The organism is Streptomyces sp. NPDC005963 (assembly GCF_040638655.1).
GTDB lineage: Bacteria > Actinomycetota > Actinomycetes > Streptomycetales > Streptomycetaceae > Streptomyces.
This window is the reverse complement of record NZ_JBEXVD010000007.1, coordinates 57672-100733: the sequence shown is the minus strand read 5'-3', so window position 1 is coordinate 100733 and position 43062 is coordinate 57672. Positions and strand designations below refer to the sequence as shown.

28 protein-coding genes and 1 pseudogene (1 of these 29 cut by a window edge) are annotated in these 43062 nt (G+C 69.3%); 15 read left to right on the top strand and 14 right to left on the bottom strand.

Features of this window, described 5'->3' with window-relative positions; all coding sequences use genetic code 11:
* Nucleotides 1–157 precede the first annotated feature (157 nt).
* The 6 genes from ABZ348_RS13160 (at nt 158) to ABZ348_RS13135 (ending at nt 3556) form a co-directional block, all read left to right on the top strand.
* The gene (locus ABZ348_RS13160; RefSeq protein WP_358932341.1) at nt 158–1273 is read left to right on the top strand and encodes an SRPBCC family protein; all 1116 of its coding nucleotides are present in this window, start codon (nt 158–160) and stop codon (nt 1271–1273) included.
* A complete protein-coding gene (locus ABZ348_RS13155) occupies nt 1270–1629 on the top strand; it encodes a gas vesicle protein (protein WP_358932339.1) in 360 nt (119 codons plus the stop codon). Before ABZ348_RS13160 ends, ABZ348_RS13155 begins: the two co-directional genes overlap by 4 nt.
* A 19-nt stretch (nt 1630–1648) precedes the next feature.
* Nucleotides 1649–2458: a GvpL/GvpF family gas vesicle protein gene (locus ABZ348_RS13150; protein WP_358932337.1), complete on the top strand. Its 810-nt coding sequence runs from the start codon at nt 1649–1651 to the stop codon at nt 2456–2458.
* A gap of 5 nt (nt 2459–2463) precedes the next feature.
* Nucleotides 2464–2691: a gas vesicle protein gene (locus ABZ348_RS13145; protein ID WP_358932335.1), complete on the top strand. Its 228-nt coding sequence runs from the start codon at nt 2464–2466 to the stop codon at nt 2689–2691.
* Nucleotides 2688–2966 carry a gas vesicle protein K gene (locus tag ABZ348_RS13140; protein ID WP_358932333.1) on the top strand — a complete coding sequence of 93 codons (279 nt, stop codon included), beginning with the start codon at nt 2688–2690 and terminating at the stop codon, nt 2964–2966. Before ABZ348_RS13145 ends, ABZ348_RS13140 begins: the two co-directional genes overlap by 4 nt.
* 128 nt (nt 2967–3094) lie before the next feature.
* The gene (locus tag ABZ348_RS13135) at nt 3095–3556 is read left to right on the top strand and encodes an Asp23/Gls24 family envelope stress response protein (protein ID WP_358932331.1); all 462 of its coding nucleotides are present in this window, start codon (nt 3095–3097) and stop codon (nt 3554–3556) included.
* Between the two features lie 33 nt (nt 3557–3589).
* On the opposite strand, the gene ABZ348_RS13130 is transcribed toward ABZ348_RS13135, so the two are convergent.
* Entirely contained in the window at nt 3590–4708 is a 1119-nt protein-coding gene (locus tag ABZ348_RS13130) for a glutamate--cysteine ligase (RefSeq protein ID WP_358932329.1), read from the bottom strand.
* Nucleotides 4709–4990: 282 nt separating this feature from the next.
* Here ABZ348_RS13130 and ABZ348_RS13125 point away from each other — a divergent pair, with 282 nt between their 5' ends.
* Together ABZ348_RS13125 and ABZ348_RS13120 are read left to right on the top strand one after the other, a co-directional pair.
* On the top strand, nt 4991–5476 hold the full coding sequence (locus ABZ348_RS13125; protein ID WP_358932327.1) for an SRPBCC family protein: 486 nt from the start codon (nt 4991–4993) through the stop codon (nt 5474–5476).
* A 23-nt stretch (nt 5477–5499) separates the two neighbouring features.
* Nucleotides 5500–7137: pseudogene (locus tag ABZ348_RS13120) on the top strand (NAD(P)/FAD-dependent oxidoreductase).
* A gap of 63 nt (nt 7138–7200) precedes the next feature.
* Here ABZ348_RS13120 and ABZ348_RS13115 read toward each other — a convergent pair.
* Nucleotides 7201–8466 (bottom strand): cation:proton antiporter, encoded by a 1266-nt coding sequence (locus ABZ348_RS13115; protein ID WP_358932325.1) that lies wholly within the window; start codon nt 8464–8466, stop codon nt 7201–7203.
* Nucleotides 8467–8546: 80 nt separating this feature from the next.
* Nucleotides 8547–10454: a TerD family protein gene (locus tag ABZ348_RS13110; protein ID WP_358932323.1), complete on the bottom strand. Its 1908-nt coding sequence runs from the start codon at nt 10452–10454 to the stop codon at nt 8547–8549.
* A 735-nt stretch (nt 10455–11189) separates the two neighbouring features.
* On the opposite strand from ABZ348_RS13110, the gene ABZ348_RS13105 reads away from it, so the two are divergent.
* The 3 genes from ABZ348_RS13105 to ABZ348_RS13095 all read left to right on the top strand — a co-directional run bounded on the left by ABZ348_RS13105 (nt 11190) and on the right by ABZ348_RS13095 (nt 14067).
* A complete protein-coding gene (locus tag ABZ348_RS13105) occupies nt 11190–11339 on the top strand; it encodes a hypothetical protein (RefSeq protein WP_358882005.1) in 150 nt (49 codons plus the stop codon).
* Nucleotides 11340–11364: 25 nt separating this feature from the next.
* Nucleotides 11365–12558, top strand: a complete 1194-nt coding sequence (locus ABZ348_RS13100) for a glycosyltransferase family 2 protein (protein ID WP_358932322.1) — start codon at nt 11365–11367, stop codon at nt 12556–12558.
* Between the two features lie 216 nt (nt 12559–12774).
* A complete protein-coding gene (locus ABZ348_RS13095) occupies nt 12775–14067 on the top strand; it encodes a nucleotide sugar dehydrogenase (RefSeq protein WP_358932599.1) in 1293 nt (430 codons plus the stop codon).
* A gap of 71 nt (nt 14068–14138) precedes the next feature.
* Here ABZ348_RS13095 and ABZ348_RS13090 read toward each other — a convergent pair whose 3' ends face one another.
* Nucleotides 14139–14528: a hypothetical protein gene (locus ABZ348_RS13090; protein ID WP_358932320.1), complete on the bottom strand. Its 390-nt coding sequence runs from the start codon at nt 14526–14528 to the stop codon at nt 14139–14141.
* Between the two features lie 634 nt (nt 14529–15162).
* Here ABZ348_RS13090 and ABZ348_RS13085 point away from each other — a divergent pair.
* On the top strand, nt 15163–17517 hold the full coding sequence (locus ABZ348_RS13085) for a SpaA isopeptide-forming pilin-related protein (protein WP_358932318.1): 2355 nt from the start codon (nt 15163–15165) through the stop codon (nt 17515–17517).
* 86 nt (nt 17518–17603) lie between these two features.
* On the opposite strand, the gene ABZ348_RS13080 is transcribed toward ABZ348_RS13085, so the two are convergent.
* Complete coding sequence (locus ABZ348_RS13080; RefSeq protein WP_358932316.1) at nt 17604–18482, bottom strand: lytic polysaccharide monooxygenase; 879 nt, start codon at nt 18480–18482, stop codon at nt 17604–17606.
* A gap of 659 nt (nt 18483–19141) precedes the next feature.
* Here ABZ348_RS13080 and ABZ348_RS13075 point away from each other — a divergent pair.
* Nucleotides 19142–20380: a cytochrome P450 gene (locus tag ABZ348_RS13075; protein ID WP_358932314.1), complete on the top strand. Its 1239-nt coding sequence runs from the start codon at nt 19142–19144 to the stop codon at nt 20378–20380.
* 248 nt (nt 20381–20628) lie between these two features.
* Here the strand turns inward: ABZ348_RS13075 and ABZ348_RS13070 are convergent, their stop codons facing one another.
* The 8 genes from ABZ348_RS13070 to ABZ348_RS13035 form a co-directional block, all read right to left on the bottom strand.
* A complete protein-coding gene (locus tag ABZ348_RS13070; RefSeq protein WP_358932312.1) occupies nt 20629–21228 on the bottom strand; it encodes a hypothetical protein in 600 nt (199 codons plus the stop codon).
* Nucleotides 21229–21396: 168 nt separating this feature from the next.
* Nucleotides 21397–22521, bottom strand: coding sequence for a Rieske 2Fe-2S domain-containing protein (locus tag ABZ348_RS13065; RefSeq protein WP_358932310.1), 1125 nt, complete (start codon nt 22519–22521; stop codon nt 21397–21399).
* A gap of 1577 nt (nt 22522–24098) precedes the next feature.
* Nucleotides 24099–26363 (bottom strand): UvrD-helicase domain-containing protein, encoded by a 2265-nt coding sequence (locus tag ABZ348_RS13060; RefSeq protein WP_358932308.1) that lies wholly within the window; start codon nt 26361–26363, stop codon nt 24099–24101.
* Nucleotides 26360–33190 (bottom strand): DEAD/DEAH box helicase, encoded by a 6831-nt coding sequence (locus ABZ348_RS13055; RefSeq protein ID WP_358932307.1) that lies wholly within the window; start codon nt 33188–33190, stop codon nt 26360–26362. Before ABZ348_RS13055 ends, ABZ348_RS13060 begins: the two co-directional genes overlap by 4 nt.
* A gap of 98 nt (nt 33191–33288) precedes the next feature.
* Entirely contained in the window at nt 33289–34236 is a 948-nt protein-coding gene (locus tag ABZ348_RS13050) for a hypothetical protein (RefSeq protein WP_358932305.1), read from the bottom strand.
* A gap of 48 nt (nt 34237–34284) precedes the next feature.
* Nucleotides 34285–35487 carry a DUF3696 domain-containing protein gene (locus ABZ348_RS13045; protein WP_358932303.1) on the bottom strand — a complete coding sequence of 401 codons (1203 nt, stop codon included), beginning with the start codon at nt 35485–35487 and terminating at the stop codon, nt 34285–34287.
* A complete protein-coding gene (locus ABZ348_RS13040; RefSeq protein WP_358932301.1) occupies nt 35484–36779 on the bottom strand; it encodes a DUF262 domain-containing protein in 1296 nt (431 codons plus the stop codon). The genes ABZ348_RS13045 and ABZ348_RS13040 overlap by 4 nt, the downstream gene beginning before the upstream one ends.
* A gap of 121 nt (nt 36780–36900) precedes the next feature.
* Nucleotides 36901–37353 carry an ATP-binding protein gene (locus ABZ348_RS13035; protein ID WP_358932299.1) on the bottom strand — a complete coding sequence of 151 codons (453 nt, stop codon included), beginning with the start codon at nt 37351–37353 and terminating at the stop codon, nt 36901–36903.
* A 260-nt stretch (nt 37354–37613) separates the two neighbouring features.
* Here ABZ348_RS13035 and ABZ348_RS13030 point away from each other — a divergent pair, with 260 nt between their 5' ends.
* Entirely contained in the window at nt 37614–38369 is a 756-nt protein-coding gene (locus tag ABZ348_RS13030) for a helix-turn-helix transcriptional regulator (protein WP_358932597.1), read from the top strand.
* Nucleotides 38366–38554 carry a DUF397 domain-containing protein gene (locus tag ABZ348_RS13025; protein ID WP_358932298.1) on the top strand — a complete coding sequence of 63 codons (189 nt, stop codon included), beginning with the start codon at nt 38366–38368 and terminating at the stop codon, nt 38552–38554. The genes ABZ348_RS13030 and ABZ348_RS13025 overlap by 4 nt, the downstream gene beginning before the upstream one ends.
* A gap of 54 nt (nt 38555–38608) precedes the next feature.
* Here the strand turns inward: ABZ348_RS13025 and ABZ348_RS13020 are convergent, their stop codons facing one another.
* Nucleotides 38609–43062: the 3' portion of a class I SAM-dependent DNA methyltransferase gene (locus tag ABZ348_RS13020; RefSeq protein WP_358932296.1), read on the bottom strand. Its footprint extends 1126 nt past the window's final position; 4454 of the gene's 5580 nt are visible here — the last part of the coding sequence; the start codon falls outside the window, past its right edge; it ends in the stop codon at nt 38609–38611.

Here is a 43062-nt window from a genome sequence, read left to right as displayed (position 1 = left end):
TTCCACTTCGGCGAGGAAGCCTGCGGCGAAGAAGTCGGCCCCTGCGAAGAAGTCGGCGGCCAGGAAATCCCCTCCGGCCAAGAAGTCCACCGCGAAGAAGACCACGTCGTCGAAGCGGACAGCTTCCAAGCGCACCGATCGCCGGAGGTAGTGAGTCATGGCCAGGAAGAAAGAAGAGCCCGACGCTCCGGAGGAGTCGGCCGCTGATCGGCTCAAGGAGGAACTAGCGAAGTTCGCGAGCGCCCAGGTACAGAAGCTCGTGGACAAGGCCGGCGGCAAACTGACCGACGTCACCGAGCAGTTGAGCGGAATCGTGGAGAACGGTGGTGTGCTGCCAGGGGCGGGCGCGCGCATTCTGCAGGGAGATTCACCCGTGAAGGCTCTGGTCTCCGAGAAGGCGAAGGGCGTCAAGGACACGGTTGTGGACAAGGCGAAGGACACGTTCGGCGGAGGCAAGGACAAGGGCAAAGGCAAGGGCAAGTCCGGCGGTGGCAAGTCCATGAACATCGTCGAGGTCCTGGACGTCGGAGTGCCCCTGCGGACCGCGTACGACGCCTGGACCCAGTACGAGGAGTTCAGCAGCTTCGCCAAGGGTGTGCAGGACGTCTCGAAGAGCGAAGAGACCCTCAGCGACTGGAAGGTCAAGATCGGTCCCTCCGCACGCAGCTTCAAGGCCACCGTGCAGGAACAGGTTCCCGACGACCGCATCGTCTGGACGTCGGAGGGCCCCAAGGGCACGACGCGTGGCGCTGTCAGCTTCCACGAACTGGCCCCGAGTCTGACGCGCATCGTGCTCGTCGTCGAGTACTACCCGTCCGGGTTCTTCGAGAAGACGGGCAACCTCTGGCGCGTGCAGGGCCGACGCATCCGGCTGGACTTCAAGCACTTCCAGCGCTACGTCACCCTCAGCGAGGACGAGCCGGAGGGCTGGCGTGGAGAGATCCGCGACGGCGAGGTGGTCGTCTCCCACGAGGACGCCGTGGCCGAGGAGGAATCCGAGGACGAACAGGAGCCGGACGAGGGAGATGAGCCGGAGGACGAGTCGGAGGACGAGGAGTACGACGACGAAGCCTACGAAGACGGCGACGAAGACGAGGAACCGGAAGAAGACGGCGACGAAGACGAGTACGAAGACGAGTACGAAGACGACGAAGGCGACGAGGAGTCGGACGAACCCGAGGACGACGAGTCGGACGACGACGAAGAGGAGGAGGAACCGGACGAGGAGGAGCCTCCGGCTCGTCGGCGTCGAGGGCGGCGGGCTTCACGGTGAGCAGTGTCGACTTCCGGCAGGCGGGGCAGCCGACGCCAGGGCCGCAGACCACCAACCTCGCCGACATCCTCGAACGCGTCCTCGACAAGGGCATCGTCATCGCCGGGGACATCAAGATCGACCTCCTGGACATCGAGCTGCTCACGATCCGGCTCCGACTCTTCGTGGCATCCGTCGACACCGCGAAGAAGGCCGGCATCGACTGGTGGGAGACCGACCCCGCACTGAGTTCCCGGGCGCGCCGCCATGCGTTGGAGGACGAGAACCGTGAACTGCGCGATCGTCTGGAGGCACTCGAAGCCCCCGCGGACGACTCCGCGGGTCGAGACGTGACCAAGGAACGGAACGAGACGTGACCAAGGAAGACGAGTACACATGACACACTCGGGCGCGACGGCTTCTGATTCCGGTGCCACCTATGTGTTCGCGGTCTGCCGGGACGGCGGTTCCCACGGGGCGAGTGTCAGTGGTCTGCCGGGCATGCCCGACGGTGGAACCGTCCGGGTCCTGCCGGCCGGGGCACTGTCGGCGGTCGTCCAGACGGTCCCCGCGGCCGACTACACGGATGACGTCTGGCAGACGCGCTTGACCGACCGGCAGGCGTTGGAGACGTACGCACGGGCGCACCACGCAGTGGTGTCCGCCGTCTCGGCGGGTGGCGCCACGGTTCCCCTGCCCCTCGCCACGCTGTACCACGACGACGGGAGGGTCCGTCGAACCCTGACCGAGGAAGCGGGTCGATTCCACACGGCGCTGCGGCGCGTTGCACAACACTCCGAATGGGGGGTGAAGGTGTACGCGGTCGACGAGCCGGTCTCCGCCCCGAGCAGGCCGACTCCGGCGGCCGGACGGGCACCCATCGCTCCCGGAGCGGGCCTGGCCTATCTGAACCGGAAGCGTGGCATCCAGGAGCGTCGTGAGCGTCGGAGGGAACAGGCCCTGCACATCGCGGAGTCCGTGGACGCCGAACTACAGCAGCTCGCTGCCGCGTCCCGAAAGCTCCGCTCCGCCCTCCCGGACGACCAGGACCCCCGCCGGGTACAGGTGCTCAACGCCACGTATCTGGTCGCCGAACACCGGGCGGCCGAGTTCGCCGCACTGGCCGGCGTACTGGAAGAACGTACGGGCACTCGGATCGAGCTCTCCGGGCCGTGGGTTCCCTACTCCTTCGTCAGTGAGGTGTGACCGCAGTGGCGCGTGACGTGGTGCCGTGGGACGGCTCCGAACCACTGAGCGGACCCATCGGGGTGCCGCTCGTCGACCTGTTGGACCGGGTGCTGGCCACCGGGGTGGTGATCAGTGGGGATCTGGTCATCGCCATCGCGGACGTGCCTCTCGTACGGCTGTCGCTGCACGCGCTGCTGTCGTCGGTCAGCGAGCGGGTCCCGGCGCCCTGGGCCGATGGTGGGCCGCTGTGACGGGTTCACGGGTGGACGTGCGTTCCGAGGAGATGGGGCGTGACCTCGTTGCGTTGGTCCTCACCGTGGTCGAACTCCTACGGCAGTTGATGGAACGACAGGCCATCCGACGGGTGGAACAGGGAGATCTGAGCGCCGAGCAGGTTGAGGAGATCGGGACCACCCTCATGCTGCTCGACGAACGGATGGCCGAACTGTGTGCGCAGCACGGAGTGCGCCCGGAGGACCTGAATCTGGATCTCGGCCCCCTCGGTTCACTGCTGCCACGTCACTGACGGTCGGCCTCCGTACACGGTGTGCGGAGCGTTCCCCATGGCGGATGGTTTCCTGCGGGCGCACAGTGGGATGGGGGCCATCCGGGGCGTGCACAGCCCCTGTCGCAGCAAGCGTCTGTGAGGCAGTCATGGTTGACATCGAAGGCGGGACCACGGCCACTGACCGGAAGGCCGAACCTTCCGCCCGCGGCAAGACCACCATCGCGGACTCCGTCATCGCGACCATCGCCGGGATCGCGATCCGCGAGACCGAGGGCGTGCATTCCATCGGCCGCGGTGCAACGAAGGCGGTCGGGGCCGTTACGGGACGACTCTCCGGGTCGTCCGGGGCCGGACGCGGCGTCAAGGTCGAGGTGGGCGAGAAGCAGACCGCGATGGACGTCGACGTCGAGGTGGAGTACGGCATCCCGATCCATGAACTCGCCGATCAGATCAGGGTCCACGCGACGGACGCGGTGGAGACGATGACGGGTCTGGAGGTCGTCGAAATCAACATCAACGTCTTTGACGTGCATGTTCCGGGCGACGATGACGGGGACGGTTCCTCCGGTGGCGGCTCGGACGGCGGGTCAGGCTCCCGGGTGCAGTGAACCCGGGAGCGGGTATCGCGTGGTGGTGGACGTCTACTTCTCGGCCGCTGGGCGGACCTCACCGCAGGTGCGGCGGGCACATTCCGTGACCATGTCACGCAGATTTCCCGTCCGGGCCAGCAGTTCGCGCTGAGCCCGGGCGCCGGTGCCCTTCTTCAGCAGTTCGGCCAGGGCGTCCTGAGCGGGCACGAGGTCACCACTGTCCTCCAGCGCTTCCCGGGCGTGGTCGAACAGGGCGCGCACCACCGTCTCAGCGGGGGCGCCGCGCATGGTGAGCGGATGGAGCAACTGGCCCTCCAGTCCTGACCTGGCGGCTCGCCAGGAGGCCAGTCGCAGCAACTCGACGCGGTGGCGGGGAGGCGGAAGTCCTGCCTGCCACTGCCGTGCGGCCGTTTCCACCAGGGCGCGGACCAGTGTGGCGACGAGCACCGTGGTGGAGGAATCCAGACAGACGTCTGCGACGCGGATCTCGACCGTGGGATAGGTGTGGGAGAGCCGGGCGTCGAAGTAGATCATCCCCTCGTCCAGCAGCGTACCGGTGTTGATCATGTCCTGTACCTGCTCGTGGTACCGATCCGCCGAGCCGAAGACCTCCACCGGCCCCGCCGAGGGCCAACGCCCCCACACGCGGTTCCGATAGCTGCTGTACCCGCTGTCCTGCCCCTGCCAGAACGGTGAGTTCGCACTGAGCGCCAGCAGAACGGCCAGCCAGGGGCGGACACGGTCGAGGACCGCGACTCCCTCCTCATCGGATTCGACCGAAACATGTACGTGGCAGCCACAGGTGAGCTGTTCCTGTGTGGTCAGCCCGAAATGCTCTTCCAACCACCGATGCCGCTCGTCGAACCCGAGGGAGGGGCTGACCGGCAGCGGAGACGTCCCGAGCGCTGCGACCGTCGCCCCGTGCCGTTCCGCATGCCTGGACGCCTCGGCCCGGCAGCGATCGATCTCCCGCGCCAGTTCGCTCATGTCCGTCTGCGGCCGGGTGGCGAACTCGACCTGCTGACGGTGCAACTCCGCCTCGAACACCTCGTCGCGGTCGTCCGATTCCCGACGAGCGGCGGCCAGCACCGCCGTTGCCAGCGCCCGTGGCTCACCGCTGGTGGCATCCACGAGGAGGAGCTCCTCCTCCACGCCCACACTCCGCACCATCAACGCTCTCCGCCCTACTCAGCCGCTGCCACTGTGAGTAGCGGATCGGACACACTGCCCTCGATCGGCGCCGGTCCGGGCGGCCCTACCGCCGCACCTGCCGCTCCTTCCGGTTGCCCGGCCACAACGCCCCTATGCGTGGGCCCTCCTCCCAGTGTGGACAGTGGGCCGGACAACGTCCGCCCGGGGCCGGTCGAACACTGTGGGGAGGCCGCGGTGAGTGGGGGGCCCTACGCTGGGCATACGGGTCCACGAACTCCCCGACGAGTTGCTGGAGGACTCATGGCAGTGCGTCATCGGCTGATCCGGAGACCGCCCGCGGCGGTGTGGGCCGTGCTTGCCGATGGATCTCGCTACGGAGAGTGGGTGGTCGGTCCGGACGAGTCCCGACAGGACGGGAGCGACTGGCCGGGCCTCGGCTCGACGATCGAGTACACCGTCAGCTTGGGTCCGTGGTCCGGAACCGGGAAAACGATCGTCCGTGATGTGGAGCCACCCCGCCGCATCGAGCTGGAGGCCGACAGCGGACGCCTGGGGACCGCCCGGATCGCGATCGAAATACGTCCCTGGGGCGAAGACGCCCTGGTCATCGTGGATGAGCACCCCCTGCGCGGCCCCGGTGGGCACCTGCACAACGCAGCGCTCGACGCACTGCTCCAGCTGCGGCACCGCCGTATGCTCCGCAGGCTCGCCGACGTCGTCGAGGGGACGCCCCGATCCACGGGTGAGGCAACCCGGACACACCGGGGGTCCTCGTCCCGCGCATGAGGACAGCTGACCGGGAGGCAGTGATGCTGGACGCGGTGGTGATCGGCGCCGGCCCCAACGGGCTCGTCGCGGCGAATCTGCTGGCGGACGCCGGCTGGAGCGTCGAGGTCCTGGAGGCGCAACCGGAACCCGGTGGCGCCGTACGCAGCGACAGGGGAGTCCACCCGGACTTCGTGAGCGATCTCTTCAGCGCCTTCTATCCCATGGCCGCGGCCTCCCCGGTCCTGGCGAAGCTCGGGCTTTCCGACTACGGCTTGCAGTGGGCGCATGCGCCCCGAGTTCTCGCGCATCCCCTGGCCGACGGCCGGTGCGCGGTCCTGGAACGCCACCAGGACCACACGGCCGCCTGACTGGAGGCGTTCGCCGAAGGCGACGGCGCCGCCTGGCAGAACCTGTGTGCCGTCTGGAAGCGACTCGAACCGGACATACTCGGCTCACTGTTCACCCCCTTCCCGCCGGTGCGCTCCGCCGCCCGACTGGCCGCCAGGCTCCGGGGCGCGGGCGGCCTGCGGCTGGCCCGGACCATGCTCCTGCCCGTCCGCAGACTGGGCGAGGAGGAGTTCCGCGGTGAGGCGGGCCGACTGCTGCTCGCGGGCAATGCGCTGCACGCCGATCTCGCCCCGGAGGCGGCGGGCAGCGGCGGCTTCGGCTGGCTGATGTCCATGCTCGGTCAGACCCACGGCTTTCCCGCACCCGTCGGTGGTGCGGGGGCACTCACGGCGGCCTTGGTCGCGCGGCTGCACGATCGAGGTGGTGTGGTGCGCTGTGGCGAACGCGTCGTGGAGATCGTCGTTCGCGGTGGCCGGGCGGTGGCCGTACGCACCGAGGGCGGGGAAACGGTGCAGGCCGGGCGGGCAGTGCTGGCGGACGTGTCCGTACCCGCTCTCTACGGCGGCCTGGTCGACTCCCGTCATCTGCCCGGCCAACTGCTCGCCGATCTCCAACGGTTCCAATGGGACTTCGCCACCTTCAAGGTCGACTGGGCGCTCAACGGACCCGTGCCGTGGACCGCCGAACAGGCGCGCACTGCGGGTACCGTCCACGTCGCCGACGGCATGGACGGCCTCACCCTCTTCGCCGGACAGTTGGCGATGGACCGGATCCCCGCTCGGCCGTTCGCCCTGGTGGGCCAGATGACGACAGCCGACGTCACCCGCTCGCCCGCGGGCACCGAATCGGCATGGGCCTACACGCACGTCCCGCACCGGCCCAAGGGCGACGCCGGAGACGACGGGCTCACCGGCACCTGGGACCAGGGGCAGCAGAACACCATGGCGGACCGCATCGAGGCACAGATCGAGCGGTACGCACCGGGGTTCCGCTCCCGCATCGCAGCCCGTCGCATCCTCGCCCCGCCCACCCTGGAGGCGATGAACTCCAATCTGCGCCGCGGTGCGATCAACGGCGGCACCACCGCGCTGCACCAACAACTCCTGTTCCGTCCGGTCCCGGGCACCGGACGGCCGGAGACCCCGGTCAAGGGCCTCTACCTCGCCTCTGCCGGAGCCCACCCCGGCGGCGGGGTCCATGGCGCTCCCGGCGCCAACGCGGCCCGTGCCGCATTGCGGAAACGATCCCCCAGCAGCCTTCTCACCCGTACGCAGCGCGCACTCTCCCACCGGAACCGCTCGGGCGCCCCCAACCCCACCGAGCCCGGATAGCCCCCCGCCCACGGCTTCCCACAGGGCCTGACAGAAAGTCAGTGCGCGAGTTCACGGCCCCGTCTACGGGGGAGTGTCCGAAGGGCGCTGGCCCCGCAGACGGTCAAGGCGTCGGATGACGGGGCTGGCGGTCGCACCGTGCAGCAGGACCGACAGCATCACGGTGAAGGCGGTGAGCGCCCACAACTGGTCGGCGAGCCCGCCGAAGTCGTCCTGCCCCAGCGCATAGGCGAGGTAGAAGAGGGAGCCGATGCCCCGCAGGCCGAACACGGAGGTGACGATGCGTTCCCGGGGCCCGGCGGCGAATCCGTACTGGGCGACCCAGCCCGTGACGGGACGGACGACCAGGAGCAGCAGAACGCCGACGAGAGCGGCCTGCCAGGTGAGGTGGCGAAAGCCGCCGGTGACGGCGTAGCACCCGAGGAGGAAGAGGAGCCCGGCGGTCAGCAGCCGTTCGACCTGCTCGGTGAAGCCGTGGAGCACGGTGTGGTAGCCGTGGCTGCGTTCGGCGGCGCGCATCGCGCACGCGGTGACGAAGACGGCCAGAAAGCCATAGCCGTAGAGGAGTTCGGCCACACCGTACGAGAGGAAGGTGGCGGCGAGCGCCACGAAGCCTTCCATGTGCTCGGAAAGACGGAAGGCCGATGTCCTGGCCCGGAAGAACATCCACCCGAGCAGACGTCCGCTCGCCAGCCCCACCACCGCGCCGACCACGCCCTTGAACAGCACGTCGACGGCGAACCACCGCATCCACTCCCCGTCGGACCACACCCCGCCCGCCGCCGCGAGGACCGTCGCGGCGAGCACGAACGGAAACGCGAGCCCGTCGTTGAGACCGGCCTCCGCGGTGAGCGTGAACCGTACTTCGTCCTCGTCGTGCTCGTCGCCGCTCGGTTCACCCACCCGCACCTCGGCCGCCAACACCGGATCCGTGGGCGCGAGCAGCGCTCCCACCAGCAACACCGTCGCCGCAGGCCAGCCCAGGAGCACCCAGGTCAGCGCGGCGGTCACGGCGACGGTCAGGGGCAGGGTGATCCCGACCAGCCGCCACGGCCCGGCCCAGGCCCGCAGGCCGAACGGCCGGTTAAGGGCGAGCCCTGCGCCCATGAGCGAGACGATCACACAGAGTTCGGCCAGGTGCTCGACCCAGAGACGGTCCTGCACGGGGTCGATACGAGGCAGCCCGACCGGCAACAAGGCGACGGCCACACCAGCCGCAAGGAAGACCATGGGCATCGACAACGGCCGCCGCGAAACCAACCGCGGCAACACGGCAGCGGCAAGCACCCCGACGCCCAGAGCGGCATACACGACATCGGATGGGGTCACCCTCACCGCCCTCTCGACAGGGCCCGACTCGCCCGATGGACTCTCCCCGGTCAAGTAGCGACTTCCCGGCGGGGGCGCGATCAGTCGGCGATGTCGACGCCGTATCCGCGTGCGAGGGCGTCGAGGCCGTGGTCGTAGCCCTGGCCGACGGCGCGTAGGCGCCAGATCGGACCCCTGCGGTAGATCTCCGCGAGGAGCATGGTGCGTTCGGTGGTGGCGGCGTCCAGGGTGGCCCGGGCGTGAGGTGCCCCGCTGCTGCCGGAGGCCGCACCGATCTGGATCGCGCCGACCGCCCCGAAGGTCGCGACGCCGTCGATGGCCGCGGCGATGACCACCTTGCGCGTGGCGGGCGGCAGAGAAGCCAGATCCAGGGCGATGGTCTGTTCGGCAGGGCCGCCGGTCAGCAGCCGCACGCTCCCGGTCGGGCTCTCCGGAGCTCCGTAGAAGACGAAGTCCTCGTCATAGGCCACTTGTTCGTCCTCATCGAGAAGGAAGGCGACGACATCGATCTCGTAGTCGGTCTGTGGTGCCCAGCCGGCGGTCACATACCACTTTGGTGTGCGCCTGCCGTTGGCCACGGGCAGATCGACGACTCCGCCCCTCGGCATCACGAGCGGCTCCTGAGGCCGGAACGCCGATCTGGTGAGGGAAGCGGCGGTGGGAGCGGTCAACCAGTGGAGGTCGTGCACGGGGAGTTCGAGGGTGGTGATGCGTCTGATGCGTCGATCACCTTCGCCCCCTTCCAACAGCACGACGTCGGTGACGCTGGCGGACAGATTGACGGCCGCCGAGCCACCGAGTTCGACGACACGGGTACGAGCAGCCGCAGCAACGGCATGGACACCCCCGAGTACCAGCACCCGCCGTCCGGCCAGGGGCCTGTCCGGGCTTGCGGCGACCGGCCTCGACCGGCGCGGAGCAGGTACCGGCAAGCTGGGGGAGGCCGCAGGGAGGGGCGCTGTTTCCGCGGCGGGCGCGGCAAGGGGAGCGGCTGGCACCGGCTCTACGGGCGCAAGGACTGCTTCCGCTCCCGACTGATCCACCGGAGTGACCACGGTGGCCGTCGCTTCGTGCGCCGTCCCCGGCCGCACTTCGGCCAACAGCGCCAGGAAGGTGTGCTCGTCGACGATCGGAACGCCTTCGGCGAGCGCACGTCGTGCCTTCGCCGAATCGGATGCCGGTTCATTGGTGACCAACACACTGGTGTGTCGACTCACGGAGCTCATCATGTTGAGCCCGGCGGCAACGGCCCGTCCCGTCAACTCTGCTCGTGCGTGGGCGGTCTCACCGGTGATGGCGACCTTCATCCCCTGCCGGAGCGGTCCGCCTGGTGCCAGCCGCCCAGGATTGCGGTAGGCACAGGGGGTCTTCGGCGGCTTGGGCGAGAACTGCGATTCGGCCCGGGGCGGGCACAGGACCAGGGGCAAGGGCAGATCGAGCTGGGCTGCCTCGCGCAGTGACGCCCGCAGGATGCCGGCGAGCACCCGGGTGTCGTCCAGCGCATCATGAGCGTGTTGTTGGGGTACGCCGTAGTGGGCGGCGAGGGTGCCGAGCTTCATGTCGTCCGTCGGCGGGTCCACCTGGCGGTTCAACGTCAGAGTGCACAGTCGTTGTGAAACCGGCAGCCACATGCGGGCACGGGCGAACTCGTGTGCCAGGAAGTCGTAGTCGAACTGGGCGTTGTGGGCGACCAGAACCCGGTCCTGGAGCATCGCCCCGATCCGACCGGCGACCTGCTCGAAGGTCGGCGCACCCTGTAAGCGCTCCACGGTCAGTCCGTGTACCTCAACCGGTCCCGGATCACAGCCGGGATTGAGCAACGTCGAGAATTCCCCGATCTGTTCGCCGTCCGGACCGATCGTGATGACTGCTATGGACAGCACCCGGTCCCGTCGGGCCATGAGTCCTGAGGTTTCCACATCGACGAGGGCCCAATCGTGGGCGTAGTCGCCGAGTGAGGACAAGTCGAAGGAGGAGACGAGACTCATGTCGCCAAGGATGAGCCGAAATGCACCTCTCCTTCAACCTGTATGACGATTTGCCCTCGCACGGAATACGATGACCGGACGATCGTGTTGCCTGCTGTCGCATGCCGAGGGACCGCTGTATGCACACCACACTGCGTACGCACGCGTGGGTCACCCGATGCCGACGGTGTCGGGTGAGCCCCTGCCTGGGTGCGTACTCCTGGAATCGACCCGTGATCTTTCATCACGCGCGAACCCGACCACCTTCGGGCGGCAGTCCACCCTTGCCGGGAGATACACCGGTCAGCGTCGTCGAAGTGGACGGCACGGAAGCCTCGCCGGCCCGGCACCAGCCGAGGGCGCTCTTCCCGTACGAACGGCTCCGACCCAATGGCATCAGACTGAACGACTCCGTACCCACGACTCCGTACAACCACCGGCGACCTTTCCCGATGTGCCCGGATCAACAGGGCTTCCCCGGGTCGCGGTCCGGCTGAACCGCCGTACCCGGTCTCGATCACTTCAAGATCATCCGGCCGGGTCAAGCCAGTGCCCAGAGGGCCCCGACGTTTCAGGGCTATCTGGCTGATATAGCATCCCGGAATGCGATATGTGCGGATTATAGGGGGCATCGTGGTTTTGTGAGACCAGAAGATCACCCAACAGAGCAGATTCCGTCTTCCCCCACCGTCCTTCAGCGCGCGACTGCGATGTTTGACGCACCGTCAGAGTCGAGTACGCCAAGGGATTGCCGGCATGTATGACGACGCGCTGCCCAGGACCGGGCTGGCCATCACCATCGGAGGGGTGACGGTGGGCCTGTCCTGGCTCATCGGCATCGGGCTGTTGGTGGTGGTGATCGGCATCCTCGTGATCCGGTACTGGCGGCGACGTGAGAACGCGTAAGGCGTGTGCGTGGGCGGTCGTCATCATGACGGCCGCTCTGATCATCGCCTTCCACTGGCAGGTGGGGAACACGACCTGGGACGTCACCGGGGTGTTCTACATCGCCGTCGCGGCGACGCTGATGTGGATGCTCGGTTCCTCCGCGCGACGGCGCTCGTTCGCGCATCTCCCGGTTGCCGAAGGTCGCGTCGTGGTCGTCGTGCCGGCCTACAACGAGCGCCCCGACCTGCTCCATGCGTGCGTCCGGTCCTTGGTGGCGCAGACGAGACCGCCAGAGCGGATCATCGTCGTGGACGACGGATCCGATACGCCGGTCGAGCCCCTCGACCTGGCGGGCGTGGTGTGGATACGGCAGGGCAACACCGGCAAGAGGGGTGCCCAGATGGCCGGGTTGGCACATGTCGACGCTGCCGAGTGGGCCGATTTCGTGGTGACGGTGGACAGTGACAGTGTCGTCGCACCGGACGGGATCGAACAGTTGCTCCGCGCCCTGTCCGATCCGGTGGTTCAGGCCGCGACCAGTGCTTCGTGCCTTGTGCTCAACCGCACCGAGTCGCTCTGGACACGGGTGCAGGATCTGGAGATCAACCTCAGCAATATGGTGATGCGCCGGGCCCGGTCCTCGATCGGTGCGGTGGTGCCCACTTCTGGGGCGTTCGCGATCTACCGGGCGGGCATCCTCTGGGACAACGCCGAGGACTACCTGACGGAGGGCACCTTCGGTGACGATCGACGGCTGTCCCACTACTCACTACAGCGCGGCCAGGTGGTCGCCGTCGATGAGGCCGTGGTGCAGTTCGAGATGCCGTCCACCTACCGAGGGACCTTTAAGCAGCGGACCCGCTGGTTCAAGGGATACATGCGGTATCTGCCCTGGGAGATCCGGAACTTCACCGGTTGGCCACTTGCGCTGCGGTGCTGGAATCTGACACTGGTGGTGCTGTATCCGCTGATCGTTGGTTATGTGCTCGTAGCCATTCCGCTGTTGGGCGGCCAGGTGTACTGGCAGATGATCGTGTACTGGTTGGTTCTCCTGTACATGCAGACGTCGTTGTACCTCGAACGGCCCGAGATGACGTTCCGCTTGCGCTTGATGCTGTGGCTGCTGCTCACGCCGGTGCTGTTGGCCTATCAGATGATGGTGATCCGACCGGCGATGTACTACGCGGCGACACAGACGCGCAGGATGGGCTGGGCCACCCGGGGTGCGATGGTGTGACACTGCTGACGACCCCTGCGACCGGTCGTCACCTGCCCCGATCAACGAGATCAGCCGGCCCCGCGGTCCGAAGGTGCCCGGCTCTGCCGCTCGGGAGGGGCCGGAGGTGTTCTCCACTTCCGCCGCACCCGAGGAGCTTGCCGATACTGCACCATTTATGGTCATGTGTCCGTCATGGTTCAGGAAGGCGTAAGTGGCCCGTCCCAGCTGACGGTGATTTCTGATGCATCGTCAGACTCGGGTGTCGATGGTCGAGTCCTACGCGTTCTGATCGCGGGCCAGGGCTATGTGGGGCTCCCCCTGGCCATGGCCGCGGTGCAGGCGGGGCACCAGGTCGTCGCCTACGAACCCGACCGCGAGCGTTGCCGGCGGCTGAGGGAAGCGGACTCCTACGTCGAGGACGTTCCGTGCCGGCAGCTGAGAACCGCGCTCGCCAGCAGACGCTACTTTCCCGTATCCGACCCGGTGGCGCTGAACCCCGGATGGGACGTTGCGGTCATCGCCGTACCGACACCGCTCAGGGACGGAATGCCGGACCTCGGCCATGTCCGCGCGGCCGGCTCCCTACTGGCGCGCGGTCTGATCCGTGGGCAGGCCCAGACCGTGGTCCTGGAGTCCACCACCCACCCCGGCACCACGCGCAACGTCCTCATCCCCCTCCTGGAGGAGGCGTCCGGACTCACCGCGGGTGAGGACTTCCACGCCGGCTACAGCCCCGAACGGATCGACCCCGGTAACCGGGAGTGGACGTTCGCCAACACCCCCAAGGTGATCTCCGGTCTGACACCGGACTGTGTCGCACGGGTCCGCGCCTTCTACCGGACCGTCACCGCAACCGTGCACGAAGCGGGAACCCTGGAGAGCGCGGAACTGGCGAAGATCTTGGAGAACACCTTCCGACACGTCAACATCGCCCTGGTCAACGAGCTGGCCCGCTTCGCCCACACCCTCGACATCGACCTGTGGGACGCACTGCGACTGGCAGAGACCAAGCCCTTCGGCTACATGAAGTTCACCCCCGGCCCCGGAGTGGGCGGCCACTGCCTGCCCGTCGACCCCGTCTACCTCAGCCATCACGTCAGAACAACACTGGGCGAGTCGTTCCGCTTCGTCGAACTCGCTCAGGACATCAACGAGCAGCAACCCGCCTATGTGGTGCGGCGCCTTCAGGACGGCCTCAATGCCCGCGGGAAGCCGCTCAAGGGCTCGACGATCGCCGCCCTCGGGCTGTCCTACAAGCCTGGCAGCTCCGATGTACGGCAGAGCCCCGCCCGTGTCGCCATCGACATCCTGCGGGCCAAGGGGGCCGTCGTCACCGTTGTCGACCCGCACGCGGCGGCGACCGAGCCCGGTGTCCTCGGCGAGATGGATCCCGCCGGCGACTACGACGCCGTGCTCATCCTCACCGCCCACCCCGAGTTCGACCTCGGCAAGGTGGTTGCCGAGGCCCCCTATGTGCTCGACACCCGTGGTGTCGCACCGGCCGGCTCCTCCGTCGAGCGCCTGTGACATCGGCCGTACGAGGCTTCCGAGACCTTTCCCCTGCCCGGCGGCACGTGCCGTCGGGCAGAGGGGGCAAGCTAGAGCACGGCGACGGTGAACCACGTGTCGGCGTAGTAGCCGGCGTTGTACGTGTAGACCGTGATCGACCTCGGGTCGCGACCGCAGGTGCCGGTCGGCGCGCGGCGGACGTCGAGGGTGGTCTGTCTACCGCTGTTGGGCGTCGCCAGGACCACCGCGTTCCGCAAGGAGACGCTGCTGTTCACCTTGACGCAGTAGCGCCCCTTCGCGACGCGCTGGGACGACACGACGTTCTTGCCCGAAAGGAGAGTGCCGGCGGCACTGACCTTGGCAGCCGCGCGGGCATTGGGGGCGTCCAGATCGGCGGCCGCTGCTGATGTGGCGGTCAGGGGCAGTGCGGCCACTGCGCCGACCGCGACGGCCAGCGAGATACGTCTTCTCAACGACACGGAGACTCCTTCTGGTTGTATGCCAACCGGTGAGGGGAGGTGGGCGAAGGCTGTGGCGAGAGAGCTCGCCGTGCACCTTTCCCGATAATGTGATCTTGACCGGATACTGCACCGGCCTAGGCACGGTGACCGCGCCTTTCACCTCGGATCGACCGCACTTCACCCGGTCAGCGGCGCGCCCGCAACTCCCTGCTCGGATGTCCGGACGGTGTGCTGCTGTGGTCATTGCGCGCGGTGGGGGCTGTACGGGTTGTCCGCATGGGACGGACGGGTGGTTCCCACCGATGGGTGTGGGCGGGTCGAATCCAGCAACCCGCCCCGGGCGGTGGGATGCGTGATCATGCAGACAGAGAGCGGCGAGAGTGCCGTGTTCGAGGAGTTGACGGCTGGGAGTGCCGCGCCCGGTCGGGCCCGTAGGAGGGGCCGGTGGTGGCGTGGTGCCCTGGTGGGCGTGTGTGCGGCGGTGTTGCCGCTGTCGCTTGCGGGGGGCGTGGTACCAGCGCAGGCGGAGGAGCGTGTGGCGCGGGCTGCGGCGACGCTCCGGTTGTGTGCGGACCGGAGTGTGGACGGAGGTCCGTTCTCGACGGGGGACGTCAGCACGGAGCAGCCGCTTCCCCCGGGTCACACCACGTACATGGCGGTCTATGACGCGGGGGTGTCGCCGGGGGAGTTCGTCGACGAGATCTACGCCGGGATGTCGGGGGTGCCGAGTCAGCGGCAGGTGGCCGCGAATCTCGACACCCCCGACGGGCTTCTGGACCCGTCGAGTCCGGAGTTGCTCGGCGGGCAGTTGTACGAGGTGGAGGGGGGTTCGTGCACCGATGTCACGGTGGACTCCACCCACACCTACTACGTGGTCCAGTACGAGCGGGACTATGACTCCAACGGGAATCTGCTCGGGTACCGGGACCTGACCCAGTTCGGCATCGGTCCGGACTGGTCGTTGGGCTACTGGATCGGCGGCGGATTTCCCGCCGGGTCGCACTTCGACGACTCGGGGCTGTATGTCACCGCGTCCGGTGAGCGGGCCTACTTCTCCGGCGGCCGGGGTGGCTACCTGGGCAATGGCAAGATCCTGCCGATCACCGTGGACGCGGGCGGCACCGTCACGGTGACCACCATCACCAAGCACTTCTCCATGACGGCGATCAAGCAACTGGCCCCGGGTTCGGCCGGTTCGGTGGCCGGTCGGACGATCCTGTTCACCAACAAGAACCTCGGTGGTTCGGTGGGCGGGGTCGGGGGCGTGTGCTGCACCGCGATCTACGCCTCTCAGACCGGTACGGACGGCACCGCCTACAACACGGACCCGCTCGCGGGCTGGCAGTTGACCGCGTACGAGTACATCACCCCGGCGGAGTGGGCGGCCGGGTACCGGCTCCAGTCGACGTCGCAGAATGGCGTCGCGCAGTTGGTGACCTACATCCCCGTCACCCAGGCCCTCAAGGACGCGCTGCTGGCCTGGCCCTACCTCCAGGAGTACGACCGCGCACTGATCGCGGCCACCGAGGTCGGCGGGTTCTTCGCGGGCGGCGGCGCCACGCTCAACGACTCCAACGGTGGCGCGTACCGTGCGGCGCCGGTGACGTTCACCAACACCACCGGGGTGACACCGCCGATCACCGGTGCGGTCACCGTGGTCAAGCAGGACGACGAGAGCGGCGACCCGCTCGCGGGGGCGACCTTCCAACTGTGGCAGGAGAGCAACGGCACCCCCGGCCTCCAGACGGGCGGCAACGACCCCGACACCCAGATCGGCCTGCCCTGCACCACCGGAACCAACGGCATCTGCACCGCGACCGTGGAGACGGGCATCTACTACTGGCGCGAGACCGAAGCCCCCGACGGCTACCAACTCCCCGCCGATCCGGTCTTCGGCCCCCTTGTGCTGACCGCCGCCAACGCCGCGCAGGGTGTCACGGTCACTGCGGACGACACCGCGATTCCGCCCACCCCGGTCACCGGTGACGTAACCGTGGTGAAGGTGGACGACGAGACCGGTGCCAAGCTGGCCGGCGCGGTCTTCCAACTGTGGGAGGAGACCAACGGTGTGACCGGGCTTCAGACCACCGGCGCCAATCCCGACACCCGCATCGGCACGCCCTGTCTGACCGACACCCAGGGCGAATGCACCCGGACGGTGGAGACGGGCACCTACTACTGGCGCGAGACCATCGCACCGCCTGGCTTCACCCTCCCGGCCAACCCCGTCTTCGGGCCGCTGGTCCTCACTGAGGCGAACGCCTCGCAGGGTGTGACCGTCACCGCCCGCGACACCGCGATTCCGCCCACCCCGGTCACCGGTGACGTGACCGTGGTGAAGGTCGACGCCGACAGCGGTGACCCGCTCGCGGGCGCCGTGTTCGAGTTGTGGGAGGAGACCAACGGAGTCCTCGGACTCCAAACCGGCGGTGCCAACCCCGACACCCGTGTCAACGGCTCCTGCACCACCGGAGCCAACGGGCAGTGCACCCGCACCGTGGAGACGGGCACCTACTACTGGCGCGAAACCGCCGCACCCGCCGGCTACGACCTCCCGGCCGACCCCGTCTTCGGCCCGCTCCCGCTGACCCAGGTCAACGCCTCCGACGGCATCACCATCACCGCCCGCAACACCAAGACCCCGACCAACGGCAAGATCACCCTCCACAAGAAGGACGACAAGAACGGCCGCCCCCTCGCCGGCGCGGTCTTCGAACTCTGGCGCGAGACCAACAACGTCGCCGGCCTCCAAACCACCGGAACCGACCCCGACACCGAGATCGGCAACGGCTGCTCCACCGACACCAGCGGTGAGTGCGTCTTCAGCGGCCTGCCCGTCGGCCGGTACTACCTCCTGGAAACCGCGGTTCCCGAGGGCTATGTCCTGCCCGACGACCGGGTCTTCGGCCCGTACACCCTCACCGTGGACAACGCCGCCGACGGCCTCGAAATCGAGATCACCAACAAGCGCGGCGAACCCGGCAAGGGCAAGGGCGGCAAGGACTGATCACCTGACCCACACCTCCGCCTGACCGAGGGCGCGGACCCGGCACACCCGCCGGGTCCGCGCCCTCATCCGTTCAGGGGACCGTTTCAGTTCGTCCTGCGGCGACCGCGGCCGAAGAGCAGGGCACCCATGGCGAACACGGCGGCGCCCCCTGCCCACATCACGGCGCCTGCCAGCGGAGAGTCGGCGGGCTGTGCCTCGGCGGAGACGGGCGCGGGCGCGTGCTCGTCCCCGCCGTGCCCGGCGTGGCTGACGGTCGAGCGTGATGCGCCCGCGTCGATCTTCGCCTCGGTCGGAGCCTTGGCCACGGACGCCGTGGACGCCGTCGCCGTACCGAAGACGACATCCGAGCAACCGTAGAACGCCTCGGTGCTGTCGTGGCGCTGCCAGACCTTATAGACGATATGGCGGCCCGTGCGGGCGGGGAGGGCGCCGGTGAACCGGTAGTAGCCGTCGTCCTTGACGCGCGGGGTGGAGTACGTACCCACCGGAGTCGGGTCCAGATCCGACCACTTCAGCGGCTTCGTCGGGTCGAAGCCCTGCTTGGTGATGTACATCGTCATCGTGCCCAGATGCGCGGCGGTGATCCGCACGTTGAAGTCATAGGCACCCGCAGTTACCGCCGTGGCGGGCCAGTCGGTACGGGCCCAGTCCAGGGCGCGGTACTTCTGGCGGTTGGCGGAGCAGAGCTTGCCGTCGGGGATGATCTGCTGGTGCCTGCCGTCGGCATTGGCGATGTTCACCTCGTTCCAGTCGTACAGCGGCTGGGTCCCCGAGTCGGCGACGAGGTCCTTGCAGACCTGGGACTTCGGGTTCTCGGGGCCTTCGGCGAAGCAGGCGCTCACCCGGCTGACCGGACCGAAGACGGAACCGTGCGCGGTCGCGGGGGAGGGCATCAGGGACAGGAAGGTCGCCGTGGACAAGACGGCGGAGGCTGCGGCCAGACGGCGGCGGGTGGCAGACATGACGGCTCACTCTCGTACGCGTAGGGGACGTCCGGAGGTTCTTGGCAACACCGGCCCGTGCGTGGGGCGTTGGGGCGGTGCTCTGCTCCAGCAGGATCGCATTGGTACATACCAATAGCAAGGGTGTTCGCACGGGCTGCGATGGGGCTTCCCCTGGCCGGAAGCAAGCGTGACCTGGGCCGTCCAAGGCCCGGGAGCGGCGCTGAATCACCAGCGATCCACGCCGTTCCATCACGTGAACGGGGCCTCCGTCACCGTCGTGTCGGTTGGACCCGGCAGATGCGTGCATGGCCAGTACGCGCCCCCCAGCGTGAGTGCTCTATGGCCTTCGAATCCGGCCCCGGAGACATGACGTCGAACACCGTGCGCGCCTCGTGCCCCCTGAAGCCGGCTCTTCGCACACCGTCCCCGTGAAACGAGCCCATCGGTGGACGCGCAAACGTTCGAGTAATCCCGAATCGGCTTAGAACCCAGAAAAGAGGCTGATTTCCCTCTATGCAGTCCTGAGTGGGCACAGCACAATCCCCGGTACCGATTCCCCGGCCGTCGCCGCGAAGTCCATCCATCCACGCACCGGCGCGACCCGGCGCCCGGGAGTGAGACCGCATCATCGTGGCCGCTCCCGCCGACGGGACGCCCCGCGTGACCGGAGGTGTCTCATGACCACCAGCCACGAGGTTTCCATCCCGGTCCTCGACAGCGACGGAGGTGACCGGCTGTACGAGCAGATCGAGGAACTCCGCGCCACCGGGCCCGCCGTGCGGGTCCGGCTGCCCCAGAACGTCATCGCCTGGTCCGTCACGCGCGGCGATGTCGTCAGGCGGCTGGTCACCCATCCCGATGTCACCAGGGACGCCCGTGGCGCCTGGACCGGCTACCAGCCGGGCGCCGTGCCCTGGCTCTCCCCCTGGGTCGACGTCCGCTCCATGGCCACCTCCGAGGGTGCCGAGCACACCCGGTTACGGAGGCTGATCGGTCCCGCTTTCACACCGCGGCGTATGGAGTCTCTGCGGCCCTCGATCGAGTCCATCGTCACCGACCTCCTGGACGGTCTGGAGGCCCTGGAGGACGGCGCGGCAGTGGATCTGCGGGCGCACTTCGCGCACGGTGTGCCGACCCGTGTGATCTGCGATCTCTTCGGCGTTCCCGAGGACCAACGCCCCGCCATGCTCGCCGCCGTCGATGCGATCCTGGCCACCGATGTCCCCCAGGAGGAGTCGGCACGGATCACGAGCGAGCTGATCGCCGTCATGCACCGTCTCGTGGAGGCGAAGCGGCGGGAGCCCGGCGATGACATGACCAGTCTGCTGCTCACCGCCCATGAGGGGGACCGGCTCACCGAGACGGAGCTGATCTCCACCCTGGTCCTGATGATCGGCGCCGGGAGCCAGACCACGATCGCACTGATCGGAAACGCCGTCCGGTCGCTTCTCACCCACCGTCAGCAACTGAGCGCGACCCTGGCCGAGCCCGCCCGCTGGGCCGATGTAGTCGAGGAGACCCTGCGGCTCCACCCGCCGGTCGTCCACCTTCCGCTGCGGTTCGCGATCCGTGACATCGATCTCGGCGAGGGCGTCACCATAGCGGCAGGGGAGGCCATCCTCATCGGGTTCGGGGCGCACGGCCGCGACCCTTCGTTCCACGACACCGCACACGGCTTCAAGATCGACCGCGTGGACAGGGACCATATGGCCTTCGGCCACGGCATCCACTACTGTCTCGGCGCCCCGCTCGCCCGGCTGGAGGCCACCATCGCGCTGCCCGCCCTGTTCGACCGGTTCCCGGACATCGACCTTGCGGACGAGGGGAACGCTCCGGACCCGCAACCCTCGTTCATCGGCAATGACGTCCTCGCCCTGCCCGTCCTACTGCGCCCGACGGGCCGCGCCGCGCGGTGAGCCGACCATTCCGGTAAACGTGGGCCGTCCATCCATCGCGGGCGGTTCACCCGGTCAGGCGTGCGGCCACGGTCGACGACATCATCCCAAGCGGGACAGGGATCAGACACCTCGCGGCGTGCGGCCGACGTCGCTGTGCCGCCCGGCCTGCCCGGAACGACCGGACCGGAACGGGAGCCCACACTGTGGTGAACCCGTGCCGGCCCTCCGTGTCGGTGTGATGGGATCCCCATCCATCGACAAAGGCGTCAACGTCCGGTCCATGCCGGGTCGGTGTTCTCGACTGTCCGTACGATGCCGTCGATCAGGCGGGCGTAGGGATTCAGACCGCTCAGTTCTGCCGCGCTGGTGACAACGCCGAGGAAGGCCCTGCGTACCGGGTTTCCTTCGTGCACGGGCAGGGCGTGGGTGCCCCGGAAGACCCTGTCGATGTCCAAGTAGAGACGTTCGTCGGTGCTGTCCGCCGGGTCGAGGGACTCGTCTCCGGTGACCACGACGGCCTGATGCCAGATCCGCTCCAGCAGCCTCCTGAGCTGTGCGGTGACCTGGCGGCATCCGGGGCGGTTGGGTACGACTGCGTCGATGACCGCGTCGAAGACCTCGCACCAGCCTGCGGCGAGATCGTGTACCTGCGCGGGTTGGGCGGCCTGATTGCCCGCAGCGAGGACCGCGCGTAGTGCCGTGAGGCATCGTTCTCCGGCAGGTGTGCCTGGCGGGATGCCCGCTTCAGCGGACCTGCGAAGGGCTCGTTTGGCCAAGCGCTCCACTTCGTCGGCGGGGTCGGTGTCGTAGCGCCAGAGCGGCTGCCAGTCGGATGCGTGCAGGGTGTTGCCGGGCATCATCGTCAACGAGGCGACGGGCTTCAGGCGCTGTCCGGGCGCCGGCCATGCGAAGGCCTCCGATACGGGCCCCCCTGGCCGCCTATCTCACGGACGACCCGGCCGCGCTCCTGGCCCGGCTCGGATCGAAACGCTTTGTCAGGATGAGCGGCTGCTGACCTGACGACCGCGCGGATCTCAGGTGTCTGTTGTCACTCGGGGCACGGTGTTCCGGGGTGGTGGGGCCGGGATTCGCTTCGAGGTTGTGGCCGGGGCGTCTCCGGCCGTTTTTCCGTCCGTGTCCGTGGCCACGGGCGGGTAGAACTGGCGGGCCCAGAGCCGGAAGGGTCCGATGGGTCCGTCCTCCTGGTTGAGCTTGGGGTGGTGCAGGAAGCGCCGGTGGTTCCAGATGTACAGGTCGTCGGTGGTGTCCTTGACGCTCTTCCAGAGCGCGGCCCGGCTGACGGCACGTGCGCCGAGGCGTCGCAGCGGACCGGGCAGCCATCGCGGCCCGTCGAGGGAAGAAGCGTGGGCCATGGTGAACCGGAAGCGGCCGGGTTCGGTGGGCGTGCACAGGGACCAGGTGAGGATACGCAGGCCGTAGCGAGTCAGGACGATTTCGCCGTAGTACGCGGCGATACCGATGGCCCGCATCTGGAAGTCCTGTTTGGTGGTGCCCAGCAGGGGGAAATCGCGGAACAGTTGGTAGTTCAGATCGAAGAAGGGGCTGTCGGGTACGAATTTCGCGACCGCGCTCTGGACGCCAATACGGTGGAGTTCGGTGATGTGCCCGTAGTCGACTCCGTTCTCCGTCCCGTCCTGTGTCTGGCCTGCCAGTTCGATCGAGTGGCTCAGCGGCGTGTGCCCGCCGGCGATACCCATGGCCGGCAGTTCCCAGGAGGGCGGTTCACCGTTGTGATGGCGCCAGATCCAGACCATGCTGGAGATCTCCCGGACGGGAAGTGTGTCCAGCCTGGCCTTGGGCGGTGATCCATAGGGGGTCCGTGCACACTCGCCGTCCGTGGTGAAGCCGAAGCGGTGGAAGGGGCACACCAGGTACTCGTCCTCGACGGAGCCGCCGACACCGAGGTGCGCGCCCATGTGCGGGCAGTACGGACGGGTGGCGCAGAGTGTGCCTTTCCGGGTGCGGTAGACGACGACTTCCTCTCCCGCGAAGGTCAGGGTGCGGACCGATCCCGGTTTCCACTCGTGAGACATGCCCAGATAGAACCAGCCGTCGGGGAAGGGCAGCGGCACCGGCAGCTCGTCATGAGTGCGGACCGGCTTCCCGACAAAGCGGCGTGTGCGATTCCGCAAACGCATCTCAGCCTCCGTATCGAGGGCCCTTGTCGTGGATTTGAGTCCTTCTCCGGCTGCCGAGGGAGGGAGGCTCACGGACACCGTGAGCCGATGCCCGGGGCAGCGGAGGAGGTCAGGCCCTCCGACCATCCGACACCCGTCGGCTTCCCGTGGGAACAGGGGCAACGTGATCGATGCGTGCACGTGTTGAACGCGTGCGCTCCAGTGAAGGAACTCCGGCCCGTGGGACGCCCGGTGGCCGCCGGACCGCCGCCGGACGGTGACGACGAGCTTGCCCCGGGGGTGCTCCTGCCTCAGCTGGCGGATGGCCGCGGATGCCACGGCGAGTGAATGGGCGCGGTCGGCGACCGGGGTGACTCCGTCGCCGCCTGGGAGACCTCGCTCTCGACGCAGACCGCCGTTCCGGCGCTGGACGCGACCGAGAGGGTTGCCATGGCCGCCCCCATGCCAAGCGTCAGCACGACCGGCCTTCCGCGCCCCGCCACCCGGTCCCACCAGCCCGCTGCTCTCGTCACGCGGCGCTTCCCGGCCCCCACACGTCTTCCCTTCCGGACTGCCCGCAGAAGCCCGCATCGGATGCAAGGACAACCGAACAAGCGAACACCGCACCCGCATGGACCACCGAGAGCCGCCCCTGACACCCCATCAGGCCCGTGCCGGCGCGGCACGACCGGCGGCACCGGAGCCGAGGCCCGCCGCGTCCGTCCCCGGGCTCCGGGAGCGGCTTGAGCGCGCTCGCCCTTGCGGCAGAGAACGCAGAAACCGGCTTCTTCTTCCCCTCCGCGACGGGAAGAAGAAGCCGGTTTGCTGTCTGCGCCCCGACGCACTGGGGCGCGGGCCCTGGCAAGGGGCCTCCACCGGGCGACGGCAACGCTCTGTAGCGGAAACCTGCTGGTCAGAGCCGTGTCAACCATGATCAACGAGCGTCGCATGAGCGTCATTTCAGCGTCGAGATATCGCCTGTAACGCCCACAACGCACATCATGCACATCGGCAAAACCCCAGCTCAGGCGTCCTTCTTCACCGGCTCAAGGATCGCCACGCACTCCACGTGGTGCGTCATCGGGAAGAGGTCGGCTTGGGCCTGGCTGAAGATAAGAGCGGGTCAGAGGCGCTTTGGTGTGTTCTATTTCGGTGAGATCCGGGTCCCGAGCGTCATATGGGCGTCAAGAGTAAGTGGGCTCAGGCGAGCGTCGGGGTTCAGTACTGGTCTGCGGTCTCTACTCCGCGTGAAGGGTGCATGTAACCGTCATCAGACAGAGCTGTGGACGGTAATGCTCTTCCCTAGCCGTGCAACTTGGACAGGCCGCCGCTGCGCTGCGCGCGGAGCGTGCAGTACGGGGCGGGCGCTGACGCCGCGTGCCGTCTCCGGCCTGACCCGAGTGGCCCACCAGCCCGAGGTGGGACACGCGCGGGCCGTACGCCCCAGGCTCAATCGGTGCGACGTCGGGACCGCGTCATAATCACTAAAACCATCCGCCCGCCGGCCCGGCGAGCCGATCCGCCGACCGCGTCCGCCGCACGACACGCCGGAACGCAAGGTCGCTGAAGGCGGCGAACGGCCAAGTGGGTGATCCCGTTCACCGGGGCCGGAGCAGCGGGGCGAGGAAGCGGCTCGGATCGCCGTGCCAGGTGATGGCGAGCGCGTCCCGGGCGCGGGTGGCCGCGACGAAGAGCAGCGACCGTGCCCGGTGCAGTTCGCGCCGGTGGCGGTTCGGGTCCGTGTGTTCCCAGGCGTCCACGGAGGCGCGGGGTACGAGTCCCTCGGCCGCTCCGGCGATGATCAGGCAGCGGTACTCCAGCCCTTTGAAGCGGTACATGGTGCCGATGTGGACGCCCTGATCACCACGTGGTCCGTCCTGGGTGATCTCCGACGGGGTGATGCCGCTGCGCGCGAGCCGGTCGGCGAGCTGGGTGACCATGTCGTTGGTCGGGACACAGATCGCCGTGGCCTCCCGGGGCACGTCGTGCCAGGCCCGCAACTGCTCCACCACGAGATCCATCTCCTCGTCCCAGCTCCGTGCGCCGCGGAACGCGGGTTCCGGGCCGTGGAGGACCGAGCGGTAACCGGCGAGCGTGTCGACGTCGCCGTCGAGGTCGTCGTAGCCGTCGTCGCCCAGGACCCGGATGGCGTCGCGGAGGATCTCCCGGGTGGTCCGGTAACTGAGGGTGAGCCGGGAGGATCTGCCGCGGATGTGGACGCCGAGACTGCCGAGGGTGACCTGGTTGTCGTAGATCCGCTGGTGGGTGTCACCGACGAGGAAGATGTCGTCCGGTCCGGACGGCGCCATGGCACGCAGCATCTTCCAGTGGGCGGCGCTCAGGTCCTGTGCCTCGTCGACGACGATGTGCCGGTACCGGTGTCGCAGCCAGGCGCCGGAGCCGTCCTCCACGTGGATGTTGTGCAGGCCGCCCCGCTCCTCGCGCTCCCCCGTGCGCCGGTCGATGCGGGCCTTGCGGGCCATCTCCAGCCTCGCGGCACGCTCCGCGATCTGGCGGTGGGTCTCCAGGCCCTTCGTCTCCAGCCGCTGGGCGAAGCGTTCGGCCAGCTGCCAGATGCCGGCGCGTTCGGCCCGGGTGACGCCGCGGCCCCGCCCCGCGCGGCGGGTGGTGAAGTAGGCGCTCCGGGAGGTCACGGCCTGGCCGAGGATGACCTGGTTCCATTCGTCGCTGAGGAACTCGGCGCCCCAGCGGGTCTCTCCGGCCTCCACCAGGAGTTCCCGCCACTCGCGAAGGGCGGAGGTGTCGTCGATGCGCCGCTTCGCATTGCCCGGGTCGGCCTCGCTGACGATGCGGGTGGCGAGCTGGTCGACGTGGGCGATGTCGACCCGGGCCAGGACCTCCGGCCCCCCGAGGGAGAGCAGCCGGGCCCGGAGGTCCGCGGCGAGGTTCCGGTTGAAGGTGGTGAGGAGTACGGGCTTGGTGTGTCCGGGCGGCAGCTGGGCGGCCAGGTGGCACACGCGGTGGAGCGCGACGATGGTCTTGCCCGTTCCCGGCCCGCCGCCGACCCGGGCCGGGCCGGAGTAGCGGCGGCGCACCAGCTTTTCCTGGGTGGGGTGGAGGAAGATCTTCCAGCGGCCGAAGTCGCCTTCCTCCAGGATGCTCTGGAGGGACTCGTCATCGGTGATCACCACGGTCTGGGAGCGGTCGACGGCCGCCCGCCAGTCGTCGGCGTCGAGGTTCCGTTCCGGCCCGGTCACCGCGACGGGCGCGGTGACCTGTTCCATGACCTCGTCGTACGGGACACCGTCACGCAGCCGGAGAAGGACCTCTCCGGTATGGCGGGGCGCGTACTCGGCGAGGCCGAGGAGTTCGTCGTCCGTGGTGAGCTTGCGGACGATCGGGATGAGGGGCCCGGTCACACCGAGGTCCGCGAGCTGCCCGTCGGTGTAGGCGGCGAAGAGCGGCTCCTCCGGCGGCGCCGGCGCGGCCGGTACGGGCGCGGGGGCGGCGGGCGGTGTGGGGCCGCGGCGCAGCAGGCTCTCTTCGACGACCTGGAGGTCGACGTACTCGATGGCACCGGTGACGTGGTTGATGCCGTAGTTGAACCGGTCCAGGTTCCTGTGCACGTGGCCGCGGTGTTTCACCGAGACGAGCAGCCAGTCGTCACCGCCGAGGCGGATCATGAGCGCCCGCCACTCCCGGTTGACCCGCGCCGACCAGAGGCGGTCGTGCCCCTCCAGCGGTTTCAGGTCGAAGCCGCCGGCGCCGGGGTTGCGGCGGAAGTCGTGCTGGAACTTGTAGAACGCCCCGAGGACCGCGCGGTCGAGTTTGACGAGTTCCTTGTCCGCCTTGTCGAGCAGGCGCAGCGTCACCCCCGTCCGCGGCGTGCTGGTGACCGTCATCGCTCGTTCCCCCCGTGGTCGTTCGTGTTTCCGTCCGCTTCACCCCGCACCAGCGCGGCGAGTTCGCCGGCGTCCCATTCCGTCGCGGTGCGGACCTGCCAGCCCGCGGCGCGGTAGGCCGCGTCCCGCTGTTCGGCGTCGATGTCCCGGTCGTCGCCGGGGTCCGGGCGGTGGGCGAGGACCACGCCCACCCGCCGGGCGGGCCAGGCGAGTTCGGCCGGCCACGCGGCCGTCCCCAGCTCGTAGCCGGCTTCGGGGGCGGGTGCGCCCCGGTCGGCCAGGGCGCCGGCCAACGCGTCCAGTCCCGGATCGTCGACCAGGAACTCGATGACCTCGGCCCAGGCGGGATCGCGGTCGGGCGCGGTCGCCGGGCCGGAGGCCGTCTCCCGCCCGGCCGCGTCCCGCCCGTCCGGCTCGGGCCCGGGGCCGTCCGGCCCGGGTGCGTGCGCCCGGCGCTGCGAGGAGAGCCATCCGGCTCCGCCGGTGACGGCCAGGTCGACCGGGTCGAACCCGGGCAGCATGGCGGTGGTGAGCTGGACCCCGTCGCCCTCTCCCGCGTCGAGGAACTGGAGGAGGTTGCTCCAGTAGAGCCAGGCCTGCCAGCGCCTGCGGTGGGCCCGCTCGTCTGCGGTGACCGTGCCGGGGTCGTCGTCGAGGAGTGCCAGGGCCGTCCAGACCGCTCCGCCCTGCCCCCGGCGCAGATCGAGGGCGATGGTCAGCGGGCACCCCGAGGCGTCCCGGGTGGCCATGACCTGGACGGCCCCGCGTCCTCCCGACAGCCGGTGCCCGCGCAGTGCCTCGCCGATCCGTAGCCCGGTCTCCGTGCCGTCGGTCAGGGCCCTGCTGGTCGCGGAGACCGCCGCGAAGCCCGCGAGGGCGCTCTGGACGCGGCGGCGCCAGGCGTCCGGGTCCGGGGCGGTGAGGAAGCCGATCAGTGTCTCGACCGGGTTGGCCCACACCAGGCGCGTCAGGTCGCGGGTGTCTCCCGCGTGCAGTCGCCGGTGGACGTCCATCGCGGTCTTCTGCGCGGTGTTCGGGTACGGCTTCCACACCGGGTCGGCCCGCGGGGCGGAGCGTCCCGTCCACTCCTTCACGTCGTCCCAGGTGAGCTGGAAGACGTGCCAGCCCTCAGTGCGCAGCCGGGTGCGCTTCGCCGCGTCCGTTCCCGCGGTGAGGTGGTCGGGGCTCGCGTGGTAGCGGTAGCCGTCGAGGTAGACGGCCACCCTGCGGTCGTCGTCGGTGCTGCGGAAGACCACGTCCGGCCGGGTGAATCCGAGCGGGGTCTGGGTCTCCATCTCCCAGCCGCGGACGGTCCCGTCGGGGGCGGTGAAGCGCAGGGACGTGTCCCTGGTGCCGTCGGCGGTGAGCGAGGTCCGGACGCTGACGTCGTCCACGCGGTCGGCCCATTCCAGCAGCCCGCGCCGGAAGAGCGCCTCCAGTTCGCTCTCCACCTGGTGGACGAGGGTGATGTCCCGGGTGGTGGCCACCGGCTCGACGCTCCAGCGGTCCGCCGTGCGGCCGAAGAGTTCGCCGAGCATGTCGAGGGCGTGTTCGCGGCTCACGAGCTCGTACTCGCCGTCGGTGACGTGCCGGAGCAGGCAGCGGTGGCAGGCGGGCCGTCCCTGGCCCACGCAGACGCAGCCCTCGACGACCTGCCGCGCCTCGTCCAGGACGCCGCGGAGTCCGTCGCGGCCGGCGAGGCGGTGGAGGTATCCGGTGCCGCCGGGCAGCGTGTCGTACAGGACGAGGAAGTGGCGGCGGAGCGGGCTCTCGCCCCCCTCCTCGGGCATGGAGTCGGTCACGACGGCGAGGTGGTCGGGGTCGCCTCCGTAGCTGCGGGCGATCCCGGCGAGCAGGAGGGCCTTGAAGGAGGCGAGCCGTTCCCGGGTGTGGGCGGTGACGGCGGGGATGAGGAGGCGCAGGGCGTCGGTGCGGAGTTCGTGGGCGAGCAGTACCCGCTCCCCGCGCCGGGCCGCCTCGGCCGTGCCGCGGCGCCGTGGGCACCAGGGCCGGTGGTACCGGCCGTGGGCCGCGGTGTCGGCCGTGTCGTGGGCGGCGGGGCCGCCGTCGGGGTCGGCGAAGCCGCACGCGTCGCAGACCCAGAACGGGTTGAGGCGGACCTCCTGCCCGGCGAAGGCCGAGTCGGTGCCGCCGTCGACCCGGGTGGCGCCGACGTTGACGTGCCGGATGTGCGCCTGGCGGGTGAATTCCCATCCGAAGGTGGCGTGCTTGTGCTTCCAGGCCTGCTCGATGTCGTGTTCGTCGATGTCCACGGCCGGGACGACGGTGTAGTGGCGTCTCTCGCGCTCGTCGCTGTCGTCGCGTACGCGGACGTCGTCGCGTTCGTCGCGGGAGGTGACGCGGCGCGGTACGAGGACCTTGTGCAGGCAGCCGATGTCGCCGATGGCCGCGGACCGGCAGCGGGGGCAGCGGGAGGCGTCCTGTTCGGCACGGTGGGCGCGGACGTGGCCGCAGTCGGGGCAGATGCGCCACCAGAGCCAGGCCGGGCGCCCGGGGCTGCCGATGTCCAGTCCGGTGACGCGGTGTTTGTATCCCTGGACGTAGTAGTGGTTGCCGGGGGCGAACTCGGAGAGCGCGAGGCGGGCGGGACGGCTGTGGCGGAGGGTCTTGCTGTGGTTGGTCCGGGTCCCCTCGGCGGTCTTCTCCGTCCAGGTGAGCGTGGCCTCCAGCTCGGTGGTCGAGTCGATCAGGCTGTAGTTCGGCAGCAGGCCGAGGTCGACCAGGGCCCCGTGGGCGGTGGTGCGGCTGATCTCCTTCGAGACGCGTGCCACGTCCCGGCGTTCGGCACGCAGCTCGCGCCCCTGCCGCTCGTGGTCGGGGTCGCCCGCGACGAGCAGTCCGTGGGCCCGGTCGATCGCCTCGGTCCGGCGCTGGAGTTCGGTGCGCCGGTCCTCCCAGCGCCGGCGTGCCGTGTCGAGGGCGCCGCCGAGTCCGTCTTCCCCGGGGCCGGTCGCGTAGGCGACGAGGGCGGCGCGGGCCTCGGAGCTGACGCCGGTGCCGCGGTTCTCGTCGTACGGGGGGAACAGGTCGAGGAAGCCCTGTACGAGCCGTTCGCCGGCGGCGAGCGCGGCTTCGGCGAACTCGGCCTGCCAGGCCGAGGTCCCGAAGAGTTCGGTGGCCCGCGGGGGGAGGGGCCGCAGGGGGGGCCCGTCGGGGGCGGTCAGCCGTCCGGCGCCCGCGAGGTCGAGGAGGTGGGCCAGGTACTGGCGGCGCAGGATCTCGGCGGCGGACAGGTAGCAGCCGGGCGGCAGGACCTCTCCGGCGATCATGAGCCGGGGTTCTTCGAGGTAGTAGCGGTCGCGGGGGCCGCGGTCGACCATGGTGAGCAGGTAGGCGTTGCCGGTGGAGCGTCCCGCGCGGCCCACCCGCTGGATGTAGTTGGCGGGTCCCTTCGGCAGGGAGGCGAGGACGACGGCCGACAGGTCGCCGATGTCGATGCCGAGTTCGAGGGTGGGGGTGCAGGACAGGACCTGCGGGTTGGCGTAGTGGACCCGGGTGCCCTCGCGGAAGGCCTTCTCCACCGCTTCCCGCTTCGCGCGGCTCAGGGTGCCGGTGTGTTCGGCGGTGTTGATGGTGAAGACACCGGCCTCGCGGTACATGCGCCGGTAGAAGTCGTCCGCGAAGTCCCGCTGCCGCAGACCGCTGTCCAGGTCGCGGCCGGTGCCGAGGGTGCCGCCGCACCGGTAGCGGGGGCAGGGCTGCCTGTGCCACAGGCCGGCGAGGTCGGGGTGGACGGTCTGTTCCCAGAAGCACCGGGGGCAGTGCGCGGTGGCGTCGGGCAGCGAGTCGTCGGTGAGGGCGCGGACCTGGATGTGGCCGGGCTGGAGCCCGTAGACGCGGGTGGTGCCGTCGGCGGCGGTGCGCGCGGAGACGACGCCCGTGTCGGCGAGTGCGGGCAGCAGCCGGGCCAGGAAGACTCCGGCGGCCTCGGGCCTGATGCCGAGGGCGCGTACCGCCCAGTCCTGGTACCAGCCGAGGCGGCCGGTGAGGACGTCGAAGTCCTCGCTGCCCTGTTTGGGGCTGCCGAGCAGGAACGCGGGCGCGGAGACCCCGCGGGGGAAGGCGGGCATGCCGGCTTCGCGCCCGCCCCAGATCGCCCACCGGCGCACCCCGGCCTGGTCGAGCCAGGGGTCCAGCCAGGCGTGCCGGACGGCGCCCCGGATCCGCATCCGCTCCAGCAGTCCGCGGACGAAGCCGGTGTACTGGTCGGGTCCGGGCGGTGTGCCGTCGGGCAGCGCGATCTCCCCGGGGGTGGTGAGGAGGGTCTCCCGGACGAGGTCGGCCACGGCGTCGGGGTCCTGAAGGGGTACGTCGGCGGCGACGGTACGGGTCAGTTCCAGGGTGCGGCCCTGGCGGGAGCGGAGGCCGAACTCCATGACGGTGGCGAACGCCAGGCGCTGTGCGATCAGTTCCCAGGTGGGCCGGGAGCCGCGGCTGCGGCCGGAGAGCAGGGTGTCGACGCCGCGGACGAGGTGGAGGTCCGGCGGGACGACGGCGGCCTGTACGGCCTTGCTGTCGACGACGTCCGCGATGAGGTCGGCGGCGAGGTCGTTCAGGGAGACGGGTTCGTCCGCGCCGATACGGCTGGCCAGCAGGGCGCGCAGGGAGAAGGTGTAGGAGCGGCTGGCGACGTATCCGGCGCGGTGGGCGGCGTCCTGGACGGAGTCGTTGAAGAGGAGGGTCTTGTCCTCGCCGAGGTTCTTGTCGAGTTCGCCGCCGGTGAAGAGCTGGGTGACGGCGGCGGCGGCGAGCGCGGCGAGGCCGGTGCCGAGGTAGCGGATGGAGTTGAAGGTGCGGCAGGCCGGGCACTGGTCGCGTTCGGCGGCCCGGTCGCCGTCGAGGTCGGCGTGGACGAAGGCGGCGTTGTGCAGGGGCCGGGGCCTGCTCGTGCCCTCGCCGTCCTCCGGGGCGGTGAAGTCGCGTCCGGGGTCCAGTGGCCGCAGACGGCCGCCCATGCCCTCCAGCACCATGACGGCGGGTCCGCCGCGCCGCCGGTCGGCGCCGGCGGCGAAGGCGGCCTCGTGCACCTCCCGTGGCGTGGCGGCGATCATGTTGCGGACCCGGCGCTTGTCGCGGCCGACGGAGGCCCGGCGGATCTTCGTGGCGTTCAGGTCGAGGTGGGCGGGGTCGACCTCCGGCGAGTACGCGGCCCAGCCGGAACGCCCGCACTCGCGGCAGAACACGGCGGGCAGGAAGACCTGGGCGGGTGGCGGGGCGCTGTCGTCCGCGGGGACGGGGACCGGCCCGGCGGCGTCGAGCGGGAGGGCGGGCCCCTCCCCGTCGTACGGCGAGGGCCGTGCCGAGGCCGCCCCGCCGGCACGGGCCAGCGCGCCGCCGGAGGTGACGCGTTCGTCGTCCCACCGGAACTCGGCGCGGGCGGCGCTGATGCCGCGCAGCACGCGGGAGACCGAGCGCACCCAGTGGTGGATCTCGACGGAGAGCAGGGGGCGGCCGGGGTGCTCGGGGTCGCGGGCGTACGACAGCAGGGCGAGGTAGCGGCCGAGGGCGCGGGCGGCGAGGCCCGGCCGCTGCTGTACGTCCATGCCCCAGTGGTAGGCGTAGCGGGGCAGCACCTCGGTGATCTCGGCGAGGGTCTTCGGGGTGCCGTCGAGGATCTCCAGCACGGCGGAGGTGAGCCGGTGCCGTCTCAGGACGTCCCCGAGTTTCTCGGGGGTGGGGCCGCTCAGGCCGGTGAACGCGGCGACGAGGTCGTCCATGGCGCCCGGGTCGCGGGTGGGGTCGCCGAGGGCGACGATCTCCTGCGGGGAGGGGAACGGCAGGGTGAAGTCGCTCTCCCCGGTGAAGTCCTTCACCGACCGCCGGTCCTCGCCGACGACCGCGTCGGCCGGGAACGGCACGCCGAAGACCTGCTCGGCGACCTCCAGCATGCCGGGCCGTCCGGCCCCGCCCCGCCTGGCGGCCGCCGATCCGCTGTCGTCGGGACCGCTCTCGCCGAGGGTGGCGGAGGTGGCGACGGGGCAGACCGGCCCGAGCGGCCGTCCGGGTGCGGCGAGCCCGGTGACCGAGCCGAGGCGGCGCAGCAGCATGGCGACGTCGGTGCCCTGGGCGCCGTCGTAGGTGTGGAACTCGTCGAGCACGACGTACGCGAGCGGGGAGTCCTGCCACAGCCGCTGGTCCTCGGGCCGCTGGAGCAGCAGGTCGAGCATCTTGTAGTTGGTGATCAGGATGTCCGGCCTGGTGCGGCGGATCTCGTCGCGGTCGACGGCGACCGCGGGGTTGGCCCGCTTGAACTCCTGGGACGGCTTGTCGCCGATGTAGAGCGCGGCCCGCACGCCCGCGTCACGGAGCCGGGTGTCCTTGCTCCCGCTGTTGTCGCCGGGGTCGCCGAGGCGCTTGCCGATCCGGTGGGCCTGGTCGGTGGCGAGGGCGTTCATGGGGTAGAGCAGGATCGCCTTGACGCCCTCCCGGCCGGCCTCCCGCTCCCTCAGGCAGTGGTCGAGGATCGGGACCAGGAACGACTCGGTCTTGCCCGAGCCGGTGCCGGTGGTGACCAGGGTGGGCCGCGCCGGGCCGTGCAGGGTGGACAGCCGCTCCCAGGCGCGCTCCTGGTGCCGGTAGGGGGTCAGGTCGGGGTGCCAGGTCAGGTGCCGCTTCCAGCCGTCCCCCCCGGCGGTCCGGAACGGGGTGCGGACCCAGAGGTAGGGGCCGCGGAAGATCCCGTCCTCGGTGTCGCCGAGGAAGCCCTCCAGGGCGCGGCGGGTGGACTCGTCGGCCAGCGCGTACGTCGTCGCGAGGTACTGGCTCAGGCTGGCCCGTACCTGGTCTGCGGCGAGGGTGGGACGCACGCGCGGAACCTCCTTGGTGCTGGTGGGGGCGGGCGGGCCGAGGGTGCCCGGTCACGGCCCTACGGTAACGGGGCGGTGGGCCGGGGCAGTCCTCCGGCTCATACGCCGAGCTTCCGCCCCACGTACGCGATGCGCAGGGTGTGCTCCTCGTGGACCAGGCGGAAGTGCATCCGGCCGGGCTTGGGCAAGAAGTCGCAGTGCCAGTCGAAGAGCCGGTTCGTGCCGTCGGTGTCGGGGAACCAGCACAGCTTCCGGCGCATCTCGAATTCGGTGCGGACGTAGGAACGCCACTGGGGCGAGATGGGCTGCCGGTCGGGGTCCCAGTCGCTGACCGCGTCCTGGAGTTCTCCGAGGCGCTCACCGACCGGACGCACCCATGCCGGGGTCAGTTCGGCGAAGTGCTGCTCGGCGAGGGGCGTGAACTGGAGAAGGGGGAAGAGATCCGGGCAGCGTTCCCACAGCTCGGTGCCGGACCGCAGGCCTTCGACGGCCTTCTGCCGGATCGTGTTCGCCCCGCGCCCGATCCACTCCAGATGGGTGTCGACATGCCGGGCGCGGGCCGCGTGTCGGATCTCGACCTCGGTGGTGACGGAGCTGGTGTGCTCGTCGTCGGTGAGGCGTTCCTGGACCAGCGTGATTCGGTCGGTGTCCCAGCCGGCCTCCAGTGGCAGGGATATCCCGACCCCGCCCAGCAGATGTGCGTACCCCAGCCCTTCCACGGTCTCCCCGTCGTGCTGGTAGGCGATATCGGAGAACGTCTCACCCTCGGGGAAGACGGTCCGGTAGGGCGACCTGTCGTCGAGCCTTTTCAGCCGCAGCCGTAGGACCTCGTCGGTGCCCGGCGCTCCCATCCACTTGCCGATGGGATGGCCCGGAGCGAGTTGCAGCGCCAGCAGACTGTCGGCCTGGGTGATTAGTGCCGTCCCCTGCCGGTCGACGGCTGCGACGGCGAGTACGGCCTTGACCATCTCGGTCATGGCATGGTTGACGCGATCCGGGTCCGCCGTCGTCTCACAGGATTTCTCGTTCAGGAACAGTTGCGGCACGTTTCCCCCTCCGCTTTCGTGTGCGCCCCGCCTCCCCAGGCGGGTGTCTCAGCCGATGAGCTGGTCGAGCGTGTTCTCCAGCTCGTCGAAGAAGCCGGCGGGCCACTGGTCGATCCGACCGTCCGCGTTGACCCGGGGGCTGACGATCTCCGCGCCCGTTCCGTTGCCGCGGAAGTAGTGGAGCACCACCTGTTCGGGGGTGAGCCCACCCTGCTTGACCGCGAGCCGCACTCCGTTGAGCACGTGGTCGCTATGCGTCTCCATGATCACCTGGACGCCCTGGGCGGCGGCCGAGGCGGCGAGCATGGCCATCCGGGTCTGCCCCTGGGGGTGCAGGTGCGCCTCCGGATTCTCCAGGAGGACCAGGGAGCCGCGCTGGGCGCTGAGGCAGGCGACCACGACGGGTAGGACGTAGGTGAGGCCGAAGCCGACATTGCCGGGGCGACGGCGCTTGGTGGCGCCCACCGTCCCCTGGAAGCCGTAGGAGAGGCTGACGACGTCCGTGCCCTTGATGGCCACGGCCTCGATGTCCACCCCGGGGCAGAGGTCGCCCATCCAGGCGGCGGTCTGTGAGATCAGGGAGTCGGAGGCTGCCTTCGGGTGGCGCAGGGGGCCGGCGGCGACCGTGTCCTCGCCGTGGTGACGGAGGTAGTTGACGGCGTGTTCGCCGCGTACGCCGAGAAAGCTCCGCCCGATGGCCACCTGGTGGTCGCGCGGGTAGAACTGGGCGGGCGAGATCCGGTCGGCGTGCAGGTACTGGAAGGGGGCGGTGAGGAAGGAGGGCGTGTGGGCCTCCGGCCCGGCCGGCGCGGAGGGTCCCTCGGAGGTGAGCGGCAGGTCGACGTCGAGCAGGGGCAGCAGGTTCTGCTCGGGTTCGCTCTCGACGGTCCACGTGTAGCGGTACGGCCCTTCGGTGACGCCGAGACGGATGGGGGGCCGCTCGTCCGGGCCGAGGTCCTCCGTGAAGTCCTCGTGCAGGACGTCCTCACCGGTGCCGAGACCGACGAGTTCGCCATTGAGCAGGAAACCCTGGTTGGCCACGCTCGTCGCTAGTCCGGCCTGTTGCGCCTCGCGCAGCCAACCGGCGACCGCGAGGTCACCCGCCTCGTACGACTGGCGGAGCAGCGCGAGGGCCTGGAGGACGCTGCTCTTGCCGGAGGAGTTGAGTCCGGTGAGCAGGGTGAGCGGGCCGAGCCGGAGTTCCGTGTGCTGGAACGCCTTGAAGTTGTGCATGGTCAGCAGGTCGATCACTGTTCGGCCACCCCTCGGAACAGTCGTGCCACTTCCTGGAACCGGGTGCGGATTCTCGCCGGGTCCCCGGTGCTCACGGAGATGGACCGCTCGAAGTCCCAGTCCCCCATGAGCTCGACGAAGCGCGCGCGCACCGTCGCCCGCGACGCTACCAGTCTGTTCCGTTCGTGATCGTCCAGAAGTGCGAGATTTACGGAGACCGCCTCGAAGAGCGCCTTGTTGACGACGGGGGAGCTGCGTTCCCCTCCGTGCCACTTGCGGAAGGCGTGCTTGCCGAACAGGTCTTCCGCGCACCTCAGGGCGGTCCGGAACTCCCGGGCGAGCTGCTCCCACCGGTCCTTGGGAAGGGCGTTGACCCGGTACATGGCGGCCACCAGGAACTTGTCGAAGTCCTTCTCGGTGTGCTCGACCGGATTGGTGGTGCGGAAGGCGAGGAAACGCAGCACCATCTCCCGGTCGGCCATCCGCGCGTCGGACACGCTCCACCGGGTGGCCTCGCCGAAGGCCGGGTCCTCGGCCAGGTCGGCGAGATAGCCCCGCACGGGCCCGCTCACCAGCGCGTGCCGCAGTTCCTGCGGACTCAGCGGCATCCCGCCGGTGTTGATCCGCGAGAAGACGTTGAACTTGACGGCCTCCGGGGTGCCCTGCTGCATGATGTGGACGGTGAGCTGGGTCTCGCGCAGCCGGATCTTCAGTCGTCCGCTGAGGTCCTGGTAGGTGCTGCCGTCGAGCTGCCAGAGGTAGTCCATGCCCCGGAGGGCCAGCGGCCCGAGTCCTGCGGTGAGCCCGGGGTCCATGAACCGGGCGATCGCGGTGAGCCGCTGGACGCCGTCCACGACGGCCCACCGGTCCTCGTCGCCCTGCGCCATGTGCAGGTTGGAGATCGGGATGCGCAGCAGCAGCGATTCGATCAGCCTGCTCTGAGCGCGGTCGCTCCAGATGCCGGACCTGCGTTGGAAGTCCGGCGCGAGGTCGAGCATTCCCTGCCGAAGCCGGGAGAGCAGCAGGTCCACGGTGCTGGTCTCGGTACGGATGCTGATGCTCTCGGGCCGGAAGGGGGCGGAGATGCCGTCGGCGTCCCGGTACCCGCCGTGCTCGTCGTCCCCGTCGTCGGGGAGCTCCAGTTCGACGCCGGTGGGCCGGCCGTCGGAACCGATCTCGATCGCCGGCCCCAGCGACAGGAAGAGCGAGTCCGGCTGGTCGAGGTCCTCCGCCATGGCGGGGCCCCGGGCCTGCGCCGGGCGGCTCCTCGCGGCGCCCCGGCCGTCTCCGTCGTCCTCGGCCTCCGCCATACCGTCCGTCACCCTCCGCCGCCCGTCACGATCCGGTACCGTGCCCGGCCCAGCGTATAGACGGCACCCGGGACTGTCAGGCGACGGCCCGCGGCGCCCCGGGAACGTCGTGGCGCCCACCTCAGGGCGTCAGGTCCACTTCGGCGGCGACGGTCTTGCCGACGGGACCCCGGTCGAGCACCTCCCACCGGTCGGCGAGCGCCTCGACCAGGAGCATTCCCCGGCCGGTCTCGGCGAGGGGCACGGGAGGGGCCGTTCCGAGGGCGGGAGGGCGCAGCTCGCCCCGGGCGTCGGAGACCTCGATCCGCAGGGTCCGGCCGGTCAGCCGGACGGCGAGTTCGAAGTCCCGGCCGGGGACCCGGCCGTGTGTGACGGCGTTGGCGACGAGCTCGGCGACGACCAGGCCGGCCGTGTCGGACGCATCACCGCCGTAGGGGACGCCCCAGGCGTCGAGCCGGTGCAGGGCGAGCCGCCGGGCGAGGCGGGCTCCGCGCGGTGTGGGACTGAACCGCTGGGTGAACACACGTACGGTGACGGGTTCTTCGCGGGTCGTGGGGATGGAGGGCGGTGTCATATGCCCAATCTGGCGCCGTATGCGGATGGTTCGCCAACGGCCAGGCGCGTACGCAGGGTCAGCGTACGATCACTTTTGGTGGACGGTGCGTGTCACTCGGCGTCACGATGGACCGATCGGAAGCGGTACGGGCGTGGCGGGTGCGCGGGAGGTGGCCGACGGTGGCCTACGAATCCACGGACGGCGGGACCGGAACGGGCGGAGGCACGGAACCGGGGGCGTCGGACAGTCTGCGCACCTTCGGCGCGGTCGTCTAGGCCCTGCGGGAGCACGCGGGCCTGACCCGCGAGCAGTTCGGCGAGCTGGTCCGTTTCTCCAAACACACCGTCGCCTCGGTCGAACAGGGCCGCCGGATGCCCGACCAGGACTTCGTGGAACGCGCGGAGGAGGCCCTGGGCAACACCGGGGCACTGCGGAAGGCCGCGCCTCATCTGTCGCGGCAGGCGGGGCTGGCGAGTTGGTTCCGGCAGTGGGCACGGCTTGAGGCACAGGCGCAGACTCTGTGGACCTACGAGTGCCGGGTCGTGCCGGGTCTGTTGCAGACGGAGGCGTACGCGCGGGCGGTGACCCAGAGCGTGCCGCCGGTCAAGGACGAGGAACAGGTCGCCGAACAAGTCCTGGCCCGAATGGAACGCCAGCAGCTGTTCGCGCGCAGGCCGCCGATCGCGTTCAGCTTCATCGTCGAACAGGCCCTCGTCGAACGTGGCACCGGAGGTCCTGCGGTAACCCGGGAGTTGCTGAACAGCCTCCTGGAACGGTCGTCGCAGTTCAACGTCGAATTGCAGATCATGCCGCGACACCAGCCGGACCACGCCGGCTTCGACGGGCCTCTGATGCTCCTGGAATCCCCGGACAACAAGTGGTCCGGCTACGCCGAAGGCCAGCGTGGCGGGATGCTGATCTCCAACCCGAAGGAGGTCAGCATCATGCTCCAGCGCTATGCGAGACTGCGTTCGCAGGCCCTCACCCCCGAGGACTCCAGGAGCCTGCTGAAGCAACTTCGAGGAGCGCTATGAGCAGCACCGACGAACGGGTCTGGTTCAAGAGCAGCTACAGCGGTTCCGACGGTGACGCCTGTGTCGAGGTCGCCCGGTGCGGGCAGGCGATCCACGTCCGGGACTCCAAGGACCAGCGCAGCCCCGAACTCGCCCTCTCTCCCACCGTGTGGAGCGACTTCATTGCGTACGCAGTGCAGGGCTGACACCCGCGAACCAAGCGTCCCGCGCCGGAATCCTCCGGCGCGGGGCGCTGCGGTTCAGGCCACGGGTGGCGGCCACTTCCCCTTGTCGATGGCCTCTCGCAGCCGCGCGGAGAAGTGCTGGTGCGCCTCGCGCATCTCCGCCTCACGGTTCGCCTTGTAGAAGGGGGCGGTGTAGCCCTCTGGGGGGTCGGGCCGCTCCTTCTTGTCGTAGGCGAGGAAGTGCTCGTAGTGCTGCTTCGTCTGGCCGAAGCCGTAGGTGTTGTGATTCCGAGCAATCTTGCGCCCGCTAGCGTCAAACCAAGTTACTGCCTCATAGTCCGAGAGAATCGGGTATCGAGCGCGGTATAGGGCTACCAACTGGTCTGCGCTCATGCCAAGCCACACCGCCGCAAGAGCATCAATCTCCACGAGCGCGGCGCGACGCTCGTACTCCGAACGTAGCGGCGTGGCACGATCCCATGTTTTCCCAATTTCACGGGCGAGCGGATCTAGCCGAGGCCAGTTCACAGCCCAGTCCTCATATCCAGGCCAAGTCATGTCGTACAACTCGCCCCAGAGCGGTGCATAGGAACCAGAGAGACAGTTGAGTCGGAGAGTGCGAAGAAGGAGAGCGCCAGCGAGGGGGTGGCCGGGGTCGGCCCACGGCATCTTGTAGGCTTCCGCCATTCTGAGATCCGATCTGCCAGTAATTCTCAAAAGGTAGTCGAGTGGAAGTGAGGCCCAGAATCCTGCATTCATTGCAGTGGCGCGATTATCATCCAACGCCATCGAGTTGATGGCATCCATGTGGGCTGGACCAGTTGGAACAATCGCGGCAAACAGACTTCGCTCCGTATCAAACGGAATCATTCGGCGCCAAGCCAGTCTGTAAAATTCCGTGTACGGCCGGAATAGCCAAATTCTCTTGCGGAGCAGTTCACGCTGCTCACGCTCAGGGAGCCTCTGCTCCTCTTCGTCCAGGAACTTGCTCCGCTCTGCCCACGCTTGGGCTGAAGGCTGCCAATCGATGTTCAGTCGAGAGCGATCCAGCCAACGGTCCTGCGCGCCTAGGTAAAGCTCCGCAGCGCAATCTCGGACGTAATTACTCCGGGGAACCGCATCGTCCGGCATTTCTGCGAGGTTCCAAGCCGCCCAGTCTCGATTGGTACGACAGGGAATATTGGGCTGCTTGTTATATGGCGTGGCAACGCCAATGTGTGGACCTTGCAAAATTAGCTCATCGAACGACTCGACTTGCGACGTGTCCCACCGGTAGATCCCCAGTTGCCTCGTAGCAAGGTTCTCGAACATTCCGATCGTGATCCTTGGCTCGTGAGAGCCTAGTCGATCAACCACATTCGACAGCGCCTCGATGGCTCCCTGTTCGGCGACCGTCACCGGTAGAAGCAGTGCAGCCTGAGCTCCGGGGGTCTTTATCTCACCAGAGATTCGATTCCATTGACTCAGCAGGTTGATGTCGACTTTAATCAGCCGAGCACTGTGGGGGCGGAGATCCCACGCACCTCCTGTCTTGATACCAGGTAGCTCACCCTGTCCATCGTGCTCAAACGATTCCCGCAAGGTAGTCGGATCAAAGAGCCAACTAAGATGAGTGAACTGCGGCGATCGAGCCTGGCCGTAGATCTGAACGCCGAACTCGGTATTGGCGTGATTTTCCGAAAAGATTCCCCGCCGGTTAGAGAAGTGCCCATGAACCCTCAGGTGTCGATAGGCAGCCTCACGAATCCGTCCTTCCTTCACCCCGCCAAAATGTGTGTCAGGGTGGATTAGTCCAGCCGTTGCCCCGACGCCGAGGTGTCGCCATACCTGACACATGAAACCCCGGTAGAGGTCAGGCTTGGTCCCAGCAATCAGTGGATAGGTCGTCTCGTTACGCAGAAACTCCGCGACGCCGGAGACTGTGGCCAACTCTCCGAAATAGATCGAAGGCCCTGTTCGACTATCGAGAGCCAACTGCTTGCGCCGACGCCATTGCTCAACGGGTGGCCTTTCTTCCAGTTTGAACCAAGGGTCGATCTCAGCCAACACCGCCGATTCATCCCACTGCGGCTGCACCCAAGGCGGGTTCCCCACCTGTAGGTCGAACCCGCCCCCCGCCCCCCGGAACACATGCGCGAAGTGCAGTTCCCAGTGGAAGAAGCCGTGCCCGTCCTCCGCCTTTATGTCCTTCTCCGTGGTGCCCGCGATGTCCTCGACCGTGTTCAGCCACGGGTACCGGAACGGCAGGGTCGCCGCCGGCCTCATGCCGAGGAAGCCCTCCAGGCGGTCCTCCACGTCGGCCAGCAGTTCCAGCGCCTCGTCCGGGCTCAGCTCCTCGATGCCCGAGAGCAGCGATTGCTCGGGCATGTCGACCCGACCGAGGACGCCCTCCAGGAAGTCCAGCCAGTCGCCGAAGTTCTGGAGCGGGATCGTCGTCCGCTCGGGTGCGCGCCTGGCGGGGGGCTTGCGGGCGGTGGGTCTGCTCCCCCCGGTCTCCGCCGTCGTCAGGTCCTCGTCCAGCTCCTCCTGTTCCCCGTCCGGGTCGTCGAAGAGGCCGGACACCCGCCACAGCTGGTCACCGGACACCCGCCACAGCTGGTCCCCGGGCGCGGGGCCGGACGGCGGCTCGGCTGCCGCCGCCACCGGCTCCGCCGGGGCCGCGGGCTCGCCCGCTCCGGCCCGCAGCAGCCCCGGGAGGGAGGACTCGTCGACAAGGCCGCCGCCCGCCGCGTACTCCGGAGCCGTACCGTCCAGCAGGCCGACCTCGTCCAGCGGCCAGAACCAGAGCGCGCACCACGCGTCCATCACGGTCTTCAGCCGCCAGTACGGGGTGCCGTGGCGGGTCAGGTCGTCGAGGACCTTCTGCTTGTCCTCCGCCTCCGCCGACTGGTCCAGCCAGTCCGCTCCCCACACGTCGATACGGCGGGACACCGCCCGCTCGGAGAGTTCGAGGCGGGTGGCGACGAGCGACCAGAGGAACTCGGCGCGCCGGGCCACGCCCTGGAGGCGGTGCAGCTCGGTCCGGTCGGCCGTCTTCCGCCAGCGGTCGTGGCGCTTCTGCCGGGCCTCGGCGGTCTCGTCGCCGCGTTCCGGGAACGGCTTCGGCCCCTTCGGGGCCTTCTGGACGCCCCTGCGCCAGGCGCCGAGCGCCTTCGCCTCGGTCTCCGCGAGCCGCTTGGCCTCCGCCTCCCCGGCGACCGCGCCCCAGCCGACCGCGGGCAGCAGGAACTGGTGCACCGCGCCCTCGGGCAGCGGGCCGTCGCGGAACGGCAGGTCCTTCGGCGCGAGGGTGTTCTTCTTCGCCAGCCAGTCGCCGCCGGTGAGGGCATCGGCCCCGTACACCTTGCGGCCGGCGCCGATGAGGGAGTTGCCGCGCCGCAGATGGAGGCCGAACCAGGGGGCCCGCATGCCGGGGTGCATGGAGTTGAGCCAGAGGGAGACCTCGGCCAGCTCCACCGCCGTGGCGTTGAGGTCCACGCCGTAGGCGTTGTGGAGGGCGATGTACGCCTTGGCCTTCTGGAGCTCGATCTGCCGCAGCTCCGGGTCGACCCGGCGGCCCAGCTCGCGCTCACGGCGCCGCAGGTACTCGGCGGCGACCTGGTCGACGGCCTCGTTGAGGAACGCGCCCGAGCCGAGGGCCGGTTCGCAGATCTTCCACTCCAGGAGCTCCTTCGCCGGGGTGGTGGCGCCGTCCTGGTCGAGACGGTGGCGGAGGGCCAGCTCGACGGTGACCTCGGTGAGGGACTTCGGGGTGTAGTAGGAGGCGGACGTCTGGCGGTCGCGGCCGGCCAGCCGGTAGACGAAGGAGCCCTTGGGGTGGGCGACCCGCTCGGGCCGGCCGGTCTCCTCGTTCGTCCGCTTGACGAAGACGGCGTCGTCGTACGCCTGGGCGCGGGAGGCGGGGACCATCCAGCTGCCGCCCGAGGGGTCGCCGCCCTTGGCGACCTCGTACAGCTCCTCCTCGGCGATGAAGCCGGTGTAGGACATCAGGCCCTCGTACACCGCGCCGAGCTGGTTGATGCCGAGCTGGGCGTACGAGATGAAACCGCCGCGCTCCCGGCCCCTGCCCTTGGTGAGCATCAGGCGGCGCAGCACCTTGTGCAGTGTCTCGTTGCGCAGCCGGGTGTCCAGGAAGGGGCGGCGCCGCTCGTCCTCGCCGCCCTCGTACGCCGGGTTCTCGATCCGGTCGTCCGAGATGAGCCGGACGGCCTCCTTGGTGAACAGCTCGGAGCGCAGCGCCTCGAAGCGCAGGCCCGCGCCGGTGCTGCGGGCGGCGGCGCGGCGGGCGCGGTCGGCCTCACGGACCCGTTCGGTGTACTCGGCCTGGGTGATCGTCCCGGCGGCCAGCAGCGCCGCCGCCTCCGTCTCGGCCTCGGCCGCCTCGCGGGCCGCCGCCTCCGCCACGAGGTCCTCGGGCTCGGTGCCGTAGCGGCGGTGGCCGTTCTCGACCTTCTCGAAGAGGAGGTCGAGGGATTCGTAGAGGTGGAAGCCGCGCCGGGAGCGTTCGCCGACGAGGTCGCGCAGGACGA

Excerpts from the sequence above, each read along its gene's own strand:
- ABZ348_RS13035 (WP_358932299.1), bottom strand. The coding sequence starts at position 37,353 with ATGACACCGCCCTCCATCCCCACGACCCGCGAAGAACCCGTCACCGTA.
- ABZ348_RS13075 (WP_358932314.1), top strand. The coding sequence starts at position 19,142 with ATGACCACCAGCCACGAGGTTTCCATCCCGGTCCTCGACAGCGACGGA.
- ABZ348_RS13085 (WP_358932318.1), top strand. The coding sequence starts at position 15,163 with ATGGCGGTCTATGACGCGGGGGTGTCGCCGGGGGAGTTCGTCGACGAG.
- ABZ348_RS13025 (WP_358932298.1), top strand. The coding sequence starts at position 38,366 with ATGAGCAGCACCGACGAACGGGTCTGGTTCAAGAGCAGCTACAGCGGT.
- ABZ348_RS13130 (WP_358932329.1), bottom strand. The coding sequence starts at position 4,708 with ATGGTGCGGAGTGTGGGCGTGGAGGAGGAGCTCCTCCTCGTGGATGCC.
- ABZ348_RS13080 (WP_358932316.1), bottom strand. The coding sequence starts at position 18,482 with ATGTCTGCCACCCGCCGCCGTCTGGCCGCAGCCTCCGCCGTCTTGTCC.
- ABZ348_RS13060 (WP_358932308.1), bottom strand. The coding sequence starts at position 26,363 with ATGACGGTCACCAGCACGCCGCGGACGGGGGTGACGCTGCGCCTGCTC.
- ABZ348_RS13150 (WP_358932337.1), top strand. The coding sequence starts at position 1,649 with ATGACACACTCGGGCGCGACGGCTTCTGATTCCGGTGCCACCTATGTG.
- ABZ348_RS13160 (WP_358932341.1), top strand. The coding sequence starts at position 158 with ATGGCCAGGAAGAAAGAAGAGCCCGACGCTCCGGAGGAGTCGGCCGCT.
- ABZ348_RS13040 (WP_358932301.1), bottom strand. The coding sequence starts at position 36,779 with ATGGCGGAGGCCGAGGACGACGGAGACGGCCGGGGCGCCGCGAGGAGC.
- ABZ348_RS13110 (WP_358932323.1), bottom strand. The coding sequence starts at position 10,454 with ATGAGTCTCGTCTCCTCCTTCGACTTGTCCTCACTCGGCGACTACGCC.
- ABZ348_RS13125 (WP_358932327.1), top strand. The coding sequence starts at position 4,991 with ATGGCAGTGCGTCATCGGCTGATCCGGAGACCGCCCGCGGCGGTGTGG.
- ABZ348_RS13100 (WP_358932322.1), top strand. The coding sequence starts at position 11,365 with ATGACGGCCGCTCTGATCATCGCCTTCCACTGGCAGGTGGGGAACACG.
- ABZ348_RS13105 (WP_358882005.1), top strand. The coding sequence starts at position 11,190 with ATGTATGACGACGCGCTGCCCAGGACCGGGCTGGCCATCACCATCGGA.
- ABZ348_RS13135 (WP_358932331.1), top strand. The coding sequence starts at position 3,095 with ATGGTTGACATCGAAGGCGGGACCACGGCCACTGACCGGAAGGCCGAA.
- ABZ348_RS13065 (WP_358932310.1), bottom strand. The coding sequence starts at position 22,521 with ATGCGTTTGCGGAATCGCACACGCCGCTTTGTCGGGAAGCCGGTCCGC.